This is a genomic window from Flavobacterium quisquiliarum (genome assembly GCF_019308285.1).
GTDB classification, from domain to species: domain Bacteria; phylum Bacteroidota; class Bacteroidia; order Flavobacteriales; family Flavobacteriaceae; genus Flavobacterium; species Flavobacterium quisquiliarum.
Map to the genome: position 1 here is coordinate 115,344 of NZ_WWEM01000033.1, position 57,671 is coordinate 173,014.

At 32.1% G+C, this 57,671-nt stretch carries 45 protein-coding genes and 1 tRNA gene (2 of these 46 cut by a window edge); 24 read left to right on the forward strand and 22 right to left on the reverse strand.

Annotation, left to right across the window (positions count from 1 at the left end; translation table 11 throughout):
- From GSY47_RS15840 to GSY47_RS15850, 3 genes are all read right to left on the reverse strand, one after another.
- Positions 1–4,501: the 5' portion of a translocation/assembly module TamB domain-containing protein gene (locus GSY47_RS15840; protein ID WP_179001168.1), read on the reverse strand. Its footprint begins 599 nt before the window's first position; 4,501 of the gene's 5,100 nt are visible here — the first part of the coding sequence; its start codon is at positions 4,499–4,501; its stop codon lies beyond the left edge, outside the window.
- A 176-nt stretch (positions 4,502–4,677) separates the two neighbouring features.
- The gene (locus GSY47_RS15845) at positions 4,678–5,634 is read right to left on the reverse strand and encodes a GSCFA domain-containing protein (protein WP_179001170.1); all 957 of its coding nucleotides are present in this window, start codon (positions 5,632–5,634) and stop codon (positions 4,678–4,680) included.
- Positions 5,635–5,729: 95 nt separating this feature from the next.
- Positions 5,730–6,503 carry a hypothetical protein gene (locus tag GSY47_RS15850; protein ID WP_179001172.1) on the reverse strand — a complete coding sequence of 258 codons (774 nt, stop codon included), beginning with the start codon at positions 6,501–6,503 and terminating at the stop codon, positions 5,730–5,732.
- A gap of 118 nt (positions 6,504–6,621) precedes the next feature.
- Here GSY47_RS15850 and GSY47_RS15855 point away from each other — a divergent pair, with 118 nt between their 5' ends.
- Entirely contained in the window at positions 6,622–8,367 is a 1,746-nt protein-coding gene (locus GSY47_RS15855) for an ABC transporter ATP-binding protein (RefSeq protein WP_219071461.1), read from the forward strand.
- Positions 8,368–8,640: 273 nt separating this feature from the next.
- Here GSY47_RS15855 and alaS read toward each other — a convergent pair whose 3' ends face one another.
- A complete protein-coding gene (gene alaS / locus GSY47_RS15860; RefSeq protein ID WP_179001176.1) occupies positions 8,641–11,280 on the reverse strand; it encodes an alanine--tRNA ligase in 2,640 nt (879 codons plus the stop codon).
- A gap of 278 nt (positions 11,281–11,558) precedes the next feature.
- On the opposite strand from alaS, the gene GSY47_RS15865 reads away from it, so the two are divergent.
- The 8 genes from GSY47_RS15865 to GSY47_RS15900 all read left to right on the forward strand — a co-directional run bounded on the left by GSY47_RS15865 (position 11,559) and on the right by GSY47_RS15900 (position 19,055).
- Entirely contained in the window at positions 11,559–12,536 is a 978-nt protein-coding gene (locus GSY47_RS15865; protein ID WP_179001178.1) for a M23 family metallopeptidase, read from the forward strand.
- 48 nt (positions 12,537–12,584) lie between these two features.
- A complete protein-coding gene (locus GSY47_RS15870; RefSeq protein ID WP_091492704.1) occupies positions 12,585–12,917 on the forward strand; it encodes a MerR family transcriptional regulator in 333 nt (110 codons plus the stop codon).
- Positions 12,918–12,951: 34 nt separating this feature from the next.
- Positions 12,952–13,536: a LemA family protein gene (locus tag GSY47_RS15875; RefSeq protein ID WP_095953569.1), complete on the forward strand. Its 585-nt coding sequence runs from the start codon at positions 12,952–12,954 to the stop codon at positions 13,534–13,536.
- 45 nt (positions 13,537–13,581) lie between these two features.
- Positions 13,582–14,019 carry a TPM domain-containing protein gene (locus GSY47_RS15880; RefSeq protein WP_179001180.1) on the forward strand — a complete coding sequence of 146 codons (438 nt, stop codon included), beginning with the start codon at positions 13,582–13,584 and terminating at the stop codon, positions 14,017–14,019.
- Positions 14,020–14,022: 3 nt separating this feature from the next.
- Complete coding sequence (locus tag GSY47_RS15885; protein ID WP_179001182.1) at positions 14,023–14,853, forward strand: TPM domain-containing protein; 831 nt, start codon at positions 14,023–14,025, stop codon at positions 14,851–14,853.
- A gap of 93 nt (positions 14,854–14,946) precedes the next feature.
- Positions 14,947–15,360: an RrF2 family transcriptional regulator gene (locus tag GSY47_RS15890; RefSeq protein WP_012023964.1), complete on the forward strand. Its 414-nt coding sequence runs from the start codon at positions 14,947–14,949 to the stop codon at positions 15,358–15,360.
- A gap of 245 nt (positions 15,361–15,605) precedes the next feature.
- A complete protein-coding gene (locus tag GSY47_RS15895) occupies positions 15,606–18,152 on the forward strand; it encodes a TonB-dependent receptor (RefSeq protein WP_179001184.1) in 2,547 nt (848 codons plus the stop codon).
- Positions 18,153–18,317: 165 nt separating this feature from the next.
- Positions 18,318–19,055: a DUF2490 domain-containing protein gene (locus GSY47_RS15900; RefSeq protein ID WP_179001186.1), complete on the forward strand. Its 738-nt coding sequence runs from the start codon at positions 18,318–18,320 to the stop codon at positions 19,053–19,055.
- Between the two features lie 168 nt (positions 19,056–19,223).
- Here the strand turns inward: GSY47_RS15900 and GSY47_RS15905 are convergent, their stop codons facing one another.
- The 4 genes from GSY47_RS15905 to era all read right to left on the reverse strand — a co-directional run bounded on the left by GSY47_RS15905 (position 19,224) and on the right by era (position 25,259).
- A complete protein-coding gene (locus GSY47_RS15905; RefSeq protein WP_179001188.1) occupies positions 19,224–21,977 on the reverse strand; it encodes an outer membrane beta-barrel protein in 2,754 nt (917 codons plus the stop codon).
- A gap of 156 nt (positions 21,978–22,133) precedes the next feature.
- Positions 22,134–23,444, reverse strand: a complete 1,311-nt coding sequence (gene der, locus GSY47_RS15910) for a ribosome biogenesis GTPase Der (protein WP_179001190.1) — start codon at positions 23,442–23,444, stop codon at positions 22,134–22,136.
- Between the two features lie 292 nt (positions 23,445–23,736).
- Complete coding sequence (locus GSY47_RS15915; protein WP_179001192.1) at positions 23,737–24,333, reverse strand: CHAP domain-containing protein; 597 nt, start codon at positions 24,331–24,333, stop codon at positions 23,737–23,739.
- Positions 24,334–24,377: 44 nt separating this feature from the next.
- Complete coding sequence (gene era, locus GSY47_RS15920; protein ID WP_179001194.1) at positions 24,378–25,259, reverse strand: GTPase Era; 882 nt, start codon at positions 25,257–25,259, stop codon at positions 24,378–24,380.
- Positions 25,260–25,376: 117 nt separating this feature from the next.
- On the opposite strand from era, the gene GSY47_RS15925 reads away from it, so the two are divergent.
- Positions 25,377–25,449, forward strand: a tRNA-Met gene (locus tag GSY47_RS15925).
- On the opposite strand, the gene GSY47_RS26450 is transcribed toward GSY47_RS15925, so the two are convergent.
- Both GSY47_RS26450 and GSY47_RS15935 read right to left on the reverse strand, forming a co-directional pair.
- Positions 25,409–27,058 (reverse strand): recombinase family protein, encoded by a 1,650-nt coding sequence (locus GSY47_RS26450; RefSeq protein WP_219071489.1) that lies wholly within the window; start codon positions 27,056–27,058, stop codon positions 25,409–25,411. The genes GSY47_RS15925 and GSY47_RS26450 overlap by 41 nt on opposite strands.
- Positions 27,059–27,061: 3 nt before the next feature.
- Entirely contained in the window at positions 27,062–27,331 is a 270-nt protein-coding gene (locus tag GSY47_RS15935) for a hypothetical protein (RefSeq protein WP_219071462.1), read from the reverse strand.
- A gap of 712 nt (positions 27,332–28,043) precedes the next feature.
- Between GSY47_RS15935 and GSY47_RS15940 the strand changes: the two genes are divergently transcribed.
- Complete coding sequence (locus GSY47_RS15940; RefSeq protein ID WP_246611341.1) at positions 28,044–28,433, forward strand: plasmid mobilization protein; 390 nt, start codon at positions 28,044–28,046, stop codon at positions 28,431–28,433.
- Positions 28,421–29,665 carry a relaxase/mobilization nuclease domain-containing protein gene (locus GSY47_RS15945; protein ID WP_219071464.1) on the forward strand — a complete coding sequence of 415 codons (1,245 nt, stop codon included), beginning with the start codon at positions 28,421–28,423 and terminating at the stop codon, positions 29,663–29,665. Before GSY47_RS15940 ends, GSY47_RS15945 begins: the two co-directional genes overlap by 13 nt.
- Positions 29,666–29,764: 99 nt before the next feature.
- Here the strand turns inward: GSY47_RS15945 and GSY47_RS15950 are convergent, their stop codons facing one another.
- From GSY47_RS15950 to GSY47_RS15970, 5 genes are all read right to left on the reverse strand, one after another.
- A complete protein-coding gene (locus GSY47_RS15950; RefSeq protein WP_219071465.1) occupies positions 29,765–33,328 on the reverse strand; it encodes a TIR domain-containing protein in 3,564 nt (1,187 codons plus the stop codon).
- A gap of 99 nt (positions 33,329–33,427) precedes the next feature.
- A complete protein-coding gene (locus GSY47_RS15955; RefSeq protein WP_219071466.1) occupies positions 33,428–33,850 on the reverse strand; it encodes a hypothetical protein in 423 nt (140 codons plus the stop codon).
- A 246-nt stretch (positions 33,851–34,096) separates the two neighbouring features.
- Positions 34,097–35,332, reverse strand: coding sequence for an SEFIR domain-containing protein (locus GSY47_RS15960; protein ID WP_219071467.1), 1,236 nt, complete (start codon positions 35,330–35,332; stop codon positions 34,097–34,099).
- A 240-nt stretch (positions 35,333–35,572) separates the two neighbouring features.
- Positions 35,573–36,415: a toll/interleukin-1 receptor domain-containing protein gene (locus GSY47_RS15965; RefSeq protein ID WP_219071468.1), complete on the reverse strand. Its 843-nt coding sequence runs from the start codon at positions 36,413–36,415 to the stop codon at positions 35,573–35,575.
- Positions 36,416–36,537: 122 nt separating this feature from the next.
- A complete protein-coding gene (locus tag GSY47_RS15970; RefSeq protein ID WP_219071469.1) occupies positions 36,538–37,626 on the reverse strand; it encodes a hypothetical protein in 1,089 nt (362 codons plus the stop codon).
- Positions 37,627–38,167: 541 nt separating this feature from the next.
- Here GSY47_RS15970 and GSY47_RS15975 point away from each other — a divergent pair.
- The 5 genes from GSY47_RS15975 to GSY47_RS15995 all read left to right on the forward strand — a co-directional run bounded on the left by GSY47_RS15975 (position 38,168) and on the right by GSY47_RS15995 (position 42,665).
- Positions 38,168–38,962, forward strand: a complete 795-nt coding sequence (locus GSY47_RS15975; RefSeq protein WP_219071470.1) for a hypothetical protein — start codon at positions 38,168–38,170, stop codon at positions 38,960–38,962.
- The gene (locus GSY47_RS15980; RefSeq protein WP_219071471.1) at positions 38,962–39,381 is read left to right on the forward strand and encodes a hypothetical protein; all 420 of its coding nucleotides are present in this window, start codon (positions 38,962–38,964) and stop codon (positions 39,379–39,381) included. Before GSY47_RS15975 ends, GSY47_RS15980 begins: the two co-directional genes overlap by 1 nt.
- 169 nt (positions 39,382–39,550) lie before the next feature.
- Positions 39,551–40,543 (forward strand): HNH endonuclease signature motif containing protein, encoded by a 993-nt coding sequence (locus GSY47_RS15985; RefSeq protein ID WP_219071472.1) that lies wholly within the window; start codon positions 39,551–39,553, stop codon positions 40,541–40,543.
- 136 nt (positions 40,544–40,679) lie between these two features.
- A complete protein-coding gene (locus tag GSY47_RS15990) occupies positions 40,680–41,816 on the forward strand; it encodes a hypothetical protein (RefSeq protein WP_219071473.1) in 1,137 nt (378 codons plus the stop codon).
- A 396-nt stretch (positions 41,817–42,212) separates the two neighbouring features.
- Complete coding sequence (locus GSY47_RS15995; protein ID WP_179001196.1) at positions 42,213–42,665, forward strand: hypothetical protein; 453 nt, start codon at positions 42,213–42,215, stop codon at positions 42,663–42,665.
- A gap of 627 nt (positions 42,666–43,292) precedes the next feature.
- Here GSY47_RS15995 and GSY47_RS16000 read toward each other — a convergent pair.
- Together GSY47_RS16000 and GSY47_RS16005 are read right to left on the reverse strand one after the other, a co-directional pair.
- Positions 43,293–44,771 (reverse strand): serine hydrolase domain-containing protein, encoded by a 1,479-nt coding sequence (locus GSY47_RS16000; RefSeq protein ID WP_219071474.1) that lies wholly within the window; start codon positions 44,769–44,771, stop codon positions 43,293–43,295.
- Between the two features lie 184 nt (positions 44,772–44,955).
- Positions 44,956–45,507: a GNAT family N-acetyltransferase gene (locus GSY47_RS16005; RefSeq protein ID WP_219071475.1), complete on the reverse strand. Its 552-nt coding sequence runs from the start codon at positions 45,505–45,507 to the stop codon at positions 44,956–44,958.
- 339 nt (positions 45,508–45,846) lie between these two features.
- Between GSY47_RS16005 and GSY47_RS16010 the strand changes: the two genes are divergently transcribed.
- The 4 genes from GSY47_RS16010 to GSY47_RS16025 all read left to right on the forward strand — a co-directional run bounded on the left by GSY47_RS16010 (position 45,847) and on the right by GSY47_RS16025 (position 50,026).
- On the forward strand, positions 45,847–46,983 hold the full coding sequence (locus GSY47_RS16010; RefSeq protein ID WP_219071476.1) for a helix-turn-helix domain-containing protein: 1,137 nt from the start codon (positions 45,847–45,849) through the stop codon (positions 46,981–46,983).
- Between the two features lie 88 nt (positions 46,984–47,071).
- Positions 47,072–47,626, forward strand: a complete 555-nt coding sequence (locus GSY47_RS16015) for a porin family protein (RefSeq protein ID WP_179001204.1) — start codon at positions 47,072–47,074, stop codon at positions 47,624–47,626.
- Between the two features lie 87 nt (positions 47,627–47,713).
- A complete protein-coding gene (locus GSY47_RS16020; protein ID WP_179001206.1) occupies positions 47,714–48,256 on the forward strand; it encodes a DUF3575 domain-containing protein in 543 nt (180 codons plus the stop codon).
- 207 nt (positions 48,257–48,463) lie between these two features.
- Positions 48,464–50,026, forward strand: coding sequence for a serine hydrolase (locus GSY47_RS16025; protein ID WP_179001208.1), 1,563 nt, complete (start codon positions 48,464–48,466; stop codon positions 50,024–50,026).
- 176 nt (positions 50,027–50,202) lie between these two features.
- Here the strand turns inward: GSY47_RS16025 and GSY47_RS16030 are convergent, their stop codons facing one another.
- From GSY47_RS16030 to GSY47_RS16045, 4 genes are all read right to left on the reverse strand, one after another.
- Complete coding sequence (locus GSY47_RS16030; RefSeq protein ID WP_179001210.1) at positions 50,203–51,042, reverse strand: hypothetical protein; 840 nt, start codon at positions 51,040–51,042, stop codon at positions 50,203–50,205.
- A gap of 54 nt (positions 51,043–51,096) precedes the next feature.
- Positions 51,097–51,948: a hypothetical protein gene (locus GSY47_RS16035; RefSeq protein WP_219071477.1), complete on the reverse strand. Its 852-nt coding sequence runs from the start codon at positions 51,946–51,948 to the stop codon at positions 51,097–51,099.
- A 71-nt stretch (positions 51,949–52,019) separates the two neighbouring features.
- The gene (locus GSY47_RS16040) at positions 52,020–52,856 is read right to left on the reverse strand and encodes a hypothetical protein (protein WP_179001214.1); all 837 of its coding nucleotides are present in this window, start codon (positions 52,854–52,856) and stop codon (positions 52,020–52,022) included.
- Between the two features lie 71 nt (positions 52,857–52,927).
- Positions 52,928–53,761 (reverse strand): hypothetical protein, encoded by an 834-nt coding sequence (locus GSY47_RS16045; RefSeq protein WP_219071478.1) that lies wholly within the window; start codon positions 53,759–53,761, stop codon positions 52,928–52,930.
- Positions 53,762–53,862: 101 nt separating this feature from the next.
- On the opposite strand from GSY47_RS16045, the gene GSY47_RS16050 reads away from it, so the two are divergent.
- Both GSY47_RS16050 and GSY47_RS16055 read left to right on the forward strand, forming a co-directional pair.
- Positions 53,863–54,150: a hypothetical protein gene (locus GSY47_RS16050; RefSeq protein ID WP_179001218.1), complete on the forward strand. Its 288-nt coding sequence runs from the start codon at positions 53,863–53,865 to the stop codon at positions 54,148–54,150.
- 10 nt (positions 54,151–54,160) lie between these two features.
- Complete coding sequence (locus GSY47_RS16055; protein ID WP_179001220.1) at positions 54,161–56,647, forward strand: Hsp70 family protein; 2,487 nt, start codon at positions 54,161–54,163, stop codon at positions 56,645–56,647.
- Positions 56,648–56,701: 54 nt separating this feature from the next.
- On the opposite strand, the gene GSY47_RS16060 is transcribed toward GSY47_RS16055, so the two are convergent.
- Positions 56,702–57,304 carry a hypothetical protein gene (locus GSY47_RS16060; RefSeq protein ID WP_179001222.1) on the reverse strand — a complete coding sequence of 201 codons (603 nt, stop codon included), beginning with the start codon at positions 57,302–57,304 and terminating at the stop codon, positions 56,702–56,704.
- A 296-nt stretch (positions 57,305–57,600) separates the two neighbouring features.
- On the opposite strand from GSY47_RS16060, the gene GSY47_RS16065 reads away from it, so the two are divergent.
- Positions 57,601–57,671: the beginning of a Ppx/GppA phosphatase family protein gene (locus tag GSY47_RS16065; protein WP_179001224.1), read on the forward strand. 1,024 nt of this gene lie beyond the right edge of the window; only the first 71 of its 1,095 coding nucleotides appear in the window; the start codon lies at positions 57,601–57,603; its stop codon lies off the right edge, out of view.

Genomic DNA, 57,671 nt, shown 5'->3' on the forward strand with positions numbered 1-57,671 from the left:
CCACAAATCGGTTTAATAATAAAAGCGCAAAAACCTGTTTGTTCAATTCGGCAGGATCTTGTTCTAACTGTTTCAATTTAGTTTGTGTTAATGTAACTACATCTGTAGAAACATTATAATTTCCATCTGGCAATACAATTCCAAATGAAATTTCAGGTTTCATCAGTTCTCCGTTCATTTTCAATAAAGTCTGAAACGGAAGTTTTTGTTTGTATGTATTTCTTTCTGCTGTATTATCAGTTGGAATTTGGTTACCTAATAGATCAATCGGAGCAGCATCAACCTTATAAATAGCCGTAATGCTTACATTTGCCATAGTTGGTTCGCCATTCCAGGTAATATAACTTCCTTCCTGAATATCGAATTTTCTTTTGATTCCGTTAAAATTCATTTGATAAGCTCCATCCGAAAACTCATATTTTCCAGTTAAAGTTGTTTTTCCCGATTGATCAATTCCTCCAACTAGTTCGGCTTCGCCTTTTAAGTTCAGATAATCTCCGTTTGCTTTATCAATCAGTAAAGTCAATTCGGCCTCTTTATCAATCGTAATAGCAACATTTACATCCATTCCTTTCAATTCCGATTGATCTAATTTATTTTGAAGATCAACTGTTTGTTTGAGGTACATATTGTCTTCATCAACAAACTCTACAATTCCTTCGCGGTCTGCAATCGAAGGATCTGATTGTGGCATTACCACCGTAAATTTAGTTTCTTTATTGATTTTGATTGTTCCATCCACAACCGGACTTTCTAAACTTCCTTTGATATTTAATTTTGTATCCAAAAACAAATCGCCGTAGAACAAATCATTATCTGTAGCTTTAGAATTTATGGCTCTAAAATCATTAGCCTCAACCAATAAATTAAAATTATATTTTACAAAATCAACAGATTGAATGGTTCCATTGACAAACAATTCATTATCATTTTCATCAAAAAGAGAAAATTTGTCAAATGAGATTGTTTCATTAGCGAAAGTGATTTTTTCGTTTTTAGTTTTAAAATAAGAATTGAGCTGTGTCACTCTAAAACCAGCATCATTAAAAACCAATTCACCATTAATTTTTGGAGCCGAAGTATTTCCTGTTATTTTAAAATTTCCAGACAGAAACCCCTTTCCTTCGGTAATATTTCCCATGCTGAAACCTTGAATGCTTTTGATGTTCAGTTTATTAATTGCGACATCCAAATCAAAATTACCTTCTTCTATTTTATATTCTCCGGTAAGTTTTACATCATTTCCTTCGTCACTTAAAGCCACATTTGCTACAAGTGTATCAGTCGTTTTGTTGTCTACTTTTATTTCTAAATCGCCAACTTTTTCTCCTTTAAAAGTAAAATCATCAATTTTTAAGTCCGAAGTAAAAGTCGGGCTGGTCATTACATTTTCGACTAACGCATTTCCGTTAATCAATCCCTGCATTAACAGCTCATCTTTTTTGACCATATTCATAATGGTTTCGATTTTGAAGTTCACAAAATCGACTTGCAAGGGTGCATTATCCTGTGTTCCTTGTGACTGAATTTTTAACTCATTTCCGTTATTACTCAAATTGAATTTATTGACATAGAGTCTTTTTTCGCCAAATTCGATTGCATTTTCCGGATCAACATTCCACTTATCATAATTTAAAATGAAATTTTCCGCATCCAGTTTTACAATGTTTTTTGAATCTTCTGCCTTAAATTCACCTGCAATATAATATTGCTGTTTTTCTTTGGCATCTTTTACTTCAAGAGCATACGTCAAAATATTATTCTGCACATTTCCGGACAAACTTGTAAACGGAATTTTAAGCGAACCGCTTTCGATTGTCGCCACAGAAACTGCATATTCTAAAGCATTTTCTTTGGCTTCGATATTTATTTTTCCGTCTGAAATGGTATTACCTCCATAAACAATTCTTGGAATCGTTCCTTTCACATTTAGAGAATCGGTTTTATTATTATAATTCCCTGTTATGGTAAAAGGCTCTAAGTTTGTCAATTTTGGTAATAATTTTAAAAGCACAGGATCATTGTCGACTTTGAGCATAAAAGCCAGCCTTTGTTCATCTGATTCTGCGTTGACTTTTGGATTTTTAAGATCAATATATTTTGATAATGATTTTTGAATTGAATTGGACAAAGTCGTCAGTTTGTACTTTCCAGTCATTTCTGCTTTTAAAAACTGCGACGAAATCTTAATTGAATTGCTGTCTTTATCTGCAAAAGCAATAACACGAATCGAATCTAAAACAATTGGCTCTTTGTCCTGCAAAATCTGAATATTGGACAGAAAAACTTTTCCGTTTAAAAAATCGGGATTACTGTTGGTAATAGCAGCATCTACATTTCCGCGCAGTTTCATTGGACCTGCATGCAGATTTAGTTTTTCTAAATCGGCTATATCAAGATTTAATTTCAGTTTTACGGTTGGATATTTGTCTTTTGTGTCTCCGCTAGCCGTTAAATTAAAATTCAGATTCGGGTCTTCCATTCCGGATTTTACGGCAAAAGATCCGTTTTCGATGTTTCCTTTCAGCGTTAAATCTTTATATGTATATCTGTTGAAAACTGCTTTCTGAACAATTCCGTCAATGACAGCATTTGCCGTTTTAGGATCTAAACCGTTTCCTTTAACTTTCGCATTAAGCGTTATTTTTCCAATCGAATCATTTTTGATTAATCGTCCAAGATCAAATTCGTTTAAGGAAACTACAGCATCATACTTTTCTCTTTTTTTAACACGCTGGTCAAATAAAGCATCCACTTTTGCATTTCCAAAACTGCTATTTAAAGCTAAATTGGTTTTGAAGTTTTGAACTGAACCTTTAAATTTTCCCTGCAAACTCAACTGCGAAGGAAGCTGAATGTTTTTTGGAATTGTTCCTGCCGGCACGAACATATTAATATCTTTTGCTGTGCTCGAAATCTTTTTAATATCCAAATCGTAATACGCTTTTTGCGCATCAGGCAATCCGGCAATCTTCCCCGAAAGGGAAACTTTTGTCGTTCCTATTCCGCTCATTTCAAATTTGGAAATATTCAGATCTTTTACTTTTCCGCTTACACGACTGTCGACATACAAAACCGCGTTTGGATTACTCTTAAACGGATTAGTTTTTTGAAGCGTTGGAACAAATAATAAAATGTCTTTGAAACCAATTTTAGATTCTTTCAGATTGGCATCAATAGCCAGATTTCCTAAATCTTTCTGCAGTGCATCAAGCGATTTGTATTCAACTTTAATTTTATCCTGAACAAGTGTTTGAGGTGTTTTTAAATACAGATTTTCTAAGGATGCATTTTTTGGTCCGTAGAAAAAATTAGTTTTTAGAGACTGGATTTGCAAGCCGCTTTTTTCGTTGACTGTAAGTTTGTTTATATTTCCTGAAATAGTATCATTTCCATAATACAATTTCTCTGCTTCGAAGTTGAATTTACTCAAATCCAAATGACTGTAATCTAAACCTTTTGCAACAGGTTTTGACTGCATATCATCAAATTTGAAGGCAACATTCTGGATATCAACCTTATTTAATTTTGCTTTCCAGCCCGCTTGTTTTATGGCTGTTGTATCCAAGTCAGGGGCTTGAATCTGCTTATCTTTTGCGCCAAGACGTAAATTTCCTTTAAGATTTTTAACTTCAAAAGTATTAAAATCCAAAAACTGTTTATTAAGATCAATCTCATTTACTATTAATTTTAAATTTCCTAGGCTAATGCCAGAATTCAATTTCGAATCTTTATTATCATATAAAATATCGATTTTAGACAAAGCTATTTTGTCTAACGCCAATTTAAAATCAGGACGTTTCGAAATCGTATCAACTGTTTTTACTGAAACTTCAGCAATTTTCTCGACTACATCCTGATCTAAAACTACTTTTAAGCCATTTAAATTGATTGTCGGAATATTAAAATCCATCTGATCCAAATCAAACTTCTTGAATTTGGTATCAAAATGCGTCAGGTTTACCCGAATATCATTTTTAGCGAAATCATCCTTAAAGTTAAATTTAACCTGATCGAGGTTTACTTTGACAACCGAGATTTTGAAAGGTTTTGCATTTGGATCCTCTACTTTTGGTTCTTTGGATTCGAATGCTTTTATGATGTAATCGAAATTAAAAACACCGTCTTTATTTCGGGAAATATTGGCTTTCACATTTTCAAGTGAAACCGAATTGATTTCAAGTTCACTGCTAACGAGTTTAAAAAGATCAACATCAACCTCTAATCGTTTACCAGCCAGCAAAGTATCTTTTTTTTGATCTTCAAAATAAAAACCTTCCAGAACTACATCTTTTGGAAATTTTATCGAAATATAATCTAAAGAAACTTTGGTTTTTATTTTATCCTGAAGGTAAGTGATCGCTTTATTTTTAACGAAATTCTGAACCGAAGGAACCTGAATTAAAATGATAGCAAGTAATAAAAGTGCCACTACAGAAACCACGCACCACATGAGGATACGAAGTATTTTTTTAATAAAATAAGCGGGTTTCTTATTCATACGTCAATAAAATCGATTAGATTAATTGCTTCTGAAAAAAGCAGGGTTACACATCTTACAAAAATGTAAAATTTAAACCTTAACAATTTACATAATTATCAGGAATTATTCTAGAATTTTATTGTTGTTTTTGCCACTAAGGCACTAAGATCCGAAGTTTTTTTTATAATAACTAGTTAGAATTTGATATGAGAAATCTTTTTCTCTAAGAGATTTATTTTTTGCTGGAGTTTAGCTAAGAATTTCTGATGCTGTTCTGATTCCGGATTAAAACTTCTATGTCGAAGACTTTTTTGAATTTCGTCTACTTCTAGCATTGTTGAAAGGCTGTTTTCTGAAATATAATTTTCGCTGAAAAGCTTCCAGATATAATCGATTGCGATTTGATTTGGGTGTAACATATCTTCTCCATAAAAACGATAATCGCGAAGCTCATCCATCATGATTTCGTAAGAGGGAAAATATGCAGTGTTCAGTTTTGAGTGTTCAGTTTTTAGAACAGAATGCAAAGCCGTAAATAAGTGCGATTTGCTTAATTGATTTTCTACAAAGCCGTCTTTAATATGTCTTACCGGAGAAATGGTAAAAATGAAGTTGATTTTTGGATTTAAAGCCTGAACTAAATCAATTGTGTTTTGAATGCTTTTCTGAATTACTTCAACAGATAACAACTCTTTTGAAAATTGTTTCTGTGGCACTTTATGACAATTGGCAACAACTTCATCTTTCTCTAAAACTTTGTAAATCCAGGAAGTTCCAAAAGTGATAATGAGATGCGTTGCTTCTTTTAATTGTTTGTTCGTTTCTGAAATAGCTTTATTGAGCGTTTCCAGTAATTCTTGTCGGTCGGCATTACTTAAATCAGAATGTACTTCAAAAGAATGCCAGCGTTCGTTATGAAAGAAAACGTCTTTTTCTTCAAACCATTGTTCTTGACAAACTCTCTTAAATAATTTTTCTATTGAAACTGGATTAAAAATAATCCCAAACGGATTGGTTTCGTTTTGAAATTTAAAATAATCAAATTTCTCCGCCATATTTTCTGCAAAACAAGAACCCATTGAAAGTACTTTCGAATGATAATCGATTGGCGAATTACTTTTTGAAATTAGGATTTGAGTTCTGAATTGCATAGAATTATTTTCTGTAAATTTCGGTTATTTTTTACAAACAAAAAAGCCAGCGGTATACAACTGGCTTTTAATTACATTCTTTAAAATTTCAACACTTAATAAGCATATCGTGTTTCATATTCAATTGAATTTCCACTGCTATCATATGAAAACGCTCTTATTGGATAACCATTTTCATTATAAGTATAGCTTTTTGTATAAACGGCAGGATTAGGAAATTCTGTTGATGTTCTAGTCATTTTTACAATGTTATTTTTCCCAAACCCTGCTACTTCATTTAGTAAAAGATCAAATCCTAAAACGTTCTTCAATGCATTAGGTTTAGTGTCGTATTCATACATTATCAATGTTTGGGAAGCCCCAAATGTTGTACTTTCTTTTATTACATTCCCATCTTTCAGTTCTAAACTTCCTTCTCCCTGTTTAATATTTGAATCTGAATAATTAACATAGGTAATTAGTCCATTAGACAAGTGTGTATATATAGTTGTGTTTATCGATAAAGCTTCTGAGTTATTATCAGGAAATCCTTCTTTAAATGTCCTGCTTTTCAATTTTCCATTTTCATAAATATAGACAACCTCTCTACTTTTATACTCTTTCCCTTTAGTGTCTACATCAAATTCCGTCTGTTTTGTTATTCTGTCTCCCTCATAAGTGTATACGAATTTTGAATATTCTCTAGTAAGACTTACAATCTTGTTTCCGTCATATACAATAATCCCTACACTATTAGTGCCTAATTGTTCATTTGGAAATATAAAAGAAACTGCCTTAGGTAAAATTAAGTTGTTTTGAGCAGAATTGTCATCACTCGAACAGGATGTTATTAAAATAAAAGCTGTAAAAAACATTAAAAGCTGTTTCATGAATTTTGTTTTTTTTAATATTCAAATATAGAATAATTTATATTTTTAATAACAGAAATCAACTTCACAAACTAAAACAATTCCTTACTTTTGCATCTTCCATTTTTTTAAATCATTTATGAAATTATTATATACTTACATCATCAAACATAAAATGCTTTTATTTTTTGCTTTGATAATGGCTACTATTAACATTTGTTTCAGTTTATCAGACTCCGTAATTACCGGTAAATTAATGCAGGACTGCGGTGTCGGAATCACAAAATATAAAGGCAATGAAATTGGCTTTATAAAATCTTTAGCTTTCTGGCTTGGACTTTCGCTTGGTGCAGCAATGATCTCTAGAATTACCAAAAACTTTCAAGATTATTTTACCAATGTTGTCATTCAGAGAACTGGTGCTCAAATGTACACAGACGGAATTAAAAAATCTCTAGATCTTCCTTATGCAGAATTCGAAGACCAACGAAGTGGTGAAACTTTAAGCAAATTGACTAAGGTTAGAATTGATTCTGAAAAATTGATCACACTTTCAATTTCTTTAATTTTTCAAACCATCATCGGCTTCATTTTCGTAATTGTTTATGTTGCAAGAATAGATCTTCGCATTTCGATTATCTTTTTAATTACTGCCCCAATTATTGCTTTGGTCAGTTTGTATCTAGGTAAAAAGATCAAAATTGTTTCCCGAAAAATTGTGAACCAAACGAATGCCTTGGCAGGTTCTACAACAGAAAGTTTACGAAACATTGAATTGGTAAAAAGTCTTGGTTTGACATATCAAGAAGAAAAACGTTTAAATCTGAATACATTTAAAATCCTTCAGTTAGAATTAGAGAAAATACGTTTTATTAGAAGTTTAAGTTTCATCCAAGGAACAACCGTTCACTTTTTAAGAACCTGCGTTGTTTTTGCTTTATATTACTTTCTATTTGGCGGAAAAATTATAGTTGGAGATTTATTGACAATGGTATTTTTTACATTCTTTATTTTTGGCCCTTTACAGGAATTAGGAAACTTTATCATTGCTTTGAATGAAACGAAAGTTTCTATGGAGAACTTTAAAACCTTATTAAGCGCTCCAAAAGAATTTCGTCCTAAAAATCCAAAACATATTGGGGCAATTCAGAAATTGCTTTTTTCTAATGTAACTTTCCAGCACAGAACAGCTAAATTTAAAGCGGTCGAAAATATCAATTTCGAAATTAAACAAGGGCAAACAGTAGCTTTTGTTGGGCCGTCTGGGTCTGGTAAAACTACTTTGGTCAAATTATTAGTTGGGTTATATACACCCGCTGAAGGCCATGTTACATACAATGATATTGACTCTACAGATGTTGATCTTTTAGATTTGAGAAAGCAATTAGGATTTGTAACTCAGGATGCCCAATTGTTTTCTGGAACAATCCGTGAAAATTTATTATTCGTAAAACCAAACGCAACCGACGAAGATCTGTACGACGCACTAAAACGTGCAAGCTGTGATAAATTGCTTAGACGTGCCGAAGATGGTTTAAATACTACAATCGGAGAAGGCGGAATCAAAGTTTCGGGTGGAGAAAAACAACGCTTATCTATCGCCAGAGCAATTCTTAGAAATCCAAATTTATTAATTTTTGATGAAGCCACTTCTGCATTGGATTCTATTACCGAAGAAGAAATTAATGATACCATTAGAAACATCTCAGACAAAAACAGAATCACAGTTTTAATTGCACACCGTTTATCAACTGTAATGCACGCCGACAGAATTTTTGTCCTAGAACAAGGAAAAATAATTGAGCAAGGAAAACATGAGGATTTAATTGTAGAGAAAGGGCTGTATTATGCTATGTGGCGCCAGCAGATTGGCGAACGAAAATAGCTTTTTTTAAGTTGCTAAGGTTCTAAGTTTTTTAAAAACAATCTATAAACGTCCTATTTGTCATTTCGACTGAAAGGAGAAATCACACGCGTAAATCCGCAAAGTGAGTTGCCAATCTTTGTAGAGTTTCTAGTGTGATTTCTCCTTTCAGTCGAAATGACATAAAATACGTAAAAACTAAAAATACAAAACCCGACAGGTTTGAACCTGTCGGGTTTGTTGTGAGTTATAAAAACTTAGTCCCTTAGTATCTTAGAACCTTAGCATCTTTAATTATTTTACAAAATCCACAGCTTTAGTTAAAGCCTCAGCAATTCCATCAACATTTTTACCTCCTGCAGTAGCGAAGAAAGGCTGACCTCCTCCTCCACCTTGGATATATTTTCCTAATTCGCGAACCACTAGTCCTGCGTTTAGGTTTTTGGCTGCTACAATTTCTTTAGAGATATAACAAGTTAACATTGGTTTTCCTTCGTGAGCCGTTGCGAAAACTACAAATAAATTGCTGTAAGAACCGCCTAATTCATAAGCTAAATCTTTTGCTCCTTCTGGATTTAAATCTACTTGTTTTGCTAAAAATTGAACACCATTGATTTCTTGTAATTCTTTAGCCAAATCAGCTTTCATATTTTTCGCTTTATCTTTTAACAAAGCTTCTAATTGTTTTTTAAGCTGTGCATTTTCGTCTTGTAAAGCCAAAATTGATTTTACTGGATCTTGAGCATTTTTAAGCGCATCTTTAATTTCAGCTAAAGAAACGGCCTGCGATTCAAAATATTCTTTTGCAGCTTCACTTGTAATTGCCTCTATTCTTCTGATTCCAGCTGCAACAGCTCCTTCAGAAACAATTTTAAAATGCCAGATATCAGATGTATTCGCAACGTGAGTTCCTCCGCATAATTCAACCGAATCACCAAATTTAATGGTACGAACTAAATCGCCATATTTTTCTCCAAACAAAGCGATTGCTCCATCTTCCAAAGCCTGCTCTTTTGGAATTCCTCTTTTTTCGATTAATGGCAGACTCTCGCGAATCCTTGCATTTACGAAGTTTTCAACTTCAACCAATTCTTCATCAGTTACTTTAGAGAAGTGAGAAAAGTCAAAACGTAATGAAGCATTACGAACCATCGAACCTTTCTGCTCAATATGAGTTCCTAAAATCTTACGCAAACCTTGGTGCAATAAATGCGTAGCCGAGTGATTTGAAGAAGTTTTAGCTCTTTGATTGGCATCAACAACTGCATTAAAAGTTCCAGTAAGATTTTCTGGTAACGATTTTGCTAAATGTATCGTTTGATTGTTCTCTTTTTTAGTATCTATAATGTAAACAATGTCACCGTTTTGAGCTTCTAAATATCCTTTATCTCCTGTTTGTCCTCCGCTTTCTCCATAAAATGGAGTTGCATTGAAAACTAATTGGAAAATCTCACCATCTTTTGCACTTTCAACTCTACGATATTTCGTGATTTTTACCTGTTGTGATAATCTGTCATAACCAACAAATTCCTGAATATCATCTTCTACAAGTACATTCCAGTCTCCAGCCGTTACTTTTGATGCCGCACGAGATCTTTCTTTTTGCAATTGTAATTGCTCTTGGAATCCTTCTTCATCTAATTTCAATCCTCTTTCAGAAAGAATTAAAGCGGTTAAATCAATTGGGAATCCGTAAGTATCATACAATTCAAATGCTTTCTTACCATCAACAGTATCTCCTGTATTATTTAAAATTACAGCATCTAAAAGAATCAATCCCTGATCTAATGTTTTAAGGAATGAATTTTCTTCTTCACGAATTACATTAGAGCAAAGTGCTTTCTGCGTTCTGATTTCCGGGAAAGAATCTCCCATCTGCTCGCTTAAAGTTTCAACCAATTTAAAAATAAACGGCTCTTTTGTTCCTAAGAAAGTAAAGCCGTAACGAATAGCACGACGTAAAATTCTACGAATTACATATCCTGCACCCGTGTTAGAAGGCAACTGTCCATCAGCAATAGCAAAAGCCACCGCACGAACGTGATCTGCTACTACACGAATCGCAATATTCATTTTATTTTGTTCTTCACTAATGCCTGTTACATCATTAGTTGTATATTTTGCTCCCGTAATGGTTTCGATTTCTCTAATTAAAGGCATGAAAACATCAGTATCATAATTTGATGTTTTTCCTTGCAATGCCATACACAAACGCTCAAATCCCATTCCGGTATCAACGTGTTGTGCCGGAAGTTTTTCTAATGAACCATCAGCTTTACGGTTAAATTCCATGAATACGTTATTCCAGATTTCAACTACCTGAGGGTGATCATTATTTACTTCTTCTTTACCTGGTTTTAAAGCTTTTTCTTCTTCAGAACGTAAATCAACGTGAATTTCAGAACAAGGTCCGCATGGTCCCTGATCTCCCATTTCCCAGAAATTATCTTTTTTATTTCCAAGAATAATTCGGTCTTCATCAATTAACTCTTTCCAGATATCCCAAGCTTCTTGGTCAAACGGAACATTATCTTCTTTGCTTCCTTCAAAAACAGAAACATAAAGATTTTCTTTAGGAATTTTGTAGACTTCTGTCAATAATTCCCAAGCCCAGTTGATTGCTTCTTTTTTGAAATAATCTCCAAAAGACCAGTTCCCTAACATTTCAAACATTGTGTGATGGTAAGTATCAATACCAACTTCTTCAAGATCATTATGTTTTCCTGAAACACGAAGACATTTTTGCGTATCGGCTATTCTTGGACTTTTTGGAGTTCCGTTTCCTAAGAAAAATTCTTTAAACTGGGCCATTCCCGAGTTGTTGAACATTAAGGTTGGGTCATCTTTAAGTACAATAGGAGCTGAAGGAACAATAGTATGTCCTTTACTCTCAAAAAAATCTAAAAATTGTTTACGTACGTCTTGTGATTTCATATTTAAATTAGAAAAAATGTGTCTGTTTAATGTGTCAATTTGAAAATTAGACGATTAGATATTTATTCATTCCGTAATGCGTTAAGTTTTTTATAATGAATTCAAAAAACTTATATTATAAACAATAAATTGCCTATTTTGCGCATTATCTAATGATAAAATAGCCCCAATATCTAATCATTAATTCTTGTAAAAAAAAGTGCCGAACTGCTGAAACATTTAGCCATTTTGTTCGTCTAACTTATTTTACAAGCTGCAAAAATAGCGTATTTTAAAATATGGCGAAAGTAAAATATTATTACGACTCAGAAAATCTGGCTTATACGAAAATAAAAACCAGAAAAAGAATAAAAATTGGTTACGCATTACTGTTTTTACTGGCTTCAGCATTGTTTGGTTTTTTAGTTTTCGTTCTTTTAATTAATACGCCTTATTTTGAAACTCCCAAAGATCGTTTGCAGGCACGGGAAATTGAAAATTTAAAACTTCAATATTCCATTCTAAATAAAAAATTAGATGAAATTGATGCCGTTGCAGATGCTTTGGAAGAGAGAGACAATAATATTTACAGAATTTATTTTAATAAAGCTGAAATTCCGGATTCGATTAGAAAAGCTGGATTTAGAAATCCGGAAAGATACAAGATTTTAGAAGGTTATAATAATTCACAATTGGTTTTAAATACCACTAAACGAGTCGATAAACTTTCAAAAGAATTAGCTATTCAATCAAAATCGTTGGATGACATTTTAAAATTAGCTGGAGCTAAAGAAAGTTTATTATTAGCAATTCCTGCCATTCAGCCTGTTCAGAATGAAAACTTAAAACGAGTTGCCTCAGGTTTTGGATACCGAATTGACCCTTTCACAAAAGTACGAAAAATGCACAATGGAATGGATTTTACTGCCAATACAGGCGCTCCAATTTATGCTACTGGTGACGGTGTCGTAGCAAGAGCTGATAATACAGCATCTGGCTATGGAAACCACATTGTGATCAGGCATGGTTTTGGATACGAAAGTTTGTACGCCCATTTAAGCAAATACAACTGCAGACCTGGACAAAAAGTCAAAAGAGGAGACGTAATTGGATATGTTGGAAGCACTGGAAGATCCGAGGGGCCACATTGTCACTATGAAGTACATAAAGACGGAAAAGTCGTAAATCCGCTGAACTTCTATTATGGAAACATTTCGGCTGTAGAATATGTGGCAATTTCACAAATGGCGAATCAAGAAAATCAATCATTAGATTAATATTGCGAAAAAATAGTATTTTTGAAGTAAAATAGTAAAAAACAAATCATGCATATTGAACTTTCTAAAGACAAAAGATATTACAGTATTGGCGAAGTAGCCAAAGCTTTTAATGTCAATGCCTCTTTGATACGATTTTGGGACAGCGAATTTGATATTCTAAAACCTAAAAAAAATGCAAAGGGAAACAGAATGTTCACACCCGAAGATATTACCAACCTGCAATTGATCTATCATCTTGTAAAAGAGAGAGGTTTTACCCTTGAAGGCGCCAAAATACACTTAAAAGAAGGACAAAAGAAAACGTTAGATAAATTCGAAATAATACGTAAATTAGAGTCCATAAAAACGCAATTGAACGACATCAAAAACGAATTGTAATTAAAAATTGAAATAAACTTAAATCAAAACAAATATGAAAAAGTGGTTAATCCCTGTAGGAATTATTATAGCACTTATTGCTATTATCGCATTTTGGTCGATTGGTATTAAAAATACTGCTTTACAACACAGTCAAGCTGTAAACAAAGAATGGGGAAATGTTCAGACGGCTTACCAAAGACGTAATGATCTTATTGGGAATTTAGTAAACACTGTAAAAGGAGCTGCTGACTTTGAAAAAGGAACTTTAACAGCTGTAATCGAAGCTCGTGCAAAAGCTACTTCTGTAACAATTGACCCAAGTAATGTAACTCCAGAACAATTAAAGGAATTCAATCAGGCCCAAAGCGGCGTAAGCTCATCATTATCAAGATTATTGGTTTCGGTGGAGCAATATCCAACTTTGAAAGCAAATGAAAATTTCTTGAAATTACAAGACGAATTAGCAAGTACTGAAAATCAGATTTTAACTGCCAGAACTCGTTTTAATGAGGCCGTACAAGTTTACAACGGATATGTTTTGAAAATTCCAAACAACTGGTTCTTGAGCGAATACAAAGAAAAACCATACTTTGAAGCTTCTACAGGTGCAGATAAACCAGTTGAAGTAAAATTCTAAAAAGTTCTAGAAACAATCTATAATATAAACTCTAAAATCATTTCCATGTCAAAAGTAGAAGATTTTTTAACCAAAGAAGAAGAGTACGAAATTGTTGAAGCTATTCGTATGGCTGAAAATAATACTTCTGGCGAAATTAGAGTACATATAGAAAAAACAACTTCTAAAGCTCATTATGACAGAGCTTTAGAAGTTTTTCATGAATTACGAATGGATGAAACTAAATTGCAAAATGGCGTATTGCTTTATTTTGCAGTTGAGGACAAAAACTTTGTAATTTGTGGCGACAAAGGAATTAATGATTTAGTATCTGATGATTTTTGGGATTGTACCAAAGATGTTATGGTAAATCATTTTAAAGCTGGAAACTTTAAACAAGGCATTGTTGACGGTATCTTAAATGCCGGAGAACAATTGAAAAAATATTTCCCTTCTCAGGAGGATGATATCAACGAATTATCAAACGAAATTTCAAAAGGATAAATGATGAAAAATTCCAAAAATAAAATCTCAAATTCCAATAGAATTTTTCAGTTAACCTTTTTGTTTGTCGCGTTTTTTATCTGCAATACTATTTTTGCACAATTTGATATCCCGAAAAAACCTGATTTCCAAACTTCTGTTTATGATTACGCTAATGTTTTAAGTGCTTCAGAAAAAACACAATTAGAAGAAAAACTAGTTCGTTATTCCGATTCTACTTCTACTCAAATTGTAGTTATTACTATCGAAAGCTTAAAAGGTGAGGATATTGGTATTCTTACGCCAAAATGGGCTCAAGAATGGGGAATTGGCCAAGCAAAAGAAGACAATGGTGTTTTAATTTTATTAGCTAAACAGGAAAGAAGAATATGGATTTCTCCTGGTTATGGATTAGAAGATCGTTTAACTGCCGGAATTGGCGGAGAAATTACTAGAAATATAATTATTCCTGAATTTAAAGCTGGAAGTTATTATAGAGGACTTGACAAAGGGGCAGATGCACTTTTCGATGTCTTTAAAGGAAAATACAAAGGAGAACGTAAAAAAGCCAAAGGACAAGACTTTCCAATCTTTCCATTTATCGTTATTGTCGTTATTGTTTTAATCCTTCTTTCCCGAAATAAAAGAGGAGGAGGAGGAAATTCTGGAAGCAATGGCGGTGGTCCTAGCCTACTTGATGTTATCATTCTAAGTAATCTTGGAAGAAGCGGCGGAGGTGGATTTGGCGGTTTCGGTGGCGGATCATCTGGAGGTGGTTTTGGCGGTGGCGGTGGCTTCGGCGGTGGATTTGGCGGTGGCGGATTCTCTGGAGGAGGTTCTGGAGGAAGCTGGTAATTTAGTATGTTTCTAATTTTCTTTGTTTCAGACTTCGAGTTTAGGTTTCAATATTAAAAAATCATACATTTACATTTTACAATTTATTAATAGATGTTATCACATAAAGCAAAATACGCCCTTAAGGCCTTACTTTATTTAGCAGAACAAGACGAAAATCACATTTCTAGAACTGTAGAAATTGCTGATGGAGCCAATATTCCTAAAAAGTTTTTAGAACAGATTTTATTGGATCTGAAACGCGGCCGTTTTGTAAGCAGTAAGCAAGGGAAATTTGGTGGATACTATCTAATTAAATCCAAAAATGACATTACTTTGGCAGAAATTCACCGATTATTTGACGGTGCAATTGCTCTTTTGCCATGTGCTTCACTAAATTTTTACGAGCCTTGCTCCGATTGTAAAACCGAGTCTGAATGCAGTCTGCGTCACGGTTTAATGCTAATTAGAGACAAAACTTTGAAGGCTATGGAAGGCATTACAATCGCTTCATTAGTAAAGAAATAAAAAAATATTTTATAATCCCTAGTAAATCGATAGAATTAATTATATATATTTGCAAAAAATAATTAACAAACCAATAACAAAATTCTATCTCATGAAAGTACATTTTAATCCCTCGGGTGTTACAAAACTTTTGCAAAATAAAACTAAGCTTTTCAGAACTGCTTCTGGCAATTCATGTATGATGTGTATGTGCTGTTAAAAAATTTATTTTTAAACTCTACTAATCATATATACTTAATATAAAAATGAAAGCATCTATAAAAAATATCTTTACAATATTATCTTTTTTAACCTTCTCTATCTCATTTGCACAAAATATTGAAGGTGTAGTTACAACAAGTGAAAACATTCCTTTAGAAGCAGTAAACGTGGTAATTAAAGGAACTACTCATAGCGCTATCACAGACAACAGCGGTAAGTTCGTCATCGATTCTGAAGGAAGACTGCCATTGACTCTTTTAATTCAATATGTTGGATACAAAACAACAGAAATCGAATTGACTGCAATTCCTGTAAATCCAATTCAGGTTGCCCTTAAAGAAGAAAACGAACTTGTCGAAGTTGTGGTTTCTTCTAGAAGAAGAATAGAAAAAGTTCAAGATGTGCCAATTGCTATTTCTGTAATTACAGGAAAGCAAGCAGAACAAACGGGTGCTTTTAACGTAAACCGCATTAAAGAATTAGTACCATCTGTTCAGCTTTATTCTTCGAACCCAAGAAATACTGGAATCAACATTAGAAGTTTAGGTTCTCCTTTCGGATTAACCAATGACGGTATTGATCCGGGAGTTGGATTCTACGTTGATGGAGTATATTTTGCCCGTCCAGCTGCTACAACACTTGATTTTATCGATGTAGAACAAATCGAGGTTTTACGTGGCCCACAAGGTTCTTTGTTTGGAAAAAACACCACTTCTGGAGCCTTTAATATTACAACTCGTAAACCAAGTTTTACTTCTGGTGCTGATTTTGAACTTAGCTATGGAAATTATTCTTTCTTGCAGGCTAAAGCATCTGTTACTGGAGCTTTAGGAAGTAAAGTTGCCGGTAGAATATCTTTTTCAGGTACTTCTCGCGATGGTTTAGTGGACAACGTTGCAACTGGAAGACCTACAAATACTTTAAGCAACCAAGGAATTAGAGGACAATTGCTTTGGACTCCAACTGTAAACACCAATGTTATTTTTGCTGCTGACATCACAACACAACGCCCTGACGGATATGCACAAGTTATTGCAGGTGTTGCACCGACACAGAGAGCAGCTTACAGACAGTTTGATGCCATCATTGCCGATTTAAATTATCAGCTACCAAGCTTAAATGCTTTTGATCGTAAAATTGATCACGATACTCCATGGAGATCAAATCAAGATATGGGAGGTTTTTCTTTGAATGTTGATACTAAAATTGGAGGTGGAACTCTTACTTCTACAACGGCATGGCGTTTCTGGAATTGGGATCCGTCGAATGATAGAGATTTTACAGGATTACAAGTATTAGCTAAATCTCAGAACCCAACAAGACAAACACAGATTACACAAGAAGTTCGTTACGCTGGACAAATTACTTCGAAAATAAGTGGTGTTGCTGGAGTATTCTTTATCGATCAAACATCGCAAACTGATGGAACAGAAGAATCTGGAAATGCACAATGGAGATTCGCACAAAGTTCAACAAGTGCTCTATGGAAAACTCCAGGTCTTTTTGAAGGATACGGAATTAAAACAGATGCCAATATTAGAGCTTCAAGTGCTGCAGTATTTGGTCAAATTGACTGGGCTATTACAGATCGTCTACATGTTTTACCAGGTTTGCGCTATAATTTTGATAAAAAAGATGCACATTATGCTCGTACAACATACGGAGGTTTACAAACAACAGATCCAGCGTTATTGGCTTTGAAAAAACAAGTATATTCTGATCAGGCATTTGATTCTGCTATTGATAACACAGACTTTTCAGGGAACATTACAGTTACTTTTAAAGCTTCGGATAAAATCAATGCTTATGGAACTTTTGCAAAAAGCTACAAACCAGTTGGTGTAAACGTTGCGGGGCTTCCAACAAACTCGGCGGGACAACCGCTTCTTGAATTGGCTGTTATTAAACCCGAAAAAGTATATCATTATGAAGTTGGAGTAAAAACTTCTCCTTTCAGAAATTCAATTTTCAATTTAGCATTATTTCAAACGGATATAAATGATTTCCAAACTAACGTTCAGGCCGCTGAATTGGGTGTAAACCGTGGTTATCTGGCGAATGCTGATAAAGTACGTGTACAAGGTGTAGAAGTAGATGCAAGTTTTGTATTTAGCGAGCACTTAACTATTAATGGAGCTGCAACTTATACAGATGGTAAGTATGTGAAATTTACAAACGCGCCACTTCCGTTAGAAGAAACTGGAGCTCCAGTATCATTTAAAGATGTTTCAGGGACAGCACTTCCAGGTGCTTCAAAATGGGCAGGATCTTTAGGAGGAGAACTTTCTGATCGTGCTAAATTCTTTGGAAATGCAGGAAAAATTTTCTTAGCGGTTGATTCTTATGCTCGTTCTGAGTTTTCATCAAGCCCTTCAGCTTCTAAATATTTGGTTGTACAAGGTTATGCTATTTTTAATGCTCGTTTAGGTTTCCGTGCTTCACAAGGTTTATCTGTTCACTTTTGGGGACGTAACTTGTTAAACAAAGATTACTATGAGCAGCTATTACCAGCAGGTGGAAATGCTGGACAATATGCAGGAGTTTTAGGTGATCAAAGAACTTATGGAGTTACATTAAAATACAGTTTATAAAATAAAAAATTAGAACTAAAAACTAAATCAACGAGATGCTTAATTGTATCTCGTTTTTTATTTTGCAAAAGATCAAAATCACAAATTAAATTTTAAAACCATTTTTATTCTTCTGTAATTCAGTTTTCGTTTTTCTATATTCGCAGCCTGAATTTTATTGATTGAATGAAGATTTTCAAATTAATACTTATTTTAATCTTAGCTGGTCCCATTTTATCAGCACAAAATATAAAGAAGACCGATCAGCAGACACTGACCTGGATTCGTTATTATAATATCTTTCCTTTAAGTGAAAAATGGGCCATTCATTCTGAATTTGATAATCGAAGTTTTTTAAATCCTATTCATGAGAATCTTTTTGTCATTAGGTCTCAAGTTCGTTACAGAGCAACTAAATTAATGGATTTTGGTGCAGGATTTGCTTATTTTAATATCAATACACAAAACCCAAATGTTGATCCTGACTATTCTATTCCAGAATATCGTGCACAGCAAGATTTGACTCTTATTAATGATATTGCTAAAATAACTTTTCATAATCGTTTTCAATTGGAAGAACGTTTTATTCAGAAAGCAGACAAAAATGGTCTTTTAAACGATTTTTCATTTGCTTATCGATTTAGATATCGGCTGCAATCTACCTTTACGCTTTGGGAAAAAGAGCAAAGCAGTTTAAAAGGTACCATATCTGATGAAGTTTTATTCAATTATGGAAAAGATAACAAGAGAAACACTTTCGATCAAAACCGTTTTTATACAGCATTACGCTATCACTTCACTCCTAATCTTGGTTTAGAATTAGGTTACATCAAAAACTTTCAAAGACGTGCCAGTGGCGTAGATTTTTATGATCGAGATATTATTCGACTTACCGTTTACCATAGAATTAATCGGAAATTTTAGATTTTAGATTTTAGATTTTAGATTTTAGATTTTAGATTTTAGATTTTAGATTTTAGATTTTAGATTTTAGATTTTAGATTTTAGATTTTACTATAAAAAAACGGCAAATCATTGTATGATTTGCCGTTTTTTTATTCTTTCTCCCTTTGTGACTTTGTAACTTTGCTACTAGAATCCTCTCTGTCTTCCTCTTCCTCCTTTTTTACTTTCAGCGAAGTTTCCAATTTTATATGCTAGAGAAAACATTACATAGCGTTTTAAAACTGTATTTTCCTCATCACGAATCGAAGTTGCAGAAATAGTTCTTGTTGCACTTTGGTTCTGATTTAAAACGTCATATACTTTTACTTTTGCATATAATTTTTTATCTAAGAAACCATAAGATAAACTGGTATTCCAAAGAAAGAAATCCTTTTTAAAATTACCTGAAATGTTCGAATTATAAGTATATCCAAAATCATTTCCGAAAATTAAATTTGCCGGCCAATATGAAGTGGTTTGCAGGTTTATTCTGTGAATTACATTTGAAGTTGCATCTCTAGAAAAATTCTCATATCGTGTTTCGTTGTATGATAAGCTATAAGATGGTGCGATAGAAAGTACTTCCCCATAATCGTAAGAAGCATAAACACTTGGTGTTACGACAATTGATTTGGCACTATACAATTCTGCATTTGTAAATCCTTTATCAAAATTATAGTTTCCGCTTAAACGCAAGCCGTAACGTAAAGTATGCGCATCTTTTTTAATCTGCTGATTCCAGTTTCCACCAATAGATGTCGAATAAGTTCCTGAAATATTCACATAAGTCGTATTTCTTTTCCCGCTATCATCGTAAATTGAAGTTGAAACTACGTCATTATTATAATAATCTCCTCTAATGTAAACACTATACCCTGAACGTGTTCTAAAATCAAAGTTTTTAAAGTCGATTCCTGCACTGTTTTTTTCAATCGGATTTAAATCTGGATTACCTATTACACTATTTAATGGATTATTTAAATTGGCTACAGGCATTAACTGGGTTGCTGACGGAAGCGCATTAGAATAATCATATTTGAAAGTCAAATTCTTTGATCTATTAAATTTGTATCGAAGCTGCGCATTTCCATAAGGAAGCAGATATCTTTTATTCAAATCAGTTGCTTGATTCAAATAAAAAGAGTGGTTATCAAACTCCACAATTGAAGTTCTTGAGTTTAAATTCAGTGTAAATTTACTTTTCTGTAAAGTGATCCCAACTTTTGGAGAAATTGAATTCTGCTTTGAAGTTGTATAATTTGTCAATGATAAATTCAAATCAGAATATTGATCAGTATCTTCATCAAAATTGAACGTTTTCTGATCATTTATAGAATTTTGCCAGTTAAAATCGGTTCCAAAACGTACACGAAGCGAATCTGTAATTGGCTCTGTATATTCTAAATCAATTGCATAAGTATCACTTTTTGAAGTGTTTTTTGCATTCTGATTTCTCTCATCGTTCGGTTTTCCATCCTGATGAAAAATAGTTTCAGAAATATTAATTCCGTTCGAGCTATTTTTTGAATTATTGTTATTAAAAACAATACTTAGATTTCGTGACTTTTTTTCAAATACTTTATTAAAATTAATGCTGTTCGCAAAATTCGTATTAGATCCTGTAGAATGAGAGCTAGATGTACTTTCGTTTAGTGCTTCACCATTTTCATCTACTGAAGAAGTAAAAGAAGAATTATTATTAGTCGAATTGGACTGATTTAAATTTGGAGCCACAACAAGACGCATTGTCGGATCGATTTTGTATTCCAGTTGAAAATTGGCATTATTCCCCGTATTTTCATTTTTGGTTTTAGAATCAGCCTCTGTTACGATATTTCCTGTTGGCAAAAAACTAACTTGGTTCGATTTACTATCATTTTTAGTTACCGCATTCGTAAAATTGTAACTACTCATAAACTCCAAATCTTTCGTCCAATCGTCAGAATAATTAATACCAGCTAAAGTAGATTGTGTGATTCCTCTACCGCCGCTGCTCGCACCCTGGCCTCCTTTTGCATTTCTTCCGCCTCCCATATTATCAAAAACCTCATCCATCGAAAAGCCAGTTGAATTAATATTATTGGAAGAAGCTAAAACACTAATTTTTTGTTTGTTTTTGAAAAAGTTCATCATCAAACTGCTTTCATAATGCTCGTCCGAACCATATCCGCCAAGAACTTTTCCAAAATATCCTTTATTTTTCTTTTCGTCAATAGTGATATTAATACTTGAATAATCTGAAGTCGATTCTTGTTTAGCCAATTCTTCTTTCTTTGTTTTAAAGTCAGAAACTTGAACTTTTTTAATGATATCTGCAGGAAGATTTTTAATGGCAATAGCTCCATCTTTATCAAAAAATGCTTTTCCATTCACTAAAACCTGATTGACTTCTCGTCCATTTACCGTGATTTTTCCAGAATTATCAACATCAAATCCAGGTAATTGCTTCAATAATGTTTCAACATTCGCATCTGGGCGAACTTTGTAGGAAGGGGCATTAAATTCTAAAGTATCTTTTTTAATGGTAATTGGTGGTGCTTCAGATTTCACGATTACCTCGTTTAAAACATTAGCATTTTCAATCATATACAATTTTCCAAAGTCTTTACTTTCTGTAAGTCCTTTTTGTTCTTCGAAATAAGCTTGGTATCCTGTGTAATTTACTTTTAAGAAAACTGGTTTTTCAAACTTTTTAGTATTGATAATAAAATTTCCGTTTTTATCCGTCGTAGCATATTCAATCATAGTAGAATCTTTTACGGTGGTAAAATAAACGGTAGCAAGTTCAAGTGGAAGCTGTGTATTGATATCAACCACTGTACCTTTAATAACGATATTATTTTGGGCATTTGCCGAATAAACAAAAGCTAAAAACAATAGAAATGAATAAATTTTGGTCATAAAATTAGGTTAGTTAGAGCATTAAGACTTTAAAAAATGCAAAAGGTTTAATTGTGTTTTTCACATTTATTCAAATATAATGCCAATAAAAAACTGATCTTCTAATTTTGTAGACACTAAACATAAAAAAGTCCCCTATTATGGGACTTTATCATCTTATTTTTCTCTAATATAGATATCTATTGGAACTCCAGAAAAATCCCATTGTTCTCTAATTTTATTTTCCAGATATCGTTTATAAGGTTCTTTTACATACTGTGGTAAATTAGCAAAAAACACAAATTGCGGTGTTGCTGTTGGTAATTGCATGCAATATTTAATTTTCACATATTTTCCTTTTGTTGCTGGCGGCGGATAAGCCTCGATTACCTTCAACATATATTCATTGAATTTTGAAGTTGAAATTCTTTGTTTTCTATTTTCGAAAACCTGAACCGTAGCTTCCAATGCTTTTAACAAACGTTGTTTTGTTAATGCCGAAACGAATAAAATTGGCACGTCTGTAAAAGGCATTAATTCTTTTTTGATTTTTTCTTCGTAATCACGAGTTGACATGGTGTCTTTTTCTACCAAATCCCATTTGTTTACTAAGATTACAACTCCTTTTCTATTCTTTTCAGCCAACCAGAAAATACTCTGATCCTGACCTTCAAATCCACGAGTTGCATCGATAACCAAAATACAAATATCGGCATGTTCGATTGCACGTACAGAACGCATTACAGAATAAAACTCTAAATCTTCCTTTACTTTTGCTTTACGGCGAATACCAGCAGTATCAACCAAGTTGAATTCGAAACCAAAACGGTCAAATTTAGTATCAATAGCATCACGAGTTGTTCCTGCAATATCAGTTACAATATAACGATCTTGACCAATCAAAGCATTGATGAAACTAGATTTTCCAGCATTCGGGCGACCTACAACTGCAAAACGAGGCAAATCTTCTTTAACCTCAACTTCTGGTTTCTCTGGAAATGCATCGATTAAAGCATCTAACAAATCTCCTGTTCCACTTCCAGAAATACTTGCGAAAGTGAAATAATCTCCTAAACCAAGATTATAAAACTCAATCGCATCTTTTTCACGCATTGCATTATCAACCTTGTTTACAGCCAATAAAACTGGTTTTGTTACTTTACGAAGTAATTTTGCAACGGTTTCATCCATTGGCGTAATTCCTTCTTCAACATCAACCACAAAAATAATAACATCGGCTTCGTCGATAGCAAGCTCTACTTGTTTACGGATTTCACCTTCAAATACGTCATCGGATCCGCGAACGTATCCACCGGTATCAATTACAGAAAACTCTTTTCCGTTCCACTCGCTTTTACCATAGTTTCTATCACGGGTAACCCCAGATACTGAATCTACAATAGCTTCTCTTCTTTGTATCAGCCTATTGAAAAGGGTTGATTTCCCCACATTAGGTCTTCCTACTATCGCAACAATGTTATTACTCATTTTTTTTGAATTTTAGATTTTAGATTCACAATTCCGATTTCGTTTTTGACTAAATCACAATAAATTATAAATCCAAAATGCCTTATTTAAATTTTTTGCAAAGGTAGTTAAAAAAAGTTGCTGAGACGCTAAGTTTCTAAGTACCTAAGTTTTTTATCACTTTCTTGTTATTTTTCAGGAGCTAATCCAGCTATCCGCTATATCTTTTTCTGGTCTCGTTATAAAAAAACGAGACCAGAAAAAGGATGTCGCTCCTATCTGGGCTAGGATTTAAGGTTTCGAGAACGTTTAATTATTTCTCTTTTCTTAGCCAACCCAAAAGCCTTTCATTTTTGATTTTATAATAGCCTTTTTCCTTTTCTAATTCAAATTTCTCTCTGGAATCATTAAATGGCCCTGGATTTTGCTGAATAATTTCGATTTCATTTTCAGAAACTTTGGATATTATCGCAACATGTCCAAATCTATTTAATATTGATCCTGAAAAAATCATCAAATCCCCAACTTCAGGTTTCTCTTTACTTGGATTTGTATATTGAGTTAAATCTCTTTTTGAGTTCAATTCCCCATCTTTTACTCTTGGATCAAAAAAATCCTTTGCATGTCCGTAAGCATCAGGCATTTTATGTTTGTAATGTTCGTAATAATAACGTTTTACAAATTCAACGCACTGATATTTAAGTCCTAAATTGTAATTATCTTTTGTAACGTTTCTTCCTGCGATATGATCTACTCCTCCGTTATAATAAACTTTTACTCCATTTAAGCTATCCAGCGCCTGACCTATTTTATAATCGGAATTTAGATTTATTTTCTTTACTACTTTTAATCCTGCGTAGCCCAAAACCAAAATGGAAACAATTAAAAGCGTAATTTTTCTAATTTTCATTTGTTTGTTTAAACTTAAGACCTGAAACTTGAAACAATTAAAAACTACTGATTATAACCAAATCGTTTCAGCATATTGGCGTTGCTTCTCCAGTTTTTATTCACTTTTACGTAAAGTTCAATGTGAATTTGTTTTCCGAAGAATTTCTCCAAATCGGCACGTGCATCGGTTCCTACTTTCTTTAAAGCGGCACCTTTATGTCCGATAATAATTCCTTTCTGTGTATCGCGCTCCACCATAATTACAGAACGAATTCTGATAATTTTTTCGTCTTCAAAAAATTCTTCTGTTACGATTTCAACTGCATACGGAATTTCTTTAGCGTAATTCAATAAGATTTTCTCACGGATGGTTTCATTCACAAAGAAACGTTCTGGTTTGTCTGTTAATTGATCTTTTGGATAATATGCCGGAGATTCTGGCAATAATTCTACAATTCTCCCGAAGACTTCTGGAACGTTAAAGTTCTGTAAAGCTGAAATTGGGAAAATTTCTGCATTTGGTACTTTTTCTTTCCAGAAAGAAACCTGCTGCTCTAATTGTTCCTGATTCGAATTATCGATTTTATTTAACAGCAATAAAACAGGGATTTTAGCGTGAATAATTTTCTTGAAGAAATCTTCATCTTTTAAATCTTGCTCGCCTATTTCGACCATGTAAATTAAAATATCAGCATCTTCAAAAGCTGATTTTACAAAGTTCATCATCGATTCCTGCATTTCGTAAGCTGGTTTGATGATTCCAGGGGTATCAGACAATACCAATTGAAAGTCTTCTCCGTTTACGATTCCAAGAATTCTATGACGAGTAGTTTGTGCTTTTGATGTAATAATTGACAATCGCTCTCCAACGAAAGCGTTCATCAGTGTTGATTTTCCAACATTTGGATTTCCGATAATGTTTACAAAACCTGCTTTATGTGACATTTGCGTAATATTTTAGTCTGCAAAGGTAATCATATCAAGTCAATACAGGAAATAAAACATTTTTTAAAGTTTTCGTTGCATTTCTAAAAAATCGGCGTATCTTTGCACCCGAAACATCGCGGGATAGAGCAGTAGGCAGCTCGTCGGGCTCATAACCCGAAGGTCACAGGTTCGAGTCCTGTTCCCGCTACAGAGAATGACCCATCAAATTTTTGATGGGTTTTTTGTTTTTTACTGCCTCTGTCAATGCCTGTAAACGTTTGGACTAATCCAAAAATCGAGTTTACTCGTCCAGTTAGATATTCCCTGTTTTCAGCCCTGATTGACAATCCCTCTGGAAATACCAGATTCTGGATTCTTATCTTGCTATCAATATCGCCTTCTTTCCAGCATTTATTGATGTTTGTAACTTTCTCTATTACTTTATCGATATGTCTGCCGTGGTTAGATATTTTTTTGCTGTTTACCGTAATCTGAAGCTCAACTTCTTTTAATTCCATATCAAACTGAAGCGAGTATCTATTGTATTTTTCATCTCCGAAATTCGGATTGTCAAAATAGCGTTTATCCAGATTTTCAATTTTGGTTTCCAAATCTTTTTTCTTCGAAAGCAGACCTTTCATTTCCTCCCTTCCTTCATTTTCCATGATATCAAAAAGCTTGTTCAGCTGAAGTTTGAAAGGCTCTACAAATTGGGAACTTAGCGTGTATCTTGATAATAGCTTTTCAAAAGAATCATTCAAGCCTTCCGTTTTTGAATATGGCGTGGTCAATGCGTTGAAACTGGCATTTCTGCATTTCTGGCATTTATAGTAGTGCGCATTCTTTTTTCTCACCACATAGCTTGTCAGAAGACATCCGCATTCGCATCTTAAAAAACCTGTCAATGGTCTGAACTCATTGATCCTGCTTTTGGAATATTCCTTGATTGGCACTTTGCTTTCAGAGAGCATTCTGTCAACCTTCAGAAAATCTTCTTCGCTGACCAAACCTGTCCAGTTTCCTTTCACTGGCTCTTCAAGCAGTGCATTTACCGATATTCCGCAGTAAAAAGGATTGCGCCACATAGCACCTAGCGACTGTTTTGTAATATTTAAATTGAGTTTTGCCAGTTTCTCCCTGATTACATAATCCCTCTCACCCGCAAGCTTCCACTTCCATGCTTTCTTTAAAATCTCTCCTTCTAAGTTTATTGTAATAGACTGCTTCTCCTGCATTAGGGCATAATCCCCTACCTTCTTTCCTCTCATTGTGTAGCCTCTGGGTGCTTTGCCTAGCCAGTTTCCCGCTCTGAGCAGTGCTTTCATTCCAGGAAGTGTTTTTTCAAGCCTGTCCATGTTTTCCCTTCTGGCATCTAAAAGCTTGCTGTATATATCAAGTTTGCTATACTCATCATTCGTGCAAAGACCAGAAGAAGTTTCAATCAGATGCACGCCGAGCTTATCCACAAGTTCATGAACAATGCTTATGGCGTTTCCTCCTGTTCTGGAAAACCTGCTGATAAATTTTATGGCGATTGCAAAAGGTTTCTGTTTTGCGCTTTTAACCTCTTCCAATAGCCTTGTAAACTCTTTTCTGGTAAAATCTCCCGAAGCACTTTCATAAGTGCCTCCAAGCATATTTTTGAGCGTATAGCCGTTTTTGGAAGCAAACTGTATTATTTCTATACGCTGTTCTTCAAGACTGTTGTTTACTAACTGCAGTTTGGAGCTTACCCTTGTGTAGCCCCAAATTTCTTTTACCTCAGCTCTTTGTGCTAATTTCTCTTTCTGAAATTTTTTAAAACTTTCAATCCCCATAATCTACATTTTAAAATTATATACAATCACTGCCAATTGAAATAAGCTTTCGATTATCTCATTCCCCTCCGATTCTGAAATTTCTTCAAAACCTCTGCACTTTCTTAATTCTTCAACTGTTAATTTTCCTTCATTTGTTTTAGTTTTTTCTTCTGCATCACAAATACCACTCTCTTCTTTACAGAATCTAACCCCTTGTTTTTCAATTTGTAAATTTACAAAAGTTTTCCCTCGGGTGATTCTTCTTCTCTCATCCGTTGCTCTGTTTTTCATTATACAATTCCTCTTCATTAAAAAAAGACCAGTACTGGTCTTTTTTATTCCACAATCACTATCCGCTATAAAGTTAAAACACTTTTTTCATTTTACCCTGATCAAAATTTGGTGGGGATAAATACAAATATAAAACCTAATTCACTGAGGTTCATAAGTAAAATTTACCTATCATCACCCAATCCATTTTCATGTTCTCACAAAGATAAATCGCTTTTGCGTCAATCTCATGGACATAATATGTCCATAAAACTTTTAAGCAGTGTCTATGCTAAATACGAATAATTTAACTGCTTCATATTATAAATAAGCCAAAAGAAAAAAGAAAAGCAAGGTATTGGACACAGCCAGAGAAGTGCCCATAACGTATTTTTATCGTCCCTCAAAAAATCCGCCCTCCAGGACTTATGGCACTTCAGCTGTCTGCCTGTCCAATTTCAGACTGCTTTCTTTTTTCCCTTTTTCTTTTTTTAAGCATTTATCCATTGTAACAGCCTACAGCCATCATGGACATATTTTAAACATGATAGATTCAAATATTTTTTCTAAATTAGAAGCCTGCTTTTAAAAATCTCCAAAGATTGCCACGTTCCTGCAATCAGCAAGATGAACAGTTGTTAAACAACCGCCTATCTTGCCACCCATTGCCTCGGAACTCGGCGGTGGAGAAACTTAAAATCAGAGAGTTTGATAACAATGAAAATGATAGATGATGAAAAGAGAAAATTCAAACAGAACACGAATCGTGGGACTGCGATTCACTCCTTTGGAGTATGCCGAGCTGGAAAAAAGATTCAGAGCAAGCACCTGCCGAAAATTAAGCGACCACATCAGGAGCCACTTATTCAACAAACCAATTGTAGCCACTTACAGAAATCAGTCTTTAGACGATCTGATGGAAGAAACAGCCGTACTTACCTCCGAATTGCGGGCAATCGGCAATAATATCAATCAGATTGCCAGAAAGATAAACTCATTGCAAACAGTTCCCGATTTTAAAGGACATCTTTACCTATTCGAGATTCAGAGAAAAAGGCTTTTTGATAAAATGGAAGAGGTCTCAAACCACACACAGAAAATCGCAGAAAAATGGTTGCAGTGATAAAAACAAGCTCGTCCATAAGAGGAATTCTGAATTACAATGAGAATAAAGTTGAGATCGGAAAAGCGGAATGCATCAGTGCGGTAAATTATCCGCTGGAGCTGGAAAAACTGAGTTTCACCTCAAAATTAAACCGCTTTCTAAAACTGGCAGAACTCAATACCAATACGAAGCGAAACACGGTACATATCTCGCTCAACTTTGATCCTTCGGAGAATCATTCAAAAGAAAAACTGGCTGAAATTGCAGATACTTATATGGAAAAACTGGGATTCGGCAGACAGCCCTATCTGGTGTATCAGCATTATGATGCGGGGCATCCGCACTGCCATATAGTGACAAACAGCATCCAGAGAGACGGAAAAAGAATCGACCTGCATTTATTAGGGATCAGAAAATCAGAACCTGCCCGAAAAGAAATTGAAGAAATTTTCGGGCTTGTAAAAGCCGAAGGAAGAAAACAGAAAGAACAATTTTCGTTAAATCCCATAGATGTCGGCAGAGTCCAATACGGAAAAACAGAGTCCAGAAAGGCGATCAATTCAGTTTTAAAAAAGGTTTTATTTGATTACAAATATTCAAGCCTGCCTGAACTCAACGCAGTTTTAAACCTCTATAATGTTCATGCGGACAGAGGAAGCGAAGAATCGAGAGTTTTTAAAAACAATGGATTGCTTTACAAAATACTTGATGAAAATTCAAAACCGATCGGCGTGCCTATAAAAGGCAGTGAATTCTACAGTAGACCTACATTAAAATTTTTGGAAGGAAAGTTTAAGTCTAATGAGGCAGAGAAAGAATCTTGTAAAAAATATGTGAAAAATGCCATAAAATTGGCTTTCACTCATGAAAGCATATTTTCTCCCGAAAAATTATCCAAGATATTAGAACGAGAAAGCATCCACATGATACTAAGAAAAAGCAGGGACGGACAGCTTTACGGAGTAACCTACGTGGACCACAAAACAAGATCCGTTTTCAATGGAAGCAGTCTAGGAAAAGAATTCAGTGCAAAAGGAATTCAGGAATACTGTGCGATAAACATTCTGGCACATGAAAAAAAATGTGATAATTCTATTTCAAATAATTTAGAGAACTTCCAAGATATTGAATCAAGAGAGTATGTAAAAGAAAATCTTGCAGACATCCTGCTTCGTGGAGAAAAAATATATGACTATGTTTCAAAACAATTTATGCAGAAAAAAAGAAAGAGATTCTATAAAGGGAGATAAAATAAATTATAGGTTTTAATAACACAGTCTTAATTTGTTTAGAAGTTTATTATAAAATCCAGAGTGTTTTTCTTTATTTTTTTCTCTTCTTAACTTTTATCAAATATTATCATCTACCTTACCCTCAACAATTCTATTGTAAATTTTCAAAACATCTGCTGGAAGTTTTTGGGAATTGAAAAAATCTTCACCTACAGGATTAAGATCTGTATCTATCATTATACGCAAACATTCTTCTATAATATACCAAGCCATATCTTGATTTTTAAAATCAACAACAGGTTTCGCTGAATAAGGAAGAGCTGTAAATTGACTTAAATCATTATTTTCAGTTGCCCAACGACAAAAATTTAATATTATTGGAACTATTTTAAAATTTTGATCTACAGCTTTTCTCTCAAAAACCTTCTTAATTTCATGCTCATGAATATAATCAGTTCTCATGAAATTTGGACTTATCATAAAACATACAATATCAGCTTCCGCTAGATGTTTCTGAATCTCCTCATTCCAAACTGAACCTGCTTCAAGTTCACTACAGTACCAATGAGAAACTTTACCATCTCTTTGTAAAACAGAAAGATGCTCAATAAATTTATTTACTAATCGTAAATCCTGTTTAGAATATGATATAAATATTTTTTTCATTTTCAAAGGTGTATTTAAGTACTTTTTATATGATGATAATCTATAGTACTTTTTATCATGGTAGAACACTTGATTTTGTTCTTTTTCGTTCTCATGAATAATGTCCAAAGGAATAAAATCTTCATAAAATTTATTCGGAACAAATTTCTTCACATTTATTCCTTGATTAATCTGATCAATATCGTTGACAATTTTTTTTATGAAAGAGTCGCTCGTATTATTTATGGCATAAATATTAAGTGAAGCACATTTGTTATTACCATTCCATGGAACAAACTTTACCATCACAATATCATTACTACTCTCATCTTTAATTATTATACCATTCTTCCAAAAATAAAACGAAGAATCATCACTTGTTTCACTCAATGCTTTTGAACCATAAATATGAAAGAAATCTAATATTACACTTTTATGAATAAATGTCTCATAATCAAATCTATATACTGGCTTTTCAAAAAGTGACTGGAATAGCTTAATACTTTGAGGAGGCTCTTTAGGTAAATAAAGAGGAGCTACATAGGATTTTTTTACCTCCTGAGGGTGTTTAAATAAAATTTTAAAGTGAAGCATAAGATTAATTAAATCTTTAACTTCATTGCTTGCTACTCCTTTCTTTAAAATGTTCGAAATATCTGTTTCACTAATCTCACCCGTAACTTTATTAATTTCAAGAAGTACTTTATTTAAATCGTTCATTATCTGAATTTGATTTAAAAATATTTTTTCTTTTAGCAGAATATTTTCAGGATAATATAAGCATAAACCAATATCAGCTAAAAATGAAGCAAACACTTTAGAATCTTCTAATGTAAAAAGGACATTTTTAATTTGTGAATTCGATTTTCCAGCTAATTCGGGTAACTTTTTAATTATTTTATTGCAATACTTCATAAATTCAATATCCGAAAAACTTTTATTAAAATTCTGTTTTTCGATTTCTTGCTTTATGTAATTCCACGTCCCTAAAAACTGTCGATTTAAAAGCTCTAAACTATTAAAAATTTCAAAAAGAGTTTCTTTTGCTATTTCTAATCTCTTGTTTTCATATAGTGAAATTTGTCCAAAATCATATATTTTTGGATAATTTCTACGCAGCTCTTCCTCATTAAGAAATAACTTAGCTTTTTTTGAATCGACCTTGTTTTGTAATATTAATATATTTTCTTCCTCTTCCTTATTTACCTCTATTACTTTATTAGTTGATTCGATTACTGATTTTGACCAATTTCTTCTCGTTCTTAATGATTTTTCAATTTGTACGTCACGGTCATCTAGAATTTTTGATATTGATTTTTCTGTCTGAGTCAACTTTCTTTTCTCTGTATGATATCTGACAGAATCTAGCCAATATTCAAGAGGAAAAGTCTCAATCTTTACTAGCGCTTTTTCGCCTCCTCTCTGTATTTGTTCTATTTCTAAATCTCCAAAATGATTAGACTTTTCATCCCAAATTAATGCGTACGCTGTTCTATTTGTAAAAAATAGATGATGAGTATCATGATAATATTCCTGACCTCCAAAATCAAATATTCTCACAGTATAATTTTGCCCATCTTTTTTAAAACTCCATACTCCTAAATCTAGCCAGTGCGTTGTTGCTATTGTTCTGTCAACATTGTCATTTTTCAGCCAATGAACAAAAGTTGATTTCCCAACATTACTATTTCCTACCATTATTAGCTTTATGTCGGCATTTTTGTATGGCTTAATTTTAATTTCCTTTTCAGCTTCAAGTTTTGAAAAATAAGCCATAACGTTATCTTTTCCCTTAGCTACCACTTCTGATGGTGGAACTGATAATGGATTACGAGCAATACTTATAGTTGCATTCTCCCATTTTGAATCTTTAATACCAATTTTAGAAATCAAATCCTTTATAGGGGTTAAATCAACTATGTTATTAGAATGCAAATCAACTGTTTGAAGATTCACTCCTACGGAAGACAAGAAGTTAATATTTTTTAGTAAATTATTACTTAGATATAAATCTTTTAAATATGGAAATTTACCAATAGATACAAATGTTTTTAATAAATTATTGTTCAAATACAACCTAGTCAAATTATATAAGCCTGAAAGCGGTGCAATCGTTTCTATTTCATTATTACTTACGTTAACTATTGTTAGCTTTTTTAACCCTGACAAAGGCTTTAAGTCAGTTATATGCCAATTTGAAGAAAAATATCTATCCTTTCTTCTATTATTTTTCCAATTTCCACCAGCGATAAGGATTTCTAGATTCTTTAAATTTGCAACTTCTTTTGGAAATCCAAAAAATATATTGGGTTCAAAATTATTATCGCTAACTTCTCTTATCCAACGCCCATCTTTAAATTCTCCCCATTCATTACTAAGTATCAATTTTTTTAAATGAGTATTTTTAAATAATTCCTTTACATCATTTAAGCTAGTTAATCCACAATTCCCCAAATCCAAAATAGGATTTTCATTTTTAAAATTCTCTGTAATTAATTTTCTTGCATGTGCAAGTGAATGAGGGTGAGAATTTATTATTATTTGCCTTAATAAGTAGCTAATTTGAGACAATCTTTCAAATTCACGATAATAAAATTCATAGATAGGAATTACATATTCTATAAATGGTAAAAGTTTTTTTATATGATTGAGATTTACTTTTTTTTCTTTATCATAATAACGAGAAGCTGACGCTAAAATAACTGTCGCATCCTTCGAAAGAATTTTCAAATGTTCAATATCTTTTGGATTTATCGAATAATCCAAGTTATCATTATAGTTTTCTGTAATATATATATAAATGCTCTTTACTTCTTTTAAATCACGCTCTCGAAAGGCAAAATCAAAATTCCTAGTTTCTTTTATTTCAACTTCTATTTGAAGATCTTCTGTATTTATAGTCCAATCAGCACCTTTAAAGATATCTCTAGCTGATTTTTTATCATTATAAAAAAAATCCTCTAAAGCTCTTCGTAAAAAAGTCTTTCCTACTCCAGGAGCTCCAATTATATATAAATTACATTTAAAAAATTCCATAAAAGTTTTTTGTTTTCTTTAATTGCTCTTGAAACTAAACCTACATTATACTATCATACAAATATTTTTTTGCCGTATTTACATACTGACTCAAACGTTTCAAAGATTACATCCTGATTTTAAAGCATATATTGTAAAACCTAATATAACAATCATTGAACCAAAAAAAAGTAATTTAGAAATGGAAAAAAAACAAGCTAAAAAACTGTATTTCCCCTCTTTATAGTGTTGAGTTGGCATTTCATAAGATAGAACTGTACGTGTTGAAGTAACACCACTGACATCATTGTATATGCCCCTAAATTTTCGTTCCTGTTGAAGATAATAGCCGTCCAACAACCAGAAAAATAGTACTTGAGGTATGGTAATATATATAAGAAAAATTTTTGGTGTACTAGCATACACAGCAAGTAGCCCTGCTGTTAAAGTTATAGTTAAAGCTTTTATCTGAATAGATTTATCGCTTAGTCTGTTAATTGTATTATGAATAAATTCTAGATGTTGTCTTTTTTCTTCTGACATAGTAATTATAATTTTTAAATTAGTTTTTTTTGATTTTAATTGATAAAGTACGTCCAAACTGTATTTTTCATTATGATATCTGTTCTTCCATTTTATTATATCACTATTATCAATTACCGCTAAATGGTTTAAATCTAATGGATATTCAAAATATTCGTTAAGAGAAAGATCTTTCTCGCCTTCTAATTAACTCATTAATTTCATAATTTTATTTATTCCTTTTAGGCAATTCCATATCATTTATTTTCATTCTGCATCGGCATTCTTAAATTCATCCAGAGTACGTTTTGAAATCATCCTTACAACTAAATTTGACCAATTTAAATCGTAAAGCCAAAAATCTAAGAGGATTCCTGACTCATAAAATAATATCGTAACCATATAACCACCTCCTAAAAATGGATGAATAGAGAAAACAACATATTCTTCTTTGAAGTAAGCTTCTTTAAAATCTATTTTATATTCTTTTGGTTTGTTCTCTAAGTAAGTGAGTTTTTTACCAAATCTTATCTGTTCAATTGTTATTGCCACTATCGGTTCGCATGCTATTGAAGAATATTCTTCACAATAAGCGATTGCGTATGCAGTTCCTATTTTGAAATCTACATATTCTTTGTCTGGCTTATCTCTCCAAATAGCTACAGTAAGAAACCGACTATCGATTTTGTAAAAGGCATAAGATGTAAAAGTATTAGGTAAGCCCCAGTTCAATGGATTTCCCAATTTCGCTTTAATTTCTGCAAAGCTTTCACCTAAAAAAATACCATTAATTTCATAGTCAAAACTTATACCCGAAGGTTGCCTTTTTGCTAAAACACCATCAATTTTATTAGGTGAATGTTTATTGTAAAAAAGTTCCAGGCCATGACTCCAATAAGTTTGCACTACTGTACCGTCTGTATCGGGTTTACCCAAAATCTTTTTTGCTTGATTACGGGATAATCCTAATTCTAAAATATCCTTAACAGTTTTCATCTTTGGTAAGGGTTTTGAATTTACGAAATCAGGTTTCTTGCCAAGTGAAGGCTTAGAATTTATTGGTTCATCATAAATATTTTTTAACAGTTCAACATACAATTGCTCAAAAGAATTATCATTTCTGAGGTCAAGATAAAGAAATCCTTGAAGAAAAATAGGAATACTCGACTCGACATTTCCATCTCTTAAAATAGGGAAGAATTTTCTGTTTGTAGAAATACTTTTTGCAAATTCAGAACTTATTACTTGATACTCATATCCAACTCCTGATATTCGCTTTTCTGCTTTGAGTTTATAACTTGGAGTCATAATCAAAAGAACTTTCGACGCTGTCGAAATCTGCTCCATGAAATAAGTATTATTTGCTCCCAATTTTAAATCATAAAAATCAATAATAACATCTACTCCATCAGAAATAAGTTTATTTGCCAAATAAAGCACCCAATTCTTATGTAGCTCACTATCCCAAGAATAATGGATGAAAACTTTTGGATTATAATTCATTAAATTTAATTTATTATGCCATTATGAATTCAAATAAAAAATCTTCTTTTATAACAAAAATAGCTGTCATTACTTTTAACTTGTTTTTGGCTAATATAGGAAAAACTTCTTACAAATACTCATTAGAAAAAAATGTAATAAATTAGTTTAAATATTAAAAAAAATACAATTTTATCAACAAGAAATTAAAATCTAATTAGATGAAAAATTTAAACATGGAAAATTTTACAAGGCTTAAATCTAATCTATGCCTAATTCATTAAAGATGCGAATAATTTCTTCTATAGAGTGTTTATTCGACTTGAATTTTTCGCCAACAGAATTTGTAATAAATGACTGGACTGTTGCGTCTTTTGGAAGTTTATTCCAAAGTTTAATTGTACCAGATTTAAGAATATAATTTACATCAAATGACTGTCCATATTCTAATTTAATTGGAAATTTAACATCCTGAAGTTTTTCTATCAGAAAAAATGTTTTTGTGCCAAAGCCCTCAATTTCATCACTAAGTTCAAAATATGGTTCATTCACATACCTATGTTCTTTGTTTTTATTGACGAAATTTATTCCAAGCGCCAAGCCTCGATAACTTCCATAGTTTGCAAGCATTTTTATTCCCAAGTAGACATCTTCGACATCTTCTTGCTCTTTTTCTTGTAAGGGAACCGTAGGTTCTTTTTCAAGCTTTTTTATTATTAAATGGGCTAATTCTTCAGGAGTAACATTTCTTAAATCTATGAATCCTAATGTTGGTCTAATCCCGTCAATTTCAGTATCATCAAATCTTGCAGGCAATATGTATTCCACATTTGTTTCGATCGCACGAGATATAGCAGTTTTTATTTCATGATTTGCCCAGATTTTTTTTTTGTAATATTGAGAAATGAATGGGACACAATATTTTGCCCCTTTTCGATAAATATAATCAAAATGCAAACCTAAGTCTTTACCCCATAAATCAACTTCCTCAAATTTATCGTAAAAAACTTTTACATTATTCTCTTGCAAAGTTTTTGCAACTTTATTTACATATTCTCTATCTTCTCCTGCAAAGGACAGGGTTACGTCATATTGATAACTCATTTTTTACTTTATTAATTACTAAATTCTTCGAATATAAATAATTTTACTGATTATTAGATCTTAAGCTATAATATAATTAACGAGGTTCAAAAAGGATGAAGGCGCCTTGTAGGCGCCATTTACTATTTTTTATACTGTTTTAAGTCATATTCTGTAAAGATGTCATCAGGAGCACATATGAGGGGATCCATCCAGTTGATCTTTTTTTCAGCCCAAATTATCCATTGCTGAGTCTGTTCATCTAGTGGATCGGTCTGCTTTTGAACAGCTTTTACATAATTCCGTAGTTTCGTCACCTCATCAAATCTGTGTGCTTCCTCAAGCAAGGCTTTGAAATCCTGTACCTCTTTTTGCTTTATCTCAGCTTTATTCCTTTCAATTGCTTCTTGTTTTTCCCGTTCTATCTGTCGCAGTCTGCTTTCTTCCTGCCATTTCTTTTCCTTATCTGCCATTATTTCCAGCTTGGCAACAATCCTCGCAAGTATTCCTTCCAAGGGTGTTGTACCGTCTCGCCATTCTTTCTGGTCAGAATATTTTCCTACTTGAAAGACAAAGACACCCGTTGGTATTAGTTCCGTTGCGCTGAATCCTTGTTTCGAAGGTACACGTTTGTTCGCTTCACGAAGATGCACCTCGATTTCGATGCCATCCACCACTACGACCGTATAGCCGTACTGGTTCTTTCTTAATTCATGTCCACGGTATTCAAGCAGTTTGATCAATGCATCCATGAAGCGAAATGCCCTGGGCATAAGCGAATCAGCTACATGCAAGAATAGTCCTTCCTTATTCGGCTCCCAGTAACTTTTGCTTTTGTCGCGTTTTTCCCAGTTATCTTTAGTAATCTGTATGAGTCTATGAGGCTTATTTAGTTTTTCCAAAACTTCAAGAGGAGCTTTCGGGTCTTTTTCAATTTCTCTTGTAAGCAATAATATAGGCGGAGGAACCGGTATATGTTTTTCGGTTTCAAACTTCTTTTTCAGGATCTTCACTGTCTGGGATCCCGTATAATTCTGCGGCAGTTTTGTCTTCCACTCCCTGCCGTACCTTACCTGTACCCAGTAGCTGGCATAAGGCAGAGGAACCTGTATTTCTTCGCAGGCGTTACGGAGATTGTAACTGGATATACCATAGAGTCTTGTGATCTGCTCCATGGTCTTTTTCCACACCAAATCGTATAACTCCTCGCGTGTAAACGTGATTGTTTTCATAAGCACTTTGTTTACAACCCAAAACGGCAGGAACTTAGTTCATATTTTATCAGAAAAAATTAAAGTCTTGATAGATAATAGCAGATCTTCGTTAAATTACAAGATTTTTTATGACTCAAAGTGCAAGATTTTAGAGTAAACCAAATATAATTTATCAAATCCCAGAGAAAAGTGGTTCAAGAAATTGACATTATAAATAGGAATTTCAATTTTCTCTGAATCTTTTGCTCTTCAAATGCATTTTTAGAGAAAGTGTTGGATATTGCAGTTATTCCTTGCTATGTAATTGAGCTTAAAAATTGATCAATTCCGTAGTAAAACTACCAAAATTTGTATCCTGTCACTATTAAAAGCATTCTACAAATCAAAGTCTTTCTGAAGATTTATAAGTTTATTATTATATATTTGATAATAAATAAACTCTGACGTTTATCAGACATATCTACCTAATTTAAATGAGATAAATCTGATGTAGTCAGTGATACGTACTAGTTAGTAGCAATACCTGAAAAAACGTAACAATTTAACATTAAATATAAATATGTATAGAGGTTTTAATTTAAAAATTCCAAATGATTTAAACACATCTTCAATTGAAACAGGAAGACAAATTTCAAAAATCAATAATGACAACGTAAAAAAATCTTTAGATAGTTTTTTATTAAATAATGGTTCACTAGATGGAACCAAAATTATGGAAGAATGGTTTCCTGAAATAAAATCGCATATATTTCTTTCACACTCGCACAAAGACGAGGAAAAAGCATTAATTATTGCAGGAATGCTATATGAAGAATTCAAAATATGGACATTTATTGATTCAACAGTTTGGGGATATTCAAATGAATTATTAAAAAAAATTGATGATAAATATTGTCTTCAGTCAAATGGCGAAATGTATGATTACAATAAAAGAAACTATTCAACGGCTCATGTTCATTTAATGCTTTCTTCTGCTTTAAACAAGATGATTGATACAAGTGAATGTTTATTTTTTCTCAATTCACCAAATTCAATCTCAACTTCAACAGAAATTAGTCAAAAAACTAATTCTCCATGGATTTTTTCAGAAATTGCAACAACAAAAATTATTCGAAAACAAACGCCAAAAAGACTAAAACGAGAAACAAGACTTTTTTCTACTGAAGAAGTGAAAAACTTGAACGAAAGTGCTCTAATAAAGTTAAATATTGAATATGACTTAGAACTTTCACATTTATCAACATTAAACACTGTTGATTTAGTAAAATGGTATAAAACTTATGCAAATTCGCCAGAAGAAGCTCTTGATAACTTATACAAACAACATCCTATCAATACAAAATTCTTAATATAATGTCAGAAAATAAATTAAAACATTTGGAATTTATACATAACACAATAAATAGAATGAGTACAAACTCATTTATAGTTAAAGGATGGACTATCACGCTTATTTCTGCGCTTTTTGTACTTGCGCAAAAAGATTCAAATATAACATACGCAATCCTTACCTATATTGCAGTACCAATATTTTGGTATTTAAATGCGTTCTTCCTTCTTCAAGAAAGACGCTATAGAAGTTTATATGATGATGTAAGACGTAAAGATGACAATGCTATTGACTTTTCTATGGATGCTAAAAATTACAACACAGGAAAAAATACAATAATCAAATGTCTAAAGGCCAATACAATATGGCCAATTTACTGTCTTATGCTACTTATTCCATTAGGTATATATTTGTGCGAAAATTCAAATAAGTACTGCTATTAACACGCGCTACAAGCAATTTGGGCATTTGGTTTAATGGAAAAATTGGTTTGTATTTGGAAGATTTGGCAAATCCGAAGGCAAGGCTTAATTTAATCCCAAACTGCTTGTAGTGCAAGAACGTTAGCGGTCAGCATAAGAAAGTCCGTCGTTAAAAACATGATAAGACATTATGGTTAATTTGGAAAACTTTAAACAAGAAAACGAATGCGTTTATAAAAATGAACGCTACCGTGTTCGTGACAACGGAGCGGTATTTCGTTATCCAATAGAAGGAAAACGACCAAGACCTACAGACAGCAATTGGAGTTTTGGTAAACTAAACAGCAAAACGGGATATTTAGAAATTGTCTCTGTCGTAATTCATCGAATAGTTGCAACCGCATTTCATGGCGAACCGCCAACAAAAGAACATGTTGTTGACCATATTGACACAAATAAACAGAATAATCGCCCCGAGAATCTACGTTGGGTAACAAGATTAGAAAACATTTTGCTTAATCCAATAACAGCAAAACGTATAGCCTATATCTGTGGTAGTGTAGAAGCATTTTTAGCTAATCCAGCGCAATTTCAAGATAAATTTCAGAATCCAGATTATAAATGGATGGCAACTGTTAGTATTGAAGAGGCACAAACAAGTAAAGAAAGATTATTGGCTTGGGCAAAAAGCGATAAACCATCGCACGGTGGTTCATTAGGTGAATGGATTTATAATCGAAGTCTGTCAAATCAATTCGTTGATTATGTTGAAACTGAAAAGGAATTCATAAATTCTCTAACTCCATATGCTGTTCAAAAATCTAGGAACTGGAAAACACCGACTGAATTTCCTTGTTGTCCACAGGAAAAAATCGAAAATCCGATAAACGCATATGCTACAAACCTAAATTTAGGAAATGTATTTTCCCGAAACCAATACACAAGTTCAATTGTTGAACGTTTTGCAATTTCTGATGACGAAACCACATTGTGGATTATGTGCAAAAGCGGTGATGAAAATCCAATAAAGCCTTATTCATTGGCAGAAATAACTTTTCAAAACAACGTTTTCATACATAATAGTCTTGGAACTTTTTTTGAAAAAATTGGAGCTGACAAACAATTTATACTTGCGCAAGGATTGGAATGGACAGGCGGAGATTCTATAGATGATTATTGTTAAATATTATACTGAACCGCTAACAGCCTTATTTGGCAAATCCCAAGAATGGCTTGATTTACTAAACCTAATGTAGTGCCACAACGTTATTGACAACCTTACAACAACATCGCAATTTACAACCAAAATAAAAAAATAAATGGATGCTTCTTTATCACTTAGACGACCAAATAATTGGCAAGACTTTGAGACACTATGTAAAAAATTGTGGGGAGAAATTTGGGATTGTCCTGAAATAAAAAAGAACGGGCGTACAGGACAAACTCAACACGGAGTTGACGTTTATGGAATTCCATTTGGCGAAGACAAATATTATGGCATCCAATGTAAAGGAAAAGATGAATACACGAATAAACAGTTCAGTGAAGAAGAAATAAAAGATGAAATTGAAAAAGCGAAATTGTTTCAACCTCCATTAAAGAAACTATACTTTGCAACAACAGCAGTTAAAGATGCTGGAATAGAAGAATTTATCCGAAAACAAAACATTGAAAATATTACCTATGGACTTTTTGAAGTTCACATATTTTCTTGGGAAGATATTGTTGATTTAATTGACGAAAATAAGCGTACTCACGACTTTTATGTAAAAAGCCAAAACTTCAAAACGAAGAAAAGTGTTGCTGTGACATTCAAAGACAGCTTACCTGAAATTACTCTTACACCAAGATACAAAAAGACCATTACTCATTACAAGCAAAAAATTGTTCCAGCACAACCTTACAACAATCCCTTGGCACATATACTTGCGCAACAAGAGAAATTTAATAAGCCCTTAAGCGGATTTAATGTTCCCACTGTACTTTCAGGGACAAAAATCAATCTTAGTTATTGCAGAATACTCTTCGAAATTCACAATACAGGAATTGACCCTATTGAAGAATACAAATTGTTTTTCAGTTTTGATGGTGAAGTTCTTGACTTAAAAGAAAGTAATAAAGAAAATTATGGAATAGCTATGATTTCAGCACATCAGTATGTAACAGACGTGTATCTATGGACAGAATCTATGTCAGGGAAAGTGGTTCCTAAAAAAACAATCTTAGTTGGAGACGATACATTTGTTTCTGACGATATTTTCATTAAAACCGTACCAAATGAAAATGAAATAATTGTTAATTGGAAACTAATCTCAAAAGACTTCAAAGACGAAGGGCAACTTAAAATTTTAGTCAAACCAGATTTTGAAAGAGCATATCAAGAATTTTTAGTTGAAGACCCCTTGAAAGTAGGAACAAAAGAAAGTGATTTTGAAGAAATGATAATTGATAAATAAGATGATAAGTAAAGACAGTCACCAATAAGCTACTACAGCAGATTTTAGCAATTGACTTTATAGAAAAATTTGTTTTTGAATGATTTGGCAAATTCGAAGAATGGGCTCAATTTATCTACAAACTCGCAGTATAGAACGTTTCATAAAACTAAATTAAGACACAAAAAATTCTTAATCATAAAAAAGTCTAAGAATCTAAAATCTCTATTTTTTATTTTCTGGTGACCTTCTTAGAATTGGAATACTTGATTTATATAAACTCTAAAATAGCATTTTAAGATGCGAATGCAAAAATCGCATAATAATCTGCAATAATCTGGTTAGATAATTGAATGCTTCCCGCTACATAGACAAAAAGCTTCAGAGAAATCTGGAGCTTTTTTTTTTTACTTACCTTTGAACATTCGTCTTGTTCACGAGCGTGATGTTCCTGCCAGCGAAGGAAAACAGAGAAGCTGTTTTAATTTCCGAATAATTATAGAATTTAAAAATATGGTTGGAATAAAATACGATTCGGAATATTTTCAAGGGATAATAGCACCTTATATTGATTGGGTTGGAGGAGGAAACTTTGACGGATACTTGATACAAAAAAGTCTAATATTCAGAGAACTTGATAACAAGGTTGAACTACATTCGAAAGTTATTAACGTCAAAAGATATGATAGAAATGTTTCAGATACAGTATTGACAGGACATTACCGAGAAACTGAAAAAGAAACGCTAACATTATCTTTTGATAATTTTGAAATGCGAGGGAAAATATTGGGCGATAACGAAAATATAATGGCATTCTCTGTTTGGGGCGAAACGCCTAACAAAAACGAAGTCTATAAAATAAATGAATAAAAAAACTGGCTACAACCCCTGGTTCCGCAAAGTCTTATTCGCAAAGCTATGCAATCCAGAAAGCTCTCGGGATTGCGTAGCATTTCATTTGAATTATTAAGAGAGCAAGGGGAAACATCACCTAAATATTAGAGTGATTGAGTTAATATTGTATAAACCTGAAAAAAACCAATTAAAATATAAATTATATAATTTCTAAAAAGGCCAAACCCTTTGACTAAGTAATTAGCTTGAAAAGTATCATTTTTATTTAAAAATATAGACAATATAAAATTGATACCATAATGAAATACAAAAACAACAAAACTAAATGCTAACAAGATAAAGAATTTTTCATTATTCATATAGCCTAACTTACTAAGCAAACTAATTTGCAACAAACAAAACACAACTATTAAGATTGAAACTAAAATTTTGAATCTTAAGTTTAAAATTTGTTTGGATAAAATATTGAAAATAACAAAATTTAATGAAGTGAATAATAATATATATAATATTTTCATTTTTAATTTATTGGATTAAATAATAATCTCGCCTGCTCCGCGAAGCATTTTATGAGTAAAGCTTCAGAGTAATCTGAAGCTTTTTTGTTTTCTAAACCTTGATTAAAACTTTTACATCTGGTAATTACAGCAATTCTTTCAATACTTTTTTACCATTTTCATTATCTGGATTTAATTCAACAGATTTTTTATACATCTTGATTGCATCCTCTTTTTTACCGCTTTGGAGCAATGCTTCGCCATAACTATCATATACATTTGAACTGTTTGGAAAAAGTAATACTGCCGAAGCGAATGTCAGCAAAGAATTGTCTGTTTTTTGGAGTCTAAGAAATTGATATCCCAATCTATTAAAATCTCTTTCTGATGCTTCGTATGTGTCTGGATTTTTTAAATATCCTTCAATTAACTGATTTGCTTTTTCTTTATCCCCGCTTTCAAGCAGACTGCCATAGATTCTGGAAAGATTCTGCAAAGGCATTTTATAAGGTTTATGGTCGATTAATTTCAAAACTTCATTGGCCGTAAAAAAAACTGGACTTGCTGTATTGGACAGCAAAATAACCGTGTTGTTCCTAGTAATATTACGCATCAACATTGATGTAAGCCCAGTATTGAGTCCGTCGTGAAAAACTATTCTTTCATTAGCATCATTAGTGTACATCGCCCAGCCCAAACCATAAGCAATCTCTTTTTCGTCCATTCGAAAAGAAGCCATTTTTCCATCATTAAGTTTTGCTGGTGTCAGCGCTTCTTCTAATTCTTTCTTTCCTAAAAGCTGATAGCTAAATAATGCTTTTTGGTACTTCTGTAAATCTAGAGCCGTACTTACAATGCCTCCAGGCCCATAGAAATTGCTTTTCTCATCTATTAAAGAGGTTTCTTTTAAGGTTTGAACATTGACTAAATTCGTTGAATAAAAGTTTGGATAAGTATACAATTCGACCTGATTTGGTTCTTTAATCCTTCTATCCTTAGGAAGAAATGAATCTTTCATTTTAGCAGGATCGAAAATATTTTTTTTCAAATAATCTCTAAAACTAATTCCAGTTATTTTTTCAACTATCAAAGCCGCAAGGCAGTAATTAACATTATTATATTCCCATTTATCTCCTGGAACAAATGAAAGCGGTACTTTATTTTCAATTAATGCTGGTATGATATCTTCATTAGAAAAAGTTTTCTCTGGATTTTCTTTTATTGCATTATCAAATAGACGATAGTAGTGACTTATTCCAGAAGTATGGCTCAACAGATGTCTAATACTAACATTAGGATAAGGAAAATCCTGAAGATATTTTTGGACAGGATCGTTAATATTCAGTTTTCCTTTTTGTTTAAGCTGCAGTATTGCTGTCGCAGTAAACGTTTTGGATACTGATGCAATTGTAAATTGAGACTTTTCATTGATTTTTTCTTTCTTCTCGATATTAGCATATCCATAAAAATCAGAAAAAACGGTTTCTCCTGATTTAGAAATTAAAACACTGCCGTTAAAAAGATTATTTTTAGCAAGGGTCGAAAAGAAATCTTTTATCTCTTGTCCTGAGATGGTACTTGTAAAAAGTAAAGCGGTAAAATAAAGAAAAATTTGTTTTTTCATTTTGATTGATTTGATTGATGATTGATGATTGATGATTGATTTTTAAACGAAAATAATGAAATATTATTCTTTCAGATTTAGATTCTGGTTATTTTATCAATCATTTATAAAGATATATTAATTCAAATGTTCTTGTATTAATGCAAAAAGCTCCCGATTTCTCTGGAGCTTTTTTAATTATTTCTTACGCAGGCTTTATTAAATTATCTTTTATTTTAGCATAAATATCAAGACTTATAAATTTGCCTTTTTTAATTTCACAGTCTTTCATAGTTCCTTCGTATTGAAAGTCAAGTTTAGCCATTGCTTTTTTGCAATTTTTATTTTCCGACTCAACAAATCCTTCAATTCTGTTAAGTTCTAAATTATCGAATCCATAATTACAAATTAACGGCATCGCTTCTTTCATAATTCCATGTCCCCAAAAATCTGGAATTAACCAAAAACCGATTTCTGCTTTTTTATGCTCTTTACTTAAATTATTTAATCCGCCCGCTCCGTAGAATGTGCTGTTATCAGCCGAGCAAATGGCAAACCAAATTCCCGTATCGTTTTTTTCAAGGTCGGCAAAAAAAAGTATTTGTTCTTTAGTCGCTTCCAATGTTTGAAAACTCACTCCATAATATTTAATGACTTCAGGATTTGAAAGTCCTTTAAAAACATTTTCAAGATCACTATCTGCAAATTGCCGCAGTAAAAGTTTTTCTGTCTTTATAGTTGGAAATTCTTTCTTCATGATTTTTTGTTTGTTTCTGATTATCGTTTTTTGTCGTCAAGGACTGATTGCTAACTTATTTTTATGTGTTACAAAAATCACAAAGTTAATCCCTAAAGCTTTCGGGATTACATAGCTTTTAAATAAATACTTCGTAGAGCAGAGAAAGCTTTTGAAATAGTTCTATTTTATCAAACTATCCGTTTTTTAGTTAATCATTTCTTAATCCATTTAGAAAGTCATCTGCATTACTATAAATTCGTCCTGTTATTTAATATGAAATTAGCTATGTTTTAAAAAACGGTAAATTCGAATTATACCCCTCTAAAAAAACTTTACAATAACCTTTAGCTTAGAAAATTGATTTATACAACACTTTTAAATATTGCTATTTTTCAGGGAATAGTTTTAGGCTTCATTATTTTAAAGTCCTCTTTATTCAATAGTAAATCGAATAAATATCTCGCTTATTTACTTTTTACACTTTCCATCGTTTTACTAAATTATGTTTTTGAACTTCAAGATGTATTTAAATCCTATCCTTTATTATGTTTTGTAGATGCTTTCGATTGGATATTTCTATTACCTGTTTTTACATTTCAGTTTATTATAAACCGCATTGATGAAACTGTAAAAAACAGACAAAAAACCTATTGGTATTACATTCCATTTGTCTATAATAGTCTTCTTACTGTTGCTGTATATCTTGACATTAAAGCAGGAGTTTATAAAATTCCTGAGTCTTTCATGTACCTAATTAATATCCTTAGGATGATTCAATTTTTATTGGCTATTATTATCGTCTTGTTTCTACCTCTTTACTCCTATTTTATGATAAGACATTTAAAGGATCCGCAAGAGAAAAAATGGGTTCTTACTTTATTAACTTTCATGTATATGCTGTTAGTTTTCTGGTTAACTACTTATATGGTTGGCTGGTTTTTTCAATTAGATGTTTCTTTTATCATGAGTGTTCTGGGTTTAGCTGTAACATTTGTAATTCACTGGACAGCTTATATTGGTATTTACAAATACAAATTGGCAAAAAACAAAGAAGCTATTTTCAATTTTCTAAACAACGATTTGGCTATTTCGACTGACCAGTTACATATCATCGAAAATAATACCTTGGAAGAATATCGAGAGTCAATAACGGCAGATAATCTTTATTTTCAAAAACTGGAACTTCTTTGCAAAGAGGAGCACATTTATACCGACAGTACATTAAATAGAGAAAAAGTAGCACAACAACTCTGTATAAGTCCAGGATATCTTTCGCAAATCATAAATATTATAACAGGAGATAACTTTGCCAATTACATTAATCAATATCGCGTTGAAGCGGTTAAGGAAATGATCTCAAATCCTGAATACGAAAACTACAATCTGCTCGCAATGGGGCTAGAGTCTGGTTTTACTTCTAAAACGACTTTTTATAAAGCCTTTAAAAAAGTTACTGGTCTAACACCAAATGAATACAAAAACACCAGCAAATAAGTCCCATTTTATCCAATTTTAAGCTTTTGAAACCTCTGCTGATTTTGCTTTTATGAATTTTGGCACCAAATAATTCAAATCACTTTTTATGAAAAAAATTTTATTACTAACTGTTTTTACAGTTTTAGGATTTATGAATGTAAATGCTCAAAAAATTAAATTTGGAGCTAAAGCGGGTTTAAACTTTTCAACTGTCAGCGGAGATAACACCAATAACATTGATTATGTAACATCTCAGCATGTTGGCCTTGTATCGGAAATTCCAATCTCTGAAAAATTTTCTTTCCAACCTGAAGTAATGTATTCTCGTCAGGGATATAGCTTGAATACAGATGTTGTTGCTATGAACTATCTGAACATTCCTTTAATGGGAAAATATTATGTAACAAAAGGATTGAGTCTTGAAGCAGGACCGCAGGTAGGTTTTTTACTTTCTGCTAAAAATGAAAAAACAGATGTAAAAGATTTGTTTAATACTGTTGATTTTGGTGTTAATTTTGGTATAGGCTATAAACTAGAAAACGGACTTAATTTTGGTGTAAGATATAATTTGGGATTAACTGACATTAATAATGTAGAGGGCTCTTCTGTTAAAAATAAAAACAGCGTATTTCAGGTATCCGTTGGTTACTTCTTTTTCTAAAACTTGATAAAATAAAAATCCTTCTTTCATTTATTGAAGAAGGATTTTTTCTTTTTGAAACAGCAAAATTAATCATAACCCTTTTTTATGAAAAAAAACTATTTACTACTTATCATTTTACTTGCCTTTTATTCCGCCAATGCTCAAAATGAAACCGAATCAAATCCTTTTGAGAAAAAAAATGACATTACCATAAATGCAATTGCGGCCTTTAACAAAACCCTAAACGTAAGCTACGAAAGACATTTAAACAACAGATCGTCGTTAGGCATTTATTATTTTCATGTATTAACAACCGACACAAGCAATGACATGAATTATTCTATTTCTCCCTATTACAGAAGATATTTTGGTAAAAAATATGCATCGGGCTGGTTTGTGGAAGGATTTGGAATGCTAGCTTCAACAGATGGTAAAAAAATATACACTTCAGAAGATCATTCCATATATGCCGAAAATCCCGACGTTATTAATTTTGCTCTCGGTGCCGGCGGAGGCTGGAAATGGGTTAGTAAAAGCGGATTTCTTTTTGAAGCAAATATTGGTTATGGCGGTATATTAATCAATGCTGATAAAACAGATCATACTATTGTTGCAAAATTTGGACTTAGTGCTGGATATCGATTTTAATAACCTTCAAGAATTTGGTTATATATTTTCAATGCTTCACCTTACAAAAGCCTAAGAAATTTATATTTCTCAGGCTTTCTTTAATTTGACAATAGATTAAAGATATTTCTTATATTCGTCATTACTAAATACCCTATCAGCTTATAATTTAAAAAACAGTCATATTCTTTTGAATTGTTTTTAAATAAGTCCAAAAATGAAATTAATATGAAAAAAATGAGAATTCGTTTCGCTTTATTACTTTTTATTTGTTTTGCCTCTTCGGCATCATTTGCTCAATTATCCTCTGCAAAAATTGATTCTTTAATGCTAAATACGCTGCAAAGATTTAAAGTAGCTGGAGCATCAATTGCGGTGGTTAAAGATGGAAAGATAATTCACTCGAAAGGTTACGGAGTCAATTCTATCGAAACCAAAAAAGCAGTAGACGAATACACCAATTTTCAAATTGCATCCAATAGCAAAGCTTTTACAACAGCTGCTTTATCAATTTTAGAAGACGAAGGTAAATTGAAATGGACCGATAAGGTTAAAAATTATCTGCCTGAATTTAAAATGTATAACGATTATGTTACAGAGAATTTTAATATTCAGGATTTAGTAACGCATCGCAGCGGACTTGGATTAGGTGTTGGCGATTTGATGTTTTTTCCCGACGGATCCAACTTTACAATACAAGACGTGACAAAAAGTTTTCAGCATTTCAAACCTGTTTCTGCCTTTAGAACAAAATTTGACTATGATAATTTACTTTATATAATTGCTGGAGAAATAATCGCAAAAGTCAGCGGAATGCCTTATGAGCAATTTGTACAACAAAGAATTGTAACTCCTTTGCAGATGAATCATACTTTTGTTGGAAGTCTGCTGAAAGACAAAACAAATCTTGCCGTTCCGCATTCTTCCGTATCTGGAACCATCAAAACAATCGAAGCTTATGATATTGGAATAGCAAGTGCCGCAGGAGGTATTTACTCCAACGTTGCCGACATGGCAAAATGGATGATTGTGCGATTAAATAAAGGTAAATATGGCGAAGATCAAAAATCGTCTTTGTTCTCTTTAAAAAATCATGACGAAATGTGGCGTCTGCATACCATTATGCGTACAGATTCTGATCCGAGATACAATTCTCATTTTAATGGTTATGGTTTAGGATGGTTTTTATCTGATGCAAAAGGGAATCTTAAAGTGGAACATACAGGCGGTCTGCCAGGAATGTTATCCAAAGTAACACTATTTCCTGATTTAAATTTAGGAATTGTTATTCTGACGAATACTGAAAATGGTGGCGGCGGTCTTTTTACAGCGGTATCCAATACTATTGAGGACAGTTATTTAGGTATGGATGATTTTGGCTGGACAGATAAAGTTGCCCAATGGCTGGATGACGATAAAACGGAAAGCGATGAGGTAACCAAAAATGTCTGGAAAAAAGTTGCTTCTGCAAAAAACACTAAAATAAAAAATGAAGATTACGTTGGCATTTATGAAGACCCTTGGTTTGGAAAAGCAGAAGTGTTTTTAAAAGACAAACAGTTGTGGATCAAATGTCTTCGTTCGCCAAAACTAAATGGGCCAATGGCTTTTTATAATGCCAATACATTTGCAGTAAAATGGGAATACCAAGCCATGAATTGTGATGCTCTTGTTCTATTTTCTCTTGACGAAACAGGTAAAGCACAGTCTATTAAAATGAAAGGTATCTCTCCAAACATGGATTTTAGTTTTGATTTTCAAGATTTAGATTTCAAAAGAGTAGAGAAATAGAGAGTCAGGAGCTTTACAGTAAAGCTTCCTAATTAATTATTACTTGATTTTTGGAGTATTGAGAAGTTCGTTCAACCCTATTTTGTCAAATAGCATTCTGCTGGCTTTAATATTCATACTTCTGTCATAAAGTGAATAAAAAAACCTTATTGATAGAATATTATGCAACTCAAAACTTAATGGGAACATTTAGAAAAAAGAACCATCATTTTTACAAGAGCAAGTATGATAAAAAAAATAGTTTTTCCAGATATTCCTGATGAATCGTTTGATGAGTGTCTATCATTTTCATTCGCAAGGACAGCTTCTCTATTTCCTACCAAAACATCTGTCAAATACGGATCATAAGCTACATATCCTTCCATCGACATTATACAAGCCATATAAAAACTAGACAGTTTATTAGCATTATAACGTGCCGAAACTATGTTTACAAGACTTCTGATTTTATCATCCATCTCAATAGAACTAAAGTAAGACAGTAAAACATAAAAACTTCTATATTCAATGTACGAAATATCAATGTTTTGAAAATTATTTTGGTTCAAATGCACCAGTATGACATCGAGTTTTCCGCTTAATTTTTTAGTCAATTGAAAAAGCGCATCTTCTGGAAAACAGTCTTTATAATCAAAAATATCACTAATGATATCAAATTTATTCTGAGATAAATTCTGGTCAAAAAACAGCACCAAATCATCATTAAGGAATTGATTTATGAAGTGCTGAATCTTTTCAGAATCATATTCTCTCTGTGGAAAAGGAAAGTTATTACGGGAATAATTTTTTTTCGAAAAAAGATTGTACAAAATTCGATTGGAGACTACAAAGTGAAGTTCTTCGCGATAGTCTTTTATAGCCAAAATCAAATTATTGGCTACATTAACATCAATATCCGTATTGATTCTTTTCTCAACATTGATCTGCTTTTCTACTCGGATTATGTCTTCTGGGGAAAATAATAGAATGTTGTTTTTATCTATTTTTAACTCTTCGAATAATTCTATTATGTTCATCCTTAATGAAATTTTAAAGCACAAACATAATCTTTTTAACTCTTTTTCAAAAGATTAAACAAAATAATTTAAGGAGCATTTCCCTGTTAAAAAAAGCATCAAAATAAAAACTGCAGCAATTATTACACTGATACCACGATGTGTTTTTTCATTTTCAATATCTGCATCTAATTCAGATAAAATATCTCTGTTTTTTGCCAAGGTCTTACTCATATTTTCATTGTACGCATTATAAAATGACATTGCTTTTATAACAGAAGTAAAAAAATAGATATCTGTATTATTTTTATAATGCTTAACAACTAAAGGCAAAAGGTTCCCCATTTTTTTATCTAATTCAATTGTGGCAAAATGAGAAAGTAATTTATAAAAAGTTTTGTGTTTAATATAAATAATGTTGGAAAATTCATTAGTATTTAAAACTGCTAGTTGAGAAACAGCAAAATCAAGTTTAGAATAAACAAGTGGAGATATTTTGTAGATAACTTCTTCGGGAAAATACTTTTTTAAACCTAAAAGAGCATCGAGTTTTTTAAGTCTTTTAAAAGTACTTTTTGATAAATTTAAACTAAAAAAGAAAACTAAATCATCTGCCAAAAAAAGACTTATAAACTGTTTCATTTTTTCTTCAGAAATAGTCAGATTGCAATCTGAAAAATGATTTTTGTCGAGATTATTATGAGTGAAAAAATTAAATAACACACGATTTGATAGTACAAACAGCAATTCTTCTTTATAGTCTTTTAATGCAATAATTAAATTCTCACTTGTCTGAGCATTTATTTCTAAGTTTATCTTTTTCTCAACATTAATCTGCTTTTCAACTTTTATTATATCTTCTGGCGAGAATAATAGAATATTGTTTTTATCTATTTTTAACTCTTCAAATAATTCTATTATATTCATCCTTAAGGCTAATTTTAAAGAACAAACATAATCTTTTCAACTCTTTTTCGTAAAGATTACACAAGATAATTTTATGAGCATTTACTTAGTATAAGAGGCATCAAAATACACATTACAAAAATAAATGCATGCAGAGCCGAATACTCTCCTTCAAGTTCAGTCTTTTGTCTGGAAACCGATAGGGCATCTCTATTTTTGATAAGAGTTTCATTCAAAGTTCCATTAACAGCATTATAGTTTCCCATCGATTTTATGACAGAATTATAAAATAGATAATTTACGTTTTTCTTATAAAAATCAACAACCAATGATAAGAAATTCGAAACTTTTCGATCTAATTCAATCGTTGCAAAATGAGACAATAAATCATAAAAAGATTTAAATTCAATATAATAAATACCAATATGTGCCTTTTCATCCAAAGTGGATAATTTAGAAATAGCAAAATCAAGTTTGTAAAAAACAGATGGCGTTATTTTATAGATAACCTCTTCTGGAAAATACCTTTTTAGACCTAAAAGCAAATCAAGTTCTTCTAAATCGTCATAAGAAGTTTTTGAGAGTTTTAAAATGAAAAAAGAAATCAAATCATCGGCTAAAAAAAGACCTATAAACTGTTTCATTTTTTCCTCTGAAATGGTCAGATTATAATTTTGGAAATGATTTCTAGCGAGATTATTATGGGTAAAAAAATTAAAAAGTATACGATTTGAAAGTACAAAAAGGAATTCTTCTTTGTATTCTTTCAAAGCTAAAATTAAATTTTCACTTGTGTTAGTATCTATTTCTGAATTTATCTTTTTTTCGAAATTTATTTTTTTCTCAATTCTAATATAATCTTCAAAGCCAAATTCTAAAATCTGCCCCTTCTTAAATTCTAATAAACAAAATAATTGAATAATATTCATCAGTAATGCTTTTAAAGTATAAAATATTATTTTTTGCTTTTTTATTAAATTGAGTTAAAAAAAATTGAGAGTTATTTACTTATCAAAAAAAGTATAATTGCAAAAATCATAATTGCTATTATTATTTTGACTACAGGAGGCATTTTTGCATTTTCAACCTCTTCTGGCAACAAAGGTACCACAGTGCTGTTTTTAGCAAGAATTTTAGTCAAATTTTCACTAAAAGCATTATAAAATGCCATCGATTTTATAACCGAACGAAAAAAAATACTACTTGTATTTTTATTATAAGAATCAATAACCAATGACAACAGATTACTCATTTTCTTATCTAATTCAATAGTTGCAAAATGGGATAATAAACTATAAAAAGCTTTAAATTTAATATAATTGATGCTGGAATGGTTATTACTATTCGGAATCCCCAATTGAGAAACAGCCAAATCAAGTTTAGAGAAAACAAGTAATTTCATTTTGTAGATAATCTCTTCAGAAAAATATGTTTTAAAATCTAAAAGAAAATCAAGTTCTTCTAGATCTTCACCAGTACTTTTTGAGAGTTTTAAACTGAAAAAAGAAATCAAATCATCTTGTAAAAAAAGTGTGATAAAGTGCTTGACCTTTTCATCGGAGATAAACAGATCATTATTAAAAATATATTTTTTGGAGAATTTATTTTGTGCAAAAAAATTAAAAAAAATACTATTCGACATCACAAACAAGAGTTCTTCTTTGTATTCTTTCAAAGCCAAAATTAAATTTTCACTCGTAATAGAGTCTATTTCTGAATTTATCTTTCTTTCGAAATTTATGTTTTTCTCTATTCTAATATAATCAGTAGAACCAAATTCTAAAATCTGATCTCTTTTTAAATCTAACAAAGAAAATAATTGAATGATATTCATTGTGTTGCAAAGAATTTTAGGGCTAATAAAAAATAATATTTATAATTAATATCGTATTAAATAAATTGTAAATTGCTGATCATAAAAATCCGATTTTAGAAATGAATACAATCATAAACCAACTGTTTGAAATTGAGAAAAAAGCGTTAGAACAAAACTTCACTGGTTTGGAGCGCAATCTAAAAAGAATTTATAATGAATTGGAAGAAAAAGGATATAAAATTATAAATCCTTTAGGAACAAATTATGATGAAAGGGACAGCTCTATTGATGCCAATATTCTGAATTCAAATTCGAAGAAAATAACCAAAGTAATCAGGCCTACAATTTATAAAACAGAAAACGACACATTGCAGCTGGTCCAAAAAGCAGTAGTTATAGTAGAATAATATCAGTAATATGAAGAATATCAATATCGGAATTGATTTAGGAACAACGAATTCAGGAATTGCAAAATATGAAAACGGGAAAATCAGTATCTATAAAAATCCTGTCGGGTTCAAAGATACTATTCCGTCTGTGGTTTCATTTCGAAAAGGACGCATTCAAATAGGCGAAAAAGCAAGAGAACACAGTGCTACAAATGCCGAAAATGTATTTTCCTCTTTTAAAAGAAAAATGGGTTCTGATGAAATGTATTTCATTAAAGACCTGAACGAAAATCGTAGTCCTATTGACCTTTCTTCAATGGTCTTGAACGAATTAATTAATTTCGCTCAAGGCGAAAGTTTAAGATCGGCGGTTATAACAATTCCGGCTTCTTTTGATACAATTCAATCTAATGCCACCAAAAAAGCAGGTTATCAAGCCGGTTTTGAAGAAATTGTTTTGCTTCAGGAACCTATTGCTGCTTGTTTGGCTTATTCCAATTCATTAAATCTTGAAGTTGCATCAGATAAAAAATGGCTTGTATATGATTTTGGAGGAGGAACTTTTGATATTGCATTGGTAAACATTAACGAACGCGACCTTAAAGTATTCGATCATAAAGGCAATAATTTTTTAGGCGGAGTTGATTTAGATACCTTGTTTGTTGAGAAAATTATATGCCCAAAAATCGAAAAGCAGACACAGGAAAACAACCTTTGGTCAAAACTAATTTCTAAAGAAAATCCTGTTTACAATAAACTCTTTTTTGAACTTCTTTATAAAGCTGAAGAAGCCAAAAAAGAACTTTCGATAAAAGAAACCTCCAGTATTGAAATCGATTTTGACGAACTCGAAATTTCATTAGACATTGATATCAGCCGAAAAGAATTTGAATTTATTATTCAGCCTAAATTTGAAGAATCATTTCATTTGGTCGAAAAATTAATTAAAGAAAATTTCCTTAGTTTTTCAGATATAGAACGTATTATACTGGTTGGAGGTACTACTTACATTCCGTACATAAGACAACAATTACAAGAGAGAACCCAAATTCAAGTAGAAACAAATTTGGATCCTACAACGGCAGTAATGATTGGAGCGGCTTATTATGCAGGTTCAAAACCTTCAGAATTAAGCGACGAAGAAATTGTAAACGAACCCGCAGCTGAAGACAACAGTATTCAGGTTGAAACTATCTACGAACCGCATTCTAAAGATTCTGAAGAATTAATCGTGATTCTTTTAGAGGAATCTTTTGATGGCTACTACAGAATTACTCGAGCTGATGGCGGTTTTGACACTGGCCTTTTAAAAGCCAATAAAAAAATAGCTGAGTTTGTTCCGTTATTAGAAAAAACGACCAATCAGTTCACGTTGTTTTTATTCAACAATCAACAGAAACAAGTATATAGTAATTCCAATATTCAAATTACTAACGGATTATACAGTATTCTGGGACAGCCCATTCCGAACGATATTTGCCTAGAACTTGATGAAGAAACAGGAAAAAGCCACATGGAGGTTATCTTTAAGAAAAACGATATTCTGCCGCTTAAGAAAACCATTTACAAAACCTGTTCTAAAAACATCTTAAGAAATTCTGACCAGAAACTAATCATAAATGTAGTCGAAGGAAATGCAGGAAGCATGGTGGGCAGTAATCTTTCTATTGGATATATTGAAATATCAGGAAGCAGTTTTGAACAGGATCTTTTAAAAGGAATGGATATTGAGCTGAATTTTAAAGTTTCGGAATCACGAGATTTGAGCATTGATGTTTACATAAGTGCCTTGGATCTGGAAATAAGCGAAGTCTTTAATCCGCATCAACGAAAGATTTCTATCGAAAAATTGGCGTTAGAAATCAAAAATGCTCTTGATACCATTCTTGAAGAAATAAGAACCGAAGAACAAAGTGAAAATTATGAGTATTTAGCCAAATTAAAAAGATCACAGGAATCCTTAACGGTTCTATATAATGAGGCATTAGAAAATAAAAATGATGCTCTTACAGATAAAAAATATCAGATCGATGAATTGAAGAAAATCTACATTCAGGAATTTGATGATCTTGTACGACACAAACACATACTATTTGAGCTTGAAGAATACAACAATATGAAAGATAGCCTTTCTTTTTATCTAGAAAAAGGAAGTCCGCGTCAAAAAGAAGAATATGAAAAGATTACAAAAAATGAGAAAGAATTCCTTCAATCCAACAATAAATATCTGATTCGTAAGAAGAAAAAAGAACTGGAAAATCTGTTAGACAACATCTACGCCAATCAAGACGAAAGCTATATCGAATATTTCTATTATTTCCGACTTGAAGATCCTAACGCTTTCAAAGACAAATCAAAACATAGCAAATTGATACAATTAGGAGAAAGAGCAATCGACAATTCTAATTTAATGGAATTAAAAACAATCTGTCATCAACTCTATAATTTATTGATTATTAAACCAAAAAGAAAAGACGACTTCAATACATTTGATGGCAATCTTGGAATAAAATAACTTGTTGATATACCTCTACTAAAAAGGCTTCAGAGAAATCTGAAGCTTTTTTCTTTATAAACCAATTTCAATTTTAGATATATAATCTTCATTTACATCTAAAACATTTGGCTTCAATTTTAAAACATCTTCTAAAAAAGCTTCGGTTCTATTAATATAGAATTCTACAACGGTATCGATTTGTTTATTGGCTACTAATTTCAAAGCATCAATTGTCAAAACCTGTTTCTTGAAATTTCCTAAAATAATTTCTCTTTGATACAACGATTTACTTAAAGTCTTGTCTAAATTCAATTCTTCTAGATTATTTGACCGAAAGAAAAATGGCTTCTCTAATTCATTTCTACTATTATAGTTTAGGGTCGTAAAAAAATCAGACTCTACTTTTACAATCGCAATATTCTTATCGTAAATCTTGAATTTTGAAACAAAACTCAAATTAGCATCAGTAAAAATATGTTCTAAATCTAAAATTAGAATTGCATATAGATTAGACACATCAAATGTTTTAAAATATGACTTTATATAATCTGTGTCAAACACTTCAATAAAGACATTATATTCTCTGCTGCTTTTACTGTTGGTTCTAATAAAAGGGATGTCTTTATCTGTTGCAATAAATTTTTGGGATATTATATGATATTTCAGTTTCTTCATTTGGTTTTACGTATTTCTTATTGAAAAAATTAAAAAACTGCCTAGACATCAAACCTAAATTAAAAATCATAAAGTACTTAGAATTTATGTTGTGTTAAATTTCTTTCTGTAATTGCAAAACTTAACATTGTTTTCTTACTAACTGGCTTTTCATTAGTAAATGTTTTTTATAAATTTGCAATCCTGTAATGAAACCTATTATTTTCAATACAAAATTATGACTTTCACATAAATACCACGAAAAGACTTTGCAATTTTTTAAAAACAAATTATATTATAATTACTAATTCAACACAATGATTAAAAAAAACAAACCCCAAGTTCTATTTTTTATTCTCTTCAATTTATTTTTCACTCTTAATTCATT

Bases quoted from the DNA above. Each gene is read 5' to 3' on its own strand.
- GSY47_RS15955 (WP_219071466.1), bottom strand. From the start codon at position 33,850: ATGTCAGAAGAAAAAAGACAACATCTAGAATTTATTCATAATACAATT.
- GSY47_RS15990 (WP_219071473.1), top strand. From the start codon at position 40,680: ATGGATGCTTCTTTATCACTTAGACGACCAAATAATTGGCAAGACTTT.
- GSY47_RS15855 (WP_219071461.1), top strand. From the start codon at position 6,622: ATGAAATTATTATATACTTACATCATCAAACATAAAATGCTTTTATTT.
- era (WP_179001194.1), bottom strand. From the start codon at position 25,259: ATGTCACATAAAGCAGGTTTTGTAAACATTATCGGAAATCCAAATGTT.
- GSY47_RS15900 (WP_179001186.1), top strand. From the start codon at position 18,318: ATGAAGATTTTCAAATTAATACTTATTTTAATCTTAGCTGGTCCCATT.
- GSY47_RS15960 (WP_219071467.1), bottom strand. From the start codon at position 35,332: ATGAATTATAATCCAAAAGTTTTCATCCATTATTCTTGGGATAGTGAG.
- GSY47_RS15915 (WP_179001192.1), bottom strand. From the start codon at position 24,333: ATGAAAATTAGAAAAATTACGCTTTTAATTGTTTCCATTTTGGTTTTG.
- GSY47_RS16060 (WP_179001222.1), bottom strand. From the start codon at position 57,304: ATGAAGAAACTGAAATATCATATAATATCCCAAAAATTTATTGCAACA.
- GSY47_RS15940 (WP_246611341.1), top strand. From the start codon at position 28,044: ATGAAAAGAGAAAATTCAAACAGAACACGAATCGTGGGACTGCGATTC.
- GSY47_RS15890 (WP_012023964.1), top strand. From the start codon at position 14,947: ATGTTATCACATAAAGCAAAATACGCCCTTAAGGCCTTACTTTATTTA.
- der (WP_179001190.1), bottom strand. From the start codon at position 23,444: ATGAGTAATAACATTGTTGCGATAGTAGGAAGACCTAATGTGGGGAAA.
- GSY47_RS15885 (WP_179001182.1), top strand. From the start codon at position 14,023: ATGAAAAATTCCAAAAATAAAATCTCAAATTCCAATAGAATTTTTCAG.
- GSY47_RS15980 (WP_219071471.1), top strand. From the start codon at position 38,962: ATGTCAGAAAATAAATTAAAACATTTGGAATTTATACATAACACAATA.
- GSY47_RS15950 (WP_219071465.1), bottom strand. From the start codon at position 33,328: ATGGAATTTTTTAAATGTAATTTATATATAATTGGAGCTCCTGGAGTA.
- GSY47_RS16045 (WP_219071478.1), bottom strand. From the start codon at position 53,761: ATGAATATCATTCAATTATTTTCTTTGTTAGATTTAAAAAGAGATCAG.
- GSY47_RS15845 (WP_179001170.1), bottom strand. From the start codon at position 5,634: ATGCAATTCAGAACTCAAATCCTAATTTCAAAAAGTAATTCGCCAATC.
- GSY47_RS15875 (WP_095953569.1), top strand. From the start codon at position 12,952: ATGAAAAAGTGGTTAATCCCTGTAGGAATTATTATAGCACTTATTGCT.
- GSY47_RS15880 (WP_179001180.1), top strand. From the start codon at position 13,582: ATGTCAAAAGTAGAAGATTTTTTAACCAAAGAAGAAGAGTACGAAATT.
- GSY47_RS26450 (WP_219071489.1), bottom strand. From the start codon at position 27,058: ATGGGGATTGAAAGTTTTAAAAAATTTCAGAAAGAGAAATTAGCACAA.
- GSY47_RS15945 (WP_219071464.1), top strand. From the start codon at position 28,421: ATGGTTGCAGTGATAAAAACAAGCTCGTCCATAAGAGGAATTCTGAAT.
- GSY47_RS15985 (WP_219071472.1), top strand. From the start codon at position 39,551: ATGGTTAATTTGGAAAACTTTAAACAAGAAAACGAATGCGTTTATAAA.
- GSY47_RS16000 (WP_219071474.1), bottom strand. From the start codon at position 44,771: ATGAAAAAACAAATTTTTCTTTATTTTACCGCTTTACTTTTTACAAGT.
- GSY47_RS15870 (WP_091492704.1), top strand. From the start codon at position 12,585: ATGCATATTGAACTTTCTAAAGACAAAAGATATTACAGTATTGGCGAA.
- GSY47_RS16015 (WP_179001204.1), top strand. From the start codon at position 47,072: ATGAAAAAAATTTTATTACTAACTGTTTTTACAGTTTTAGGATTTATG.
- GSY47_RS16055 (WP_179001220.1), top strand. From the start codon at position 54,161: ATGAAGAATATCAATATCGGAATTGATTTAGGAACAACGAATTCAGGA.
- GSY47_RS15975 (WP_219071470.1), top strand. From the start codon at position 38,168: ATGTATAGAGGTTTTAATTTAAAAATTCCAAATGATTTAAACACATCT.
- GSY47_RS15935 (WP_219071462.1), bottom strand. From the start codon at position 27,331: ATGAAAAACAGAGCAACGGATGAGAGAAGAAGAATCACCCGAGGGAAA.
- GSY47_RS16005 (WP_219071475.1), bottom strand. From the start codon at position 45,507: ATGAAGAAAGAATTTCCAACTATAAAGACAGAAAAACTTTTACTGCGG.
- GSY47_RS15965 (WP_219071468.1), bottom strand. From the start codon at position 36,415: ATGAGTTATCAATATGACGTAACCCTGTCCTTTGCAGGAGAAGATAGA.
- GSY47_RS15970 (WP_219071469.1), bottom strand. From the start codon at position 37,626: ATGAAAACAATCACGTTTACACGCGAGGAGTTATACGATTTGGTGTGG.
- GSY47_RS15865 (WP_179001178.1), top strand. From the start codon at position 11,559: ATGGCGAAAGTAAAATATTATTACGACTCAGAAAATCTGGCTTATACG.
- GSY47_RS16030 (WP_179001210.1), bottom strand. From the start codon at position 51,042: ATGAACATAATAGAATTATTCGAAGAGTTAAAAATAGATAAAAACAAC.
- GSY47_RS16035 (WP_219071477.1), bottom strand. From the start codon at position 51,948: ATGAATATAATAGAATTATTTGAAGAGTTAAAAATAGATAAAAACAAT.
- alaS (WP_179001176.1), bottom strand. From the start codon at position 11,280: ATGAAATCACAAGACGTACGTAAACAATTTTTAGATTTTTTTGAGAGT.
- GSY47_RS16020 (WP_179001206.1), top strand. From the start codon at position 47,714: ATGAAAAAAAACTATTTACTACTTATCATTTTACTTGCCTTTTATTCC.
- GSY47_RS16050 (WP_179001218.1), top strand. From the start codon at position 53,863: ATGAATACAATCATAAACCAACTGTTTGAAATTGAGAAAAAAGCGTTA.
- GSY47_RS15905 (WP_179001188.1), bottom strand. From the start codon at position 21,977: ATGACCAAAATTTATTCATTTCTATTGTTTTTAGCTTTTGTTTATTCG.
- GSY47_RS15850 (WP_179001172.1), bottom strand. From the start codon at position 6,503: ATGAAACAGCTTTTAATGTTTTTTACAGCTTTTATTTTAATAACATCC.
- GSY47_RS16040 (WP_179001214.1), bottom strand. From the start codon at position 52,856: ATGAATATTATTCAATTATTTTGTTTATTAGAATTTAAGAAGGGGCAG.
- GSY47_RS16025 (WP_179001208.1), top strand. From the start codon at position 48,464: ATGAAAAAAATGAGAATTCGTTTCGCTTTATTACTTTTTATTTGTTTT.
- GSY47_RS15895 (WP_179001184.1), top strand. From the start codon at position 15,606: ATGAAAGCATCTATAAAAAATATCTTTACAATATTATCTTTTTTAACC.